This window comes from Pseudoalteromonas sp. 78C3 (genome assembly GCF_002836695.1).
Taxonomy (GTDB): Bacteria; Pseudomonadota; Gammaproteobacteria; order Enterobacterales; family Alteromonadaceae; genus Pseudoalteromonas; species Pseudoalteromonas arctica.
In genome coordinates this window covers 1-57,671 of the sequence record NZ_PJAV01000168.1, presented here as the reverse complement: position 1 = coordinate 57,671, position 57,671 = coordinate 1, and the positions used below count along the sequence as shown (strand labels likewise).

At 38.2% G+C, this 57,671-nt stretch carries 51 protein-coding genes (1 of these 51 running past the window's edge); 28 read left to right on the top strand and 23 right to left on the bottom strand.

Going from position 1 to position 57,671, the window contains the following annotated elements; translation table 11 throughout:
* From CXF76_RS16540 to yegD, 5 genes are all read left to right on the top strand, one after another.
* On the top strand, positions 1 to 806 hold the final stretch of the coding sequence (locus CXF76_RS16540; protein ID WP_101164163.1) for a TonB-dependent receptor. The gene continues 1,483 nt to the left of window position 1, outside the view; the window shows 806 of its 2,289 coding nt (coding positions 1,484-2,289); the start codon falls outside the window, past its left edge; it ends in the stop codon at positions 804 to 806.
* A gap of 116 nt (positions 807 to 922) precedes the next feature.
* Positions 923 to 1,222, top strand: coding sequence for a hypothetical protein (locus CXF76_RS16535; RefSeq protein ID WP_007581307.1), 300 nt, complete (start codon positions 923 to 925; stop codon positions 1,220 to 1,222).
* 75 nt (positions 1,223 to 1,297) lie between these two features.
* On the top strand, positions 1,298 to 1,954 hold the full coding sequence (locus CXF76_RS16530) for an HAD family hydrolase (RefSeq protein WP_101164162.1): 657 nt from the start codon (positions 1,298 to 1,300) through the stop codon (positions 1,952 to 1,954).
* A gap of 33 nt (positions 1,955 to 1,987) precedes the next feature.
* Entirely contained in the window at positions 1,988 to 2,830 is an 843-nt protein-coding gene (locus tag CXF76_RS16525; RefSeq protein ID WP_101164161.1) for a DNA ligase, read from the top strand.
* Between the two features lie 62 nt (positions 2,831 to 2,892).
* Positions 2,893 to 4,257: a molecular chaperone gene (yegD, locus tag CXF76_RS16520; protein ID WP_101164160.1), complete on the top strand. Its 1,365-nt coding sequence runs from the start codon at positions 2,893 to 2,895 to the stop codon at positions 4,255 to 4,257.
* Positions 4,258 to 4,276: 19 nt separating this feature from the next.
* On the opposite strand, the gene CXF76_RS16515 is transcribed toward yegD, so the two are convergent.
* The 3 genes from CXF76_RS16515 to CXF76_RS16505 all read right to left on the bottom strand — a co-directional run bounded on the left by CXF76_RS16515 (position 4,277) and on the right by CXF76_RS16505 (position 6,649).
* Positions 4,277 to 4,741: a methylglyoxal synthase gene (locus CXF76_RS16515; RefSeq protein WP_002958191.1), complete on the bottom strand. Its 465-nt coding sequence runs from the start codon at positions 4,739 to 4,741 to the stop codon at positions 4,277 to 4,279.
* 67 nt (positions 4,742 to 4,808) lie between these two features.
* Positions 4,809 to 5,453, bottom strand: a complete 645-nt coding sequence (locus CXF76_RS16510; RefSeq protein WP_101164159.1) for a LysE family translocator — start codon at positions 5,451 to 5,453, stop codon at positions 4,809 to 4,811.
* On the bottom strand, positions 5,450 to 6,649 hold the full coding sequence (locus CXF76_RS16505; RefSeq protein ID WP_101164158.1) for a multidrug effflux MFS transporter: 1,200 nt from the start codon (positions 6,647 to 6,649) through the stop codon (positions 5,450 to 5,452). Before CXF76_RS16505 ends, CXF76_RS16510 begins: the two co-directional genes overlap by 4 nt.
* A 183-nt stretch (positions 6,650 to 6,832) precedes the next feature.
* Between CXF76_RS16505 and CXF76_RS16500 the strand changes: the two genes are divergently transcribed.
* Positions 6,833 to 7,306, top strand: a complete 474-nt coding sequence (locus CXF76_RS16500; RefSeq protein WP_024607174.1) for a hotdog fold domain-containing protein — start codon at positions 6,833 to 6,835, stop codon at positions 7,304 to 7,306.
* A gap of 21 nt (positions 7,307 to 7,327) precedes the next feature.
* Here the strand turns inward: CXF76_RS16500 and CXF76_RS16495 are convergent, their stop codons facing one another.
* From CXF76_RS16495 to bcsR, 12 genes are all read right to left on the bottom strand, one after another.
* On the bottom strand, positions 7,328 to 7,810 hold the full coding sequence (locus CXF76_RS16495; protein WP_024607173.1) for a bactofilin family protein: 483 nt from the start codon (positions 7,808 to 7,810) through the stop codon (positions 7,328 to 7,330).
* Positions 7,800 to 8,963, bottom strand: coding sequence for a M23 family metallopeptidase (locus CXF76_RS16490; protein WP_101164157.1), 1,164 nt, complete (start codon positions 8,961 to 8,963; stop codon positions 7,800 to 7,802). Before CXF76_RS16490 ends, CXF76_RS16495 begins: the two co-directional genes overlap by 11 nt.
* A 143-nt stretch (positions 8,964 to 9,106) precedes the next feature.
* Positions 9,107 to 10,420, bottom strand: coding sequence for a fumarylacetoacetase (fahA, locus tag CXF76_RS16485; RefSeq protein ID WP_010555130.1), 1,314 nt, complete (start codon positions 10,418 to 10,420; stop codon positions 9,107 to 9,109).
* Between the two features lie 136 nt (positions 10,421 to 10,556).
* Positions 10,557 to 11,603, bottom strand: a complete 1,047-nt coding sequence (hppD, locus tag CXF76_RS16480; protein WP_101164156.1) for a 4-hydroxyphenylpyruvate dioxygenase — start codon at positions 11,601 to 11,603, stop codon at positions 10,557 to 10,559.
* Between the two features lie 303 nt (positions 11,604 to 11,906).
* Positions 11,907 to 14,651, bottom strand: a complete 2,745-nt coding sequence (locus CXF76_RS16475) for a metallophosphoesterase (protein WP_101164155.1) — start codon at positions 14,649 to 14,651, stop codon at positions 11,907 to 11,909.
* A 147-nt stretch (positions 14,652 to 14,798) separates the two neighbouring features.
* The gene (locus tag CXF76_RS16470; protein ID WP_024589437.1) at positions 14,799 to 16,292 is read right to left on the bottom strand and encodes a peptide MFS transporter; all 1,494 of its coding nucleotides are present in this window, start codon (positions 16,290 to 16,292) and stop codon (positions 14,799 to 14,801) included.
* 247 nt (positions 16,293 to 16,539) lie between these two features.
* Positions 16,540 to 20,358 (bottom strand): cellulose synthase subunit BcsC-related outer membrane protein, encoded by a 3,819-nt coding sequence (locus CXF76_RS16465; protein WP_101164154.1) that lies wholly within the window; start codon positions 20,356 to 20,358, stop codon positions 16,540 to 16,542.
* Positions 20,349 to 21,479, bottom strand: a complete 1,131-nt coding sequence (bcsZ, locus tag CXF76_RS16460; protein WP_101164153.1) for a cellulose synthase complex periplasmic endoglucanase BcsZ — start codon at positions 21,477 to 21,479, stop codon at positions 20,349 to 20,351. Before bcsZ ends, CXF76_RS16465 begins: the two co-directional genes overlap by 10 nt.
* Complete coding sequence (gene bcsB / locus CXF76_RS16455; RefSeq protein WP_101164152.1) at positions 21,479 to 23,725, bottom strand: cellulose biosynthesis cyclic di-GMP-binding regulatory protein BcsB; 2,247 nt, start codon at positions 23,723 to 23,725, stop codon at positions 21,479 to 21,481. The genes bcsZ and bcsB overlap by 1 nt, the downstream gene beginning before the upstream one ends.
* Positions 23,718 to 26,387 (bottom strand): UDP-forming cellulose synthase catalytic subunit, encoded by a 2,670-nt coding sequence (bcsA, locus tag CXF76_RS16450; protein WP_007581342.1) that lies wholly within the window; start codon positions 26,385 to 26,387, stop codon positions 23,718 to 23,720. The genes bcsB and bcsA overlap by 8 nt, the downstream gene beginning before the upstream one ends.
* A gap of 1 nt (position 26,388) precedes the next feature.
* Entirely contained in the window at positions 26,389 to 27,105 is a 717-nt protein-coding gene (gene bcsQ, locus CXF76_RS16445; protein WP_007581344.1) for a cellulose biosynthesis protein BcsQ, read from the bottom strand.
* A gap of 20 nt (positions 27,106 to 27,125) precedes the next feature.
* Positions 27,126 to 27,314 (bottom strand): BcsR/BcsP family cellulose biosynthesis protein, encoded by a 189-nt coding sequence (gene bcsR / locus CXF76_RS16440; RefSeq protein WP_007581346.1) that lies wholly within the window; start codon positions 27,312 to 27,314, stop codon positions 27,126 to 27,128.
* A 114-nt stretch (positions 27,315 to 27,428) separates the two neighbouring features.
* Here bcsR and bcsE point away from each other — a divergent pair, with 114 nt between their 5' ends.
* From bcsE to tyrR, 3 genes are all read left to right on the top strand, one after another.
* Complete coding sequence (bcsE, locus tag CXF76_RS16435; RefSeq protein WP_024589431.1) at positions 27,429 to 29,051, top strand: cellulose biosynthesis protein BcsE; 1,623 nt, start codon at positions 27,429 to 27,431, stop codon at positions 29,049 to 29,051.
* A 169-nt stretch (positions 29,052 to 29,220) separates the two neighbouring features.
* Complete coding sequence (gene bcsG / locus CXF76_RS16430) at positions 29,221 to 30,801, top strand: cellulose biosynthesis protein BcsG (RefSeq protein ID WP_024607285.1); 1,581 nt, start codon at positions 29,221 to 29,223, stop codon at positions 30,799 to 30,801.
* Between the two features lie 193 nt (positions 30,802 to 30,994).
* Entirely contained in the window at positions 30,995 to 32,551 is a 1,557-nt protein-coding gene (gene tyrR, locus CXF76_RS16425) for a transcriptional regulator TyrR (RefSeq protein WP_101164151.1), read from the top strand.
* A 28-nt stretch (positions 32,552 to 32,579) separates the two neighbouring features.
* On the opposite strand, the gene CXF76_RS16420 is transcribed toward tyrR, so the two are convergent.
* Positions 32,580 to 33,074 (bottom strand): hypothetical protein, encoded by a 495-nt coding sequence (locus CXF76_RS16420; protein WP_024589429.1) that lies wholly within the window; start codon positions 33,072 to 33,074, stop codon positions 32,580 to 32,582.
* A gap of 105 nt (positions 33,075 to 33,179) precedes the next feature.
* On the opposite strand from CXF76_RS16420, the gene CXF76_RS16415 reads away from it, so the two are divergent.
* Positions 33,180 to 33,713, top strand: coding sequence for a thioesterase family protein (locus CXF76_RS16415; protein WP_002958217.1), 534 nt, complete (start codon positions 33,180 to 33,182; stop codon positions 33,711 to 33,713).
* An 81-nt stretch (positions 33,714 to 33,794) separates the two neighbouring features.
* Here CXF76_RS16415 and CXF76_RS16410 read toward each other — a convergent pair whose 3' ends face one another.
* Positions 33,795 to 34,448, bottom strand: coding sequence for an OmpW/AlkL family protein (locus CXF76_RS16410; RefSeq protein WP_002958218.1), 654 nt, complete (start codon positions 34,446 to 34,448; stop codon positions 33,795 to 33,797).
* A gap of 263 nt (positions 34,449 to 34,711) precedes the next feature.
* Between CXF76_RS16410 and dapE the strand changes: the two genes are divergently transcribed.
* Positions 34,712 to 35,896 (top strand): succinyl-diaminopimelate desuccinylase, encoded by a 1,185-nt coding sequence (gene dapE / locus CXF76_RS16405; protein ID WP_024589428.1) that lies wholly within the window; start codon positions 34,712 to 34,714, stop codon positions 35,894 to 35,896.
* 69 nt (positions 35,897 to 35,965) lie between these two features.
* Here dapE and CXF76_RS16400 read toward each other — a convergent pair whose 3' ends face one another.
* Positions 35,966 to 37,672, bottom strand: coding sequence for a GNAT family N-acyltransferase (locus CXF76_RS16400; RefSeq protein ID WP_024589427.1), 1,707 nt, complete (start codon positions 37,670 to 37,672; stop codon positions 35,966 to 35,968).
* Positions 37,673 to 37,801: 129 nt separating this feature from the next.
* On the opposite strand from CXF76_RS16400, the gene CXF76_RS16395 reads away from it, so the two are divergent.
* A complete protein-coding gene (locus CXF76_RS16395; protein WP_024589426.1) occupies positions 37,802 to 38,722 on the top strand; it encodes a 2-hydroxyacid dehydrogenase in 921 nt (306 codons plus the stop codon).
* Between the two features lie 97 nt (positions 38,723 to 38,819).
* A complete protein-coding gene (locus CXF76_RS20730) occupies positions 38,820 to 38,966 on the top strand; it encodes a hypothetical protein (RefSeq protein WP_007581365.1) in 147 nt (48 codons plus the stop codon).
* A gap of 179 nt (positions 38,967 to 39,145) precedes the next feature.
* On the opposite strand, the gene CXF76_RS16385 is transcribed toward CXF76_RS20730, so the two are convergent.
* Complete coding sequence (locus CXF76_RS16385; RefSeq protein ID WP_002958222.1) at positions 39,146 to 39,391, bottom strand: hypothetical protein; 246 nt, start codon at positions 39,389 to 39,391, stop codon at positions 39,146 to 39,148.
* A 106-nt stretch (positions 39,392 to 39,497) separates the two neighbouring features.
* The gene (locus CXF76_RS16380) at positions 39,498 to 39,941 is read right to left on the bottom strand and encodes a hypothetical protein (protein WP_024589425.1); all 444 of its coding nucleotides are present in this window, start codon (positions 39,939 to 39,941) and stop codon (positions 39,498 to 39,500) included.
* Positions 39,942 to 40,054: 113 nt separating this feature from the next.
* Between CXF76_RS16380 and CXF76_RS16375 the strand changes: the two genes are divergently transcribed.
* Positions 40,055 to 40,438 (top strand): response regulator, encoded by a 384-nt coding sequence (locus CXF76_RS16375; RefSeq protein WP_002958224.1) that lies wholly within the window; start codon positions 40,055 to 40,057, stop codon positions 40,436 to 40,438.
* Between the two features lie 75 nt (positions 40,439 to 40,513).
* Here CXF76_RS16375 and rpsT read toward each other — a convergent pair whose 3' ends face one another.
* Positions 40,514 to 40,774 (bottom strand): 30S ribosomal protein S20, encoded by a 261-nt coding sequence (gene rpsT, locus CXF76_RS16370; protein WP_002958225.1) that lies wholly within the window; start codon positions 40,772 to 40,774, stop codon positions 40,514 to 40,516.
* 295 nt (positions 40,775 to 41,069) lie between these two features.
* Between rpsT and murJ the strand changes: the two genes are divergently transcribed.
* The 13 genes from murJ (at position 41,070) to CXF76_RS16305 (ending at position 55,970) form a co-directional block, all read left to right on the top strand.
* Entirely contained in the window at positions 41,070 to 42,608 is a 1,539-nt protein-coding gene (gene murJ, locus CXF76_RS16365) for a murein biosynthesis integral membrane protein MurJ (protein ID WP_033012718.1), read from the top strand.
* 84 nt (positions 42,609 to 42,692) lie between these two features.
* On the top strand, positions 42,693 to 43,643 hold the full coding sequence (gene ribF, locus CXF76_RS16360; protein ID WP_024607280.1) for a bifunctional riboflavin kinase/FAD synthetase: 951 nt from the start codon (positions 42,693 to 42,695) through the stop codon (positions 43,641 to 43,643).
* Positions 43,644 to 43,648: 5 nt separating this feature from the next.
* Positions 43,649 to 46,477, top strand: coding sequence for an isoleucine--tRNA ligase (gene ileS, locus CXF76_RS16355; RefSeq protein ID WP_101164150.1), 2,829 nt, complete (start codon positions 43,649 to 43,651; stop codon positions 46,475 to 46,477).
* 12 nt (positions 46,478 to 46,489) lie between these two features.
* A complete protein-coding gene (gene lspA, locus CXF76_RS16350; protein ID WP_007376920.1) occupies positions 46,490 to 46,990 on the top strand; it encodes a signal peptidase II in 501 nt (166 codons plus the stop codon).
* A complete protein-coding gene (fkpB, locus tag CXF76_RS16345; protein ID WP_002958231.1) occupies positions 46,987 to 47,427 on the top strand; it encodes an FKBP-type peptidyl-prolyl cis-trans isomerase in 441 nt (146 codons plus the stop codon). The genes lspA and fkpB overlap by 4 nt, the downstream gene beginning before the upstream one ends.
* Entirely contained in the window at positions 47,427 to 48,356 is a 930-nt protein-coding gene (ispH, locus tag CXF76_RS16340; protein WP_007581370.1) for a 4-hydroxy-3-methylbut-2-enyl diphosphate reductase, read from the top strand. The genes fkpB and ispH overlap by 1 nt, the downstream gene beginning before the upstream one ends.
* Positions 48,357 to 48,395: 39 nt before the next feature.
* Positions 48,396 to 49,430: a sensor histidine kinase gene (locus CXF76_RS16335; protein ID WP_010555108.1), complete on the top strand. Its 1,035-nt coding sequence runs from the start codon at positions 48,396 to 48,398 to the stop codon at positions 49,428 to 49,430.
* The gene (locus CXF76_RS16330; protein ID WP_024589420.1) at positions 49,427 to 50,128 is read left to right on the top strand and encodes a LytR/AlgR family response regulator transcription factor; all 702 of its coding nucleotides are present in this window, start codon (positions 49,427 to 49,429) and stop codon (positions 50,126 to 50,128) included. The genes CXF76_RS16335 and CXF76_RS16330 overlap by 4 nt, the downstream gene beginning before the upstream one ends.
* Before the next feature lie 183 nt (positions 50,129 to 50,311).
* Complete coding sequence (gene pilV / locus CXF76_RS16325; protein WP_101164149.1) at positions 50,312 to 50,872, top strand: type IV pilus modification protein PilV; 561 nt, start codon at positions 50,312 to 50,314, stop codon at positions 50,870 to 50,872.
* 1 nt (position 50,873) lies between these two features.
* Positions 50,874 to 51,869 (top strand): PilW family protein, encoded by a 996-nt coding sequence (locus tag CXF76_RS16320; RefSeq protein WP_101164148.1) that lies wholly within the window; start codon positions 50,874 to 50,876, stop codon positions 51,867 to 51,869.
* On the top strand, positions 51,857 to 52,360 hold the full coding sequence (locus tag CXF76_RS16315; RefSeq protein ID WP_024589418.1) for a hypothetical protein: 504 nt from the start codon (positions 51,857 to 51,859) through the stop codon (positions 52,358 to 52,360). Before CXF76_RS16320 ends, CXF76_RS16315 begins: the two co-directional genes overlap by 13 nt.
* Position 52,361: 1 nt before the next feature.
* Positions 52,362 to 55,544 (top strand): pilus assembly protein, encoded by a 3,183-nt coding sequence (locus CXF76_RS16310; RefSeq protein WP_024607277.1) that lies wholly within the window; start codon positions 52,362 to 52,364, stop codon positions 55,542 to 55,544.
* A gap of 9 nt (positions 55,545 to 55,553) precedes the next feature.
* Positions 55,554 to 55,970: a type IV pilin protein gene (locus CXF76_RS16305; protein WP_024607276.1), complete on the top strand. Its 417-nt coding sequence runs from the start codon at positions 55,554 to 55,556 to the stop codon at positions 55,968 to 55,970.
* 6 nt (positions 55,971 to 55,976) lie between these two features.
* Here the strand turns inward: CXF76_RS16305 and CXF76_RS16300 are convergent, their stop codons facing one another.
* Entirely contained in the window at positions 55,977 to 56,507 is a 531-nt protein-coding gene (locus CXF76_RS16300; RefSeq protein WP_024589415.1) for a GspH/FimT family pseudopilin, read from the bottom strand.
* A gap of 79 nt (positions 56,508 to 56,586) precedes the next feature.
* Entirely contained in the window at positions 56,587 to 57,138 is a 552-nt protein-coding gene (locus CXF76_RS16295) for a GspH/FimT family pseudopilin (RefSeq protein WP_024607275.1), read from the bottom strand.
* 160 nt (positions 57,139 to 57,298) lie between these two features.
* Here CXF76_RS16295 and glnB point away from each other — a divergent pair, with 160 nt between their 5' ends.
* Positions 57,299 to 57,637, top strand: a complete 339-nt coding sequence (gene glnB / locus CXF76_RS16290) for a nitrogen regulatory protein P-II (protein WP_002962211.1) — start codon at positions 57,299 to 57,301, stop codon at positions 57,635 to 57,637.
* The last annotated feature ends 34 nt before the right edge of the window (positions 57,638 to 57,671 follow it).

The window sequence follows — 57,671 nt, the reverse complement described above, 5'->3', positions numbered from 1 at the left end:
TAAACGATGATGTTAACTGGTACGGCCGTGTAGCAAATAGCTTCCGCGCACCTAGTTTACAAGGTCGTATTTTGTTTGGTGATGATGTAACAACAGCTGAATCAGAAACTGTAACATCGTACGAAACAGGTATTAAATCAGACGTGTTAGATGGCCAAGGTCGTGTTAACGCGACTGTGTTTTATTACACAATGGACGACCAGCAACTTACCGCTGTAGGCGGTGGTGCTAACTTTAACCGTTTAGTTAATGCTGATAAAACGACTGGCTATGGTTTTGAGTTAGATACGCAGTGGGTATTAAGCGATGAGTTTAATGCAACGTTTAACTTAAGCTACAATAAAACAGAAATTAAAGATAACGATTTAGCTGTGGCTGTTTGTGCACAATGTACGGTAACAGACCCGACTTTCCAAGTAGCAGGTGCGTTTGGTCCTGAAGATCGTGCAATACTTGATGGTAATAGCTTACCGCATGCTCCTGAGTGGATCTCTAACTTTACGCTTCGCTACACTAAAGAACTTGCCGATGGTAACTTTTTCGCAAGCGGTGATATTTCTTATCGCAGTAAAATCAATATGTTCCTTTACGAATCAGTAGAGTTTGAAGGTAAAGAGCTTATTGAAACAGGTTTGCGTACAGGTTACACATGGTCTGAAGGCGATTACGAATACGAAGTTGCTGCGTTTGTTCGTAACTTATTTGACGAGCAACAAGTTATTGGCGCTGTAGATTTCAATAACAATACGGGTATTGTTAACGAAGAACGTTATGTAGGTGCTGAGTTTAAAGTTAGATTTTTCTAACTAATAGCTAAAAGTATTTATTTTAAAAGCCTGCATTGCGCAGGCTTTTTTATTTGTATAACCCCTTTTAGAGCTGCTAAAGTAGCGCCTAATTGGTTTATTTAAAGAGAAGAGCAATGGCTGGATTTTGGAATTACCGTGTAATTTTTTGTGAAGCAACGAAAGATGAAGCAGCGCAATATCAAATACACGAAGTAGAATATAACCTGAACGGTAAAGTGACTAACTGGTCAGAAACAGGCGCAGCCCCTTTTGGTACAACACTTGATGAATTGAAAGATGACTCAGATCGTTTAAAAACAGCATTTGAAAAGCCTGTACTTAAAGTTATGCGTAAAACGCGTGGCTATGAGCTTGTTGATGTTGATACGGGTGAAGAAGCAACGGGTGAGCCACCAGCTGGCTTAACGCAATAACAACAATTTAATAAAAGGTGCTTAAGGCGCCTTTTTTATTGTCAAAATTTGGCTTAGGTTAAATAAGGAATGAGGATGACATTAGAAGCAGTATTATTTGATATGGATGGCACATTAGTTGATTCAGAAAGCATGCACTTTGTATGTTGGAGTAAACTACTTAAGCCTTATGGTGTTAGTTATTTAGAAAATGATTTTTGTCAGCGCTTTTCAGGACGACCCACTTTAGAAGCTGCAATCGAGATTAAGCAAGAGCATAACTTATCAGTAAGCGCACAGTTTTTAGCGGATGAAAAATACCGTTTATTTGGCGAATATGTAATAACACATTTACCACCACTGATGCCGTTTACTGAGCAAACGTTGAAAGCTGTAAAAGCGAGTGGCTTAAAAATGGCGCTAGTCACGGGCAGTGCTAAAAGTGAAGCTATGCCAATACTTAAAGGTTTAGGATTTTATGAGCTGTTTGACACGGTGGTAACAAAAGACGATGTAACTAATCCTAAACCTGCTGGAGACCCATATTTACTGGCACTTAAGCAGATAAATATACAGGCAGGCAATGCAATAGCCGTTGAGGATACATTTACCGGCGTTACGGCGGCCAACAACGCCTTGTTACGTGTTGTAGCCATTGCTAATAGCCACACAAAAGATCACGATTTTAGCCAAGCTACCTATAAAATGAGTAACTTAGATGAGTTTTGGCAATGGGTGCAATCTCAACTATAGTTTAAGCCAACTTTTACTTGCTTAGATGCGCCAATGTTTACTATTAAATACCTGTTTTTAATTGTTGTTGTACTTTTTACGCAATGTATAAGTGCAGCACAACCCTCTGTTTTACTGGCTAAAGTATATAACGAAACTAAACATTACGATGTAAATAAGTATTTAGTCAGTGAAAAATATGATGGCGTAAGAGCTATATGGACCGGCACGCAGTTTGTTACTCGCAAGGGCAATATTATTAATGCGCCGAGTTGGTTTACAGCGCCATTGCCAAATGTATGGCTTGATGGTGAGCTATGGACCAAGCGTGAGCACTTTTCTAAGCTTAGTGGCATAGTAAGAACTAAAAAACCTAATAATCATGATTGGCAAACTATTACTTATAAAGTATTTGATATGCCAGATGAAAATCTGCCTTTTAGCACTCGTTATAAAAACTATAATGAGCTTATTACTAGCCTAAACTCGCCGCACATTAGCGTTGTAGTTCAATATAGCTTTACTAATAATGAGCAGCTCACAGAATATTTTGAAAACATAACTAAGCAGGGCGGCGAGGGCGTAATGCTACATTTGGCTAGTGCTAAGCACAGCAATGGTCGAAGCAATGCATTACTAAAATTAAAACCTTATTTAGATGCAGAAGCGGTTGTGATTGCGCATTTACCAGGTAAAGGAAAATACCAAGGTATGTTAGGGGCATTAAGGGTAAAAACAGCACAAGGGCAGGTGTTTTCTATTGGTACTGGATTTAGTGATGCAGAACGCTCCACGGCGCCTGAGATAGGTAGCACTGTAACGTACCGATTTCATGGATTAACAAAAAACGGTTTACCGCGTTTTGCTAGTTTTTTACGAGTAAGAGATAGTTTATAACATTTATAATTTTTACAAAGTGTGCTAAATTGCGCGGCCTTTTTGGTAATGTATGGTGAAGTATGTTTGTAGGTTTTGATTACGGTAGTTCTAATTGTGCTATGGGTGTAATGAGCGAGGGTAATGTTCAATTAGTACCGCTAGAGCAAGGAAAACATTACTTACCGTCTACACTTTACACTCATCACAGTGCCTTGGTTGTTGACTTTGTTGCTAAGCACTTACATGGCACAGCCCATGAGCATGACTTTTTAACACAGCGCCAAGCATTATTAAATACCTTGCCTCGTATTAAGTCAGACCTTGATTTACAGCCTTCAGATGAAACCCTATTTATTGGTCGTGAAGCGATTAGCGAGTACGTGCAGTTCCCTGAAGAAGGCTACTTTGTTAAGTCTCCTAAATCATTTTTTGGTGCAACAGGTTTAAAGCAAGGTCAAATTAACTTTTTTGAAGATATCGCAACCGCGATGATCTTAAAAATTAAGCAACGCGCTGAGCTCTCTTTAGGTAAAACACTTACACAAACAGTAATTGGTCGCCCAGTAAACTTTCAAGCTGTGGGTGGCGAGCAATCAAATCAACAAGCGGTCGGTATTTTAGAGCGTGCTGCTAAACGTGCTGGTTTTAAAGACGTAGAGTTTTTATATGAGCCACTTGCTGCGGGTATCGATTACGAGAGTGATTTAACTCAGGATCAAAAAGTACTCGTTATTGATATTGGTGGTGGTACAAGTGACTGCTCATTTGTACAAATGGGCCCAAGCTTTAGAGGAAATAGTCAGCGCGATAGCGATTTTTTATCTCACAGTGGTAAACGTGTTGGCGGAAATGATTTAGATATTGCTTTGAGCTTTCATGGTTTAATGCCGTTATTGGGTTTAGGCAGTACGTTTAAATCAGGTCTACCTTTGCCTAATCAAGCGTTTTGGCAAGCGTGTAAAATTAACGATGTAAACTTACAAAGCCAATTCTATAGTGAAAGCCATACCCGAGAGCTAAATACACAATTACGTGATGTAAGTGCACCTGAGCTTTATAAGCGTTTAATACATTTACAGCAAAACAAGCAAGGTCATCAGTTAGTACAGCAAGGTGAAGCGGCTAAAATAGCACTTTCATCAGCTAGTGCGTTTGATTGTGATTTAAGCTTTTTAGATAGTGGGCTGAATAAAAATGTATCGGTAAGCGATTTAGCTGTTGCCGTTGAGAGTAGTATTAGCCAAATAGTTACTTTAGCAAAACAAGCAATCAGCGACGCTGCGACCACGCCAGACATTATTTACTTAACAGGCGGTAGTGCACAGTCACCATTGATTAAAGCGGCTTTAAGTGAGCACTTAGGTAATATAAAAATGGTTAACGGGGACCACTTTGGTAGTGTAACTGCTGGCCTGACTAAATGGGCCAGCATGCTTTATAAATAACCTAGATTACAATTGAGGTTTAAAGATCTATTTGTCGGGTTGCGAGGTATTTTTCGTAATCTGGCAATGTACGTTCAAGCTCTACATCCATAAGCGGTGAGCTTAATAACATATCTGCACTCACTTCATTACACGCCACCGGAATATTCCAAACAGCGGCTAAACGCAGCAGTGCTTTAACATCAGGGTCATGAGGCTGTGATGCTAATGGGTCCCAAAAAAATATCAAAACATGTATCTCATGTTCAGCTATTTTAGCGCCAAGTTGTTGATCGCCGCCCATAGGGCCACTTAATAGCTGAACTACATCAAGTCCCGTGGTTTTTTGAATTAAATGCCCTGTAGTACCTGTGCCATATAAAGTGTGCTTACTTAGTATTTCTTTGTGCTTTTCACACCATAATTTTAATGCTGCTTTTTTACCGTCGTGGGCAACCAAAGCAATATTTTTTTGTGCGGGAAGAGATTGTGTTTTTTGTTCCATGCTGATTCTTTTTTATTAGTTAGCTTAAACTCTGGGTAATAAATCTCTTAACCAAAGTGCAGGTTAGTTAAAATAATAGATTGATAGCAAGGGCTATAAATACAATGCCGGTGATCCTATCAATCCAAAGTTGGCTATTTGGGTTACGTCTAAAAAACTGTGCAATTTTGTCGCCAAAATAAATATACGTGCAGTCAATCGGAAAAGCAAAAATAGGGTAAAGCAAGCCAAAAAAAGCGAGTTGAAAAGTAGCAGATGAAAGCGTTGGATCTACAAATTGCGGAATAAATGCAATAAAAAACAGCGCCACTTTAGGGTTTAGCACTTCAGTCATCATGGCTTGAAACATGACATTACTTTTTTTACTGGTACTTATATGCGGTTTATCGGTTTGCTTGTCATCAGATATAGGCTCTGGCTGCTTTAGCGTGCCTTTAATCATCATAAATCCCAAATAACATAAATATGCTGCGCCTACATATTGCACTGCGGCATAGGCACTTGGGGAAGCTTTTAGGACTGCGCTTAGGCCTACAACAGCAAATAGAGTATGAATAACCCCACCTAATGCAAAACCAAAAGCACTTTGCATACCGGCGCTTCGACCATTAGCAAATGTTTGTGCCATCAAAAATGCATTTGATGGCCCAGGTGCTACAGCCATTAAAAAGCTGGCTAATAAAAACGAGGCTAAAAAATCAGGATTGATCATTGAGCGCTTTTAGTTGGGTGTAAAGTATGTGCTTTTTTGCTCATTAAAATAATCCAAAGCGGAACTAGTAATAATAAATGAAAAGCAATTAACCACGGTGTACTTAACCCCAAATATTGGGTTAAAACAACGAGTATACTCGCGCCACTCATTTGCATAGCACCAAGTAATGCCGAGGCTGTGCCTGCTTGTTTAGGAAAGCTAGATAGAGCCATACCTGCAGCTGAGCCTAAACTTAGAGCAAAGCCTAATGCTGCAATTAAAATAGGTAACATAAGCGCAAATGCCGTCTCTATACCGCTAAGGGCTAGCATTAAAACACCTGAAAAAACCAGTACACTCACACCGACACGCAAAGCACGTTGGCTATTTCGTTTAATGTACGTTGGTAAAATAAAACTAGCGACAATACTTATTACGGCATTTAAAGTAAACCAAAAAGTAAAGTCGGCTACAGTGCCGCCTAAATGCGTAATAAGCCAGCCTGGAGCTAGCGTCACATAAACTAATATCGCCGACATTGAGACCATGCAAATTAGGCTATTAAACAAAAATACCGGTGTTTTTATAATAGGTGTAAAGCGACGTAAATCTAAAATATGCCCCTGATAATGGCTATCAGCAGGACGAGTTTCTCTAAAAAAGAATAGCGTAACAACAAGGCCTACAATGGCAAACGCGGTTAAAAACATAAAGTTCATACGCCAGCCAAATTGTACGGTAAGCCAAGCTCCTAAAATAGGTGCCATTGCCGGAATAAAGCACACAATCCCGTTAAGGTAAGTGATCATTTGTCCACTTCGTTCACTACCATATTTGTCACGCACTATCGCAAATGCGACAACAAATGTGGCACAGGCTCCAAAACCTTGAAGGGCACGTGCAATCATCAATACTTCAAAAGAAGGCGAGTAATAGGCAAGTAATGCTGAGCCTGCATATAAACTTATACCCACTATAGCCACTGGCTTTCGGCCAAACCTATCGGCCAAAGGCCCCGCAATTAATTGGCCTAAACCTACTGTTAGCATAAAAATAGCAACGGTTTGCTGAACTTGTTGTTCTGTAACTGCAAATTGTTCTGCAATAGTAGGAAAAGCGGGTAAGTAAATATCGATTGCCATAGGGCAAAATATAACGAGTAACGCTAGGATAAGTAACAAAGTCATATTAGGTTTAGCGGGCTGTGTTTGCATTGAGTCTCCTTTTGCCGAGTATTTTAGGTGGGCACTCGTAAAAAAGAAAGGGCTTATGACCCCTGCATAGGTTGTCATTTTTATTTTTTGATTGGATTAAGCTAAAAAGGCAGTGTAAATGCACTTTTTAAAACTGGTCTGATGTGTTAATTTGAAAAAAGTAACTGTTGATGGAAAATAATAATGAGTAATAAATCCGCACTTGTACAAACATGGCACAAATTTAAGCGCTTACCTTTTGGGAACTGGCTTTTTACTAAAGCTGTTTGTTTTAAAGCGCCATATTTTGGTTCGATGAAACCTTACGTGCTCGATCTTCGAGAAGGGCATTGTAGTGCGGTGGTAAAAAATCGTCGCAGCGTCCATAACCATATTGGAACTATTCATGCTATTGCGCAGTGTAACTTAGCTGAGTTGTGTGCGGGTGTAATGGTAGATGCAACAGTGCCAGTTAAAACGCATCGTTGGATCCCAAAAGGGATGACAGTTAGGTATCTGGCTAAAGTAGATACAGATGTAAGAGCAGTCGCTGAAATTGATTTACCGCATAGGTGGATTGATAAAGAAGACTTAGTAGTACCGGTTAAACTGTATAATACCCGCAATGAGCTTGTTTTCACTGCAGATATTACTATGTACATTACTGAAAAAAGGTAACTTACGTTAAGCTGATTTGACTTAGCTTTTATCAGCGGCTTGTTTATTTACAAACGATAAGTCGCTGCCATCTTCCTTCAACAATGCTTTAACTTCTTTTGCGGGTTTAAGTTCTTTCGAAATTAGTTCAGGCTCTTCTTTTTCAAAGCGTTGCTTTAAACTGCCTTCAATTACTGCGCCTGCATCAATACTCAATGTATCGTGAAACACATCGCCATGAACATGAGCGCCACTTTGTACTTTTACTTCACTAGCATTAATTGAGCCAATAACTTTACCCTTAACAATGACGCTTTTAGCTTCAACAATACCTTCAACAACACCCGTTGAGCCAATAACTAAATGCTCCACTTTTATATCGCCATCAATGCGGCCATCAAGCTGTACTTCACCTTGGCTAACTAAAGTGCCTGTAAGGCGTACGTCTTCAGAAATAATAGACGGAGTGTGATTTACTCTTTTTAAATTAGAGCTAACTGTTTTTTGTTTTTTTCTACCAAACACGAGAAAGCGCCTTTGTTATTTTTAGAGGATTGACTTGTTTACCGTTAAGTAATACTTCGTAGTGTAAATGAGTACCTGTACTTCTGCCTGTGCTGCCCATTAAACCGATTACATCATGTTTAGTGATTGATTGACCTTTCTTTACTTTAATTTTATTTAAGTGTCCAAATCGAGTCACTAAGCCGTTTTTATGTTCAAGCTCAATAAAGTTACCATAACCACCATTGCGACCGGCACGAAGCACTACAGCGTCTGCTGGGGCAAATATCTCGGTTTTATGCCACCCGGCTAAATCAATTCCTTTATGAAAGGCATGATTACTATTCATGGGATCTTTTCTAAGACCAAAACTACTCGAAATATAATATTTAGCTTTAGCTAAGGGGAGGGTGTTTGGTAGTTCAGTTAAAAAGTTTTCTAAATTATTTAATGCTAATAACTTATCAACGATGGCTAAAAAGTGGCTTGGAATTTTTGTTTCGTTAAATGTATCAAGTGGGCCACCTTGTGCGGTTGTTTGGGCACTTAATATTAAGTGTTGCTCAAGCGCTGACTCAATTCCTGCGCCTTTAACCATAGCTAAAATAGCTTGGTGACGTTCGCTAATTTGGTTATCTAAAAAGTTAAAGCTTTGTTCATAATGATTATTCAAATTGGCAATTCTTGTTGCGAATGGAATTGGAGCTATTAACTGCGCCTGCTTACTTTTTGGATTTTCATCGACTAATGGTTCGTGAAATTCATTGCTGCTTTCATTGATTGGCACGTCAAGATCTGAATCAAGCTTAATAACGTCTTTGCTAATCGAAGCGGGAAGGGACTCTATCATGCTTTGCAGTAGCGCCTGCTTTTGCTCAAGTATTGCAAGTTGCTCTAGCTGCGTTGCTTGAAGGGCTTGTTGCTCACTGACTTTTTGTTGCCACAGCGTTTGCTCGGTTATTTGATTTTGTTTTATGTCAGAGATTTTATTTGTTTGTGTATAAACACGAAAGCTTGAAATACTCAGCCAAGTAAAAGTGACTAAAATAAGCAACGCTACAAGAAGTTGAAACCAAGAGGCTAAAACAACATGCTTAACTTCGCCATTTTGACGAATAAGTAGCTGACGAGCAGGGAAAAATTTATGATAAAAAGACTTTATAAATACTGACATGGCATATAAACACTGGCTATTAACCGAATTAAGATAGCAATTTGAGTTAAAAAAGCTAGAAAAAAATTGTAACTGTTCAAAAATTAATAAAAAAGGGCTGCTTTTAGTAAGTAGCCCTTTTAATCATTTTTTTAATACTCGTATTACTTTGTAGGCAGTACTGTGCTCTCTACAGAGCCAAAACCTATGCGTGCATAGCCTTCTTTTTCACACCAGCCGCGCATAATAACGTTATCGCCATCTTCTAAAAAGCTACGTTGTTCGCCATTGCTTAGCGTAATTTTTTCTTTACCGCCACGAGATAGTTCAAGTAAAGAACCCGCTTCTTCGTGCGTTGGACCAGACTGAGTGCCCGAACCTAACATGTCACCTGGCATAAAGTTACAGCCATTTACTGTGTGGTGAGTAACCATTTGTGCCACAGTCCAGTAAGAGTGCTTAAAGCTAGATGTTGATACACGCGTTGGGTTATGGCCTTCGCTACGCATTTTTTGCGTTTGGATTTTAACATCCATTTGAATATCAAAAGCACCTTGGTCTCGATTCGCTTTTGACTCTAAATAGTCCATAGGCTGTGGATCGTTTTCATCACGCGTCCAGCTTGTTCTATAAGGCGCTAGCGCTTCGGTTGTAACAATCCAAGGCGATACAGTTGAGGCAAAGTTTTTAGCTAAAAAAGGACCAAGCGGTTGATATTCCCAAGCTTGTAGGTCGCGGGCAGACCAGTCGTTAAATACACAAAAGCCAAATACGTGGTTTTCTGCATTTTCGATAGCGATTGCATCGCCCAGTGCATTGCCTTTACCTAAGTAAATACCCAGTTCTAATTCGTAATCAAGACGTTTACAAGGACCGAATGACGGCACTTCTGCATCGGGCGCTTTAGTTTGGCCTTTAGGGCGATGAAATGTTTGACCCGATACGTCAATAGATGAAGAGCGACCATGATAACCAATAGGTACCCATTTATAGTTAGGTAGTAATGGGTTATCAGGGCGAAATAAACTACCCACAGCTGTAGCATGATAAATAGAAGTGTAAAAGTCGGTGTAATCACCGATACGACAAGGCAAAGAAAACTCTATGTCAGATTGTGCTACAAGCGTATCGCTAAGCGCTTGTTGGTGCTCAGAGCCTGCTCGTAGTGCTTTTGAAAGCGCTAAACGAAGTGCTGACCAATACTGCCCCCCTAAACCCATAAATGTATTTAGAGTTGCTTCACTTGCTGCATCAGCGGCTGTTTTAGCGTCACCTGTTAAAACATTTAATTTACTCAGTTTTGCTAAATCAATTACTTGGTCACCAATTGCAACACCACCACGAAAGGCCTCATCAGACCCTTTACGGCGAAACTCTGCAAACGGTAAGTTTTGAATAGGGAAGTCGCAATTATCAACATTAGCTGACTCTACCCAGCTGGTTAAATTAATATCGTGGGTTTCGTTAATTAGGCTCATTACATTTCCTTTGGATTTTACTGTATGGCGACAAGGTATAGTTTATTTAATCATACTTGTACTTGGCGCCATACTTTTTAAATATTAAAACGACAAAAAGCAGCGAAATTCGCTGCTTTTAATTTACTCAAATATTTTATAAAACGCCGCGACGCTCTTGGTCGCGTTCGATTGATTCAAATAATGCTTGGAAGTTACCTTCACCAAAGCCACCATCATCAACGCGTTGGATCATTTCTATAAAGATTGGACCAAATAAGTTTTTAGAGAAAATTTGTAATAAATAACAATTTTCACTTTGGCTATCTACGAGTATCTGGTGCTGACGAATTTTTTCTTTGTCTTCAGCAACCCAAGGTACTCGGTCAAAAATAGTATCGTAGTATTCTGGGATAATATCGAGCGTTGCAATTGTTGATTTATCCAGCTTATCAAGAGAGCTTACTAAGTCATCTGTTAAAAACGCTAAATGTTGAACGCCTGGGCCGTTGTACTCACCAAGGTATTCATCAATTTGGTTGTTATCGTTACCTTTACCTTCGTTTATTGGAATAGAGAAGGTGCCACATGGCGATTTAAGTGCATACGAAATAAGCGCTGTTTTTTGACCTTTAATGTCAAAGTAGCGTACTTCTGTAAAACCAAATACGTCTTTATAAAAGTTAGCCCATTTTTCCATGGTGCCTTTATAAACGTTATTGGTTAAATGATCGATTCGGATAAAGCCTTTATCTTCTACAACATTTTGCGTTTCTAAGTCTTCAAAATCACTTTCGTAAATAGTGCCTTTGTCGCCAAAATTCTCAATAAAGTAAATTAGGCTGTCGCCAATGCCATAAATTGCAGGGTAAGGCATGTTTTTATGTGTTGAACCAGTGGCTGGTTTTGCACCACGCTCTACTGCAGTTTCAAATGCTTTTTGCGCATTCTCAACACGCCAACCCATTGAACAAATAGCAGGACCATGGCTTTTAGCAAATTCTGCAGAAAAACCTTCACGCTCGTTATTCAGTAAAAAATGAATATCGTTTTGGTTGTAATAAACAATGTCTTTACCTTTGAATTTTTTAAGCTTAGAGAAGCCAAAATCAGTAAATACTTTATCCATATAGTCAGCATCAGGTGTTGCGTACTCGGTAAATTCAATACCGACTAAACCTAAATAGTTATTTACTTCACTCATTATTATTACTCCCGCAATTAAGCACTGCGATTATGTGTTGTTGTCATATTGCAGTAGATAATCAACCAGATTTTTGATTTGGGGAAGAGGGGGGCACTATTTAGTGTGTAGTGTATGTGTAAATTTTATAGGACGGTTGTTATAAAGTTACGTGTTTGCAATACAGTTAAGTAAAATGAAGTTATATGGCATAGGGTTGAATAGTGGTTTTTATTCTTAAAATGTTGTTTTTAAACAATAAAAAGGAGGGTTCACCTGCGTGAAGCCTCCTTTTAGAATGAACAAGAAAAAGCTTAGATGTATTTAATTGTTTACACTTTTAGAGTTGCCACCAAAGAACTTGTTACGTTGCTCGATCCATTGGTTTGTTTTTATCGCTGGCGCAGCTTGATAGTGACGTTCAATCGTTTGATTTAACACTCGCGTCGGTTGCTCAAAGGACAACTTTTGTTGTGCGCCGCCCATACTTTTAATTTCATCTCTGGTCATAGCACGTCCTGCATAAAGCAGCGAGTTTAAGTACCCTGGTACTGTCTCGTAATTGTTATCTGTCAAAAGTAATACAGATTGATTGAGTGCCCAGCGACTATCGATTTCGCCATCCTCTTTTACGCCAGCAAGTTCTCCATCTATATAGACTTCAAACACCCCATTGGTTGGTGCTGTATAAAATACAAAAGCTATACGATGCCAAGAGTCGGGTTGTGTATTGCCAAAATAGCCGCTATCGCTAGTTGCTTGCCCATAGCCGCCGCTTGGGTCAATAAACATATCGGCATCATCATTAAGATAATCAGTTGTATTGGCTTGCATAATTGCACGGTAAATATCTTTACCTTCTGCGGGCCAGTATAAATCCATTACCAAAGTGTAGTCAGACACCATTCCTTCATTTGCAAAGTCACCATTTGCTGGTGTGTTTAAGTCAATAAGTAAGCCTTCTGTTGGAGCGTGGCGAGAAAACGCCATAACACCTGAAGGACCATTACTTAAATCATCAATATTTAATTGAGTCGTGGTGCTATATTGTGTCTCTGCAGTGCCCCAATTTGTTTCATCTGGATCAAAGTAGCTAAGTATCGAAGGTCCAAAATCAGCAGCTAACGGGTTGTTAGTATCGTCAAAATTCCATACGGTTACATTTGCTAAGTTGTTGCATGAATAAAGTTCGGTGTCAGTGTCAAGGTGTAGGCACTGACTTGTTCTGGCACGTGCATATTTATCAAGTAGCCACCAAGCTTCGGCTATTGGCTCTACGTTTGAGAATGTAACACTATTAAAAAATAAATCAGGATTTAAAGCTGCCCCTTTAAATAGTGCAACTTCGTAATTATTAGTAGGTTGTATATCTTCAGGTTTAAGTAAAAACCAATCTGGTTGACTTGCAAACATCGTTGTTAAGTCGCTTCCCGATACTGTTACTTTATAAATAGAGTTAAACCCTGGCGTATTTGATGGCTGCCTTTCTACGTAAAAAGCTTTATGGAAGTCTTCTTGAGTAAGTGTGCCAGGTGTCCAGCGCTTTTGTACTAGTTCAGGATTAAGTAATGCTGCGCTAATTGTGCTTGAATGTTTTGCGGCTAAGACGGTGATTTCGGCTAGCTGCGCATCAGTTGGGTAGTTTTCAGAAATAGCGATTTCAGTTTCTGCATCGGGAGCATAACGCCCCATTATCTCATCTATTGCTAGTTTTGTTGTCTCATCACGTTCAACAATTGTATCGGTTTCAATCGTTTTGTAATCAACAACTGGAGATGATTTATCAGCTAAATTAAAATTAAGCGTTAAGTCAGTAATACCTTTAGCGTAAAAGTCCGGTTGTAAAACAATAGCGCCGTTATCAAGGGTTGTGTAGCTTTCCCCACCGTGTGTATGGCCGCCAAGTACTAAGTCGATACCGGGTACGTTTGTTGCCATATCAGTATCTAAGCCTACACCTAAATGGCTCAACATAATCATGTAATCTACATCACCACTGTATTGGTTTACTATGCTTTGTGCGATTTGTTGCCATTGCCAGCTCATTTTAAATTGTTTAATAAAATCAGGGATCGGATCATCTTGAATTGGTTCATCTAGCTCATTCCACGGCACAGAAGTCATGCCAAACACACCAAGTGTAATACACCCTACCTGTACTTTTGCAAATCCTACGCCTGCAAAATCTTGTAGTTGCTCTGCTTCATAACGAGTATTACTAGCAAGTACGATTGCATTCTCGTCTTGGGAATAACTTAGTAATTTTTCTGGGCCCCAAGCATAATCATGATTTCCAACGACTCGTAGGTCAAACTGCATTGCTTTAATTGCTTCTTCTGTTGCAGTACCTTGTGATAATTGCTCAGCAACAGTGCCTTTTTCATAGTCGTCACCACCGTTTGTAAATAAGGTGTGCGGGGTTTGGCTTGCTACTTGATTGTAGTAGGCTTTTATACGACTGAAATATTGCTCTTCATAGCCAAAGCGAGCATGTAAGTCTGCAACGTGGATAAACCTTACTGACTGCTCTGTTGCGTTAGCATCGCAAGTTGGGCCGATATTTGCGAAAGCTTCATTGCGCTGCATTTGTATTGCATATGTGCCCAATGTTGTTACTTGAGCGCTAACAAATCCATCTAAAACGATTGAATTTGTAACTGTGTCCCAATTAGCGCCCGATTGCTTTGCGATAAACAGTTGTCCGCCTAATGCATAGTCATCAGGGATTTTTATTGTAATGGTAATAGGTTTTGAAAGAGTAAGCGTGGAGGGCGTAAGTGCATGTAAATCAGAAATTATATTTTGTTGTATATTCGTCTCATCTAATAATGTTTTCTCGTAGGTAAGCTCTACATCACTAGAAATAGCACTGGAAGGTGCATTAAATATAAAATTGCCTTCGTCTAATGTAGCGTCTAAACCATTAGCGCTTGATAGTGTTAATTTGCTTGGTTCAGGCTCAACAGGATCGTTTGGATTAACCGTCACTTCATCGCCGCTACCACAGGCAGTTAAAATAAAGCTAAGAAATATAAATATAATAACACGTGATATCGTTAACGATTGCATCTACGGATGTCCCTGAGTCTATTCAATAACCAATCAGGACATAATATCAGTTAACGGGAGCAGGGCAAAGTTGAATAAAAAATTCCCCCATAGGAGCTATGGAGGAATTGTCTTAGGTTATATTGCTACATTAAAAATAAACAATAATTAAGAGGCTTTCTCTTCTAACCCTTGTTTTTCCCATACTTTAGCTTTAAAGGTCATTAGTACTAAAACAACACCAACACCAATGCTAAATAATGCAATTTGTAAATATAAGTTAGGAATTTCATCAACATTATTCGGATCGAAATTACCAGCAAGTAAGCCTGCAATAATATTACCGATTGAGTAAGTTAATACAAATACACCCATCATTTGACCTGTGTAACGTTTAGGCGATAACTTACTTACAGCACTTAATGCTACAGGGCTTAAACAAAGCTCACCCACAGTATGTAAAAAGTACGTAGTAACAAGCCAGTAAGGCGCTACTTTTAAGCCTTCAGCTGCGTAATGAGCTGCCATAAACATCACTAAAAAGCCTGATGCCATGATAATTAAACCAATTGCACACTTAACGCTGTAGCTAGGTGACACTAAGCTTTTAGATAAGTTAATCCAAAGCGCTGCAAAAAATGGCGATAAAGCAATAATAAACAGTGAGTTTAATGATTGAAACCACGTTGTAGGGATTTCAAAAGTACCAATAAGACGGTCAGTATAATCGCGAGCAAATAAGTTTAATGATGAACCCGCTTGTTCAAAGCCAGACCAAAAACATGCAGATGCAATACAGACTAAAAATAGTGCCCACATTCTTTGTTTTTCAGCATCTGTTAATTTACCTGTAAAGTAAATAACACCAAAATAAACAAAAAAGATAATAGTAAATACAACAGCTACGTACCCTGCAACCACTGTTGGATTGATTACAATTGCGCCGGTCATTGCAGCCGTAGTAACTGCAGCAGCTGCAATTACAAACGCAGCAATACCAACCCATGCGCGAGAAGTGCCTTTAGGACCTAATGGATTAGCTGGTAAAGCGCTATGCTCTGGTAAGTTATTAAGTGAGCGCTTATATTGCACCAAACCAATAGCCATACCAACAGCGGCTGCACCAAACGCCCAGTGCCAACCTACGTTTTCCATAAAGTAACCACAAACGTAGTAACCAATTAAAGAACCTAAGTTAATACCCATGTAGTAAATAGCGTAACCGCCATCACGACGCTCATCAGCATCACTGTATAGTTGGCCGACCATTGCGCTGATATTTGGTTTTAGCAAACCAGTACCTGTCGCTACAAATATTAAGCCAATGAAGAAAGAATAATCATGTGGAATAGCCAAAATAATATGGCCAATCATAATGATTATACCGCCATACCAAACTGCTTTTTGACCACCAAACAATCTATCTGCTAGCCAGCCACCTGGTAAACCTAAAAAGTATACCGCACCTGTGTATAAACCATAAATTGCAGCAGCTGAGGCAACAGTAAAGGCTAAACCTTCTTCTTGTAAGCTTGCTGTCATGAATAATACGAGCATAGCTCGCATACCGTAATAACTCATTCGTTCCCACATTTCAGTGAAGAACAATGTTGAAAGTCCTTTAGGGTGGCCAAACCAACCACTATCTGGAGCTGAACTCATATTTACTTCCTAACTTTAAGTATTGTTATGATGGCCTTATAATTTTTTGCTTTAGCTATTTTAGAATTTGTAACCACTAAAATGCTCGACCATCAGTATATTATTTGTAGCTAAGATAATGATTTGCTATATGGCAGTAACACCACAAGGTAAGAGACACACCCTTATCCTAGTTACAATTGCGCTCAAGTATACATATACCTTAGTGCTAGGGGAAGTATTGCGCGGTGTATCACCTTATGCCAAGTTAGAACTCAGCATAAGGAACAATAGGGGTGCCTGGAAACTCAAGTGTTCCGTACACAGGATTAAAGTAGTAACGTATATAAAGCTGACCAAAATTTGGTTCGTAAAAGTCAGAACGATCGATGGCTAAGTAACCACCAAAGAACCAATTCGGCGTTATTCTATACTCAAAACTACCTTCAAGATTATATGAAACACCAGAACTTGTTTCACCTTCAAATACAGGATCAACACCTGTTATTGACTCTCTATCATATGCAGCTATTTGCAAATCGCCATCATTAGGGAAGAAATCAATAGATTGAGTTTTTGTTTGCGAGTACGAAACACCGGTTTTTAATCGATAAACAAAATCATCGCCCCAACGCGCGTCATAAGTGAGTGGCACAGATAAACCTACATAGTTTTGTGGGCTGTAATAACCACCATGGCCCCATGTTTCTTCACTTAAATTATACTTGTATGCCCAATGTAATAAGCTAGCGCCTGCGGTGAATTCACGCTCTTGATTGCTAATTACACGGTAATAAGTACCGCCCATCATACGATAGCGTTGGTTGTCTTTTACATTTTGGCCTTTATATAGGGTAAAGTCGGCGCTTGACCAAAAACCCCATTTTCCGCCTAAGTCGTGCGATAAATTAGCTGTTAGGCCTGTAGAGCGTACGCCCCCCCAAACTTCACCTGTATTTACATCTTTTAAGCCCGCATAAGAAAGCACTGAATTTGTAACTGGGCGTTTTTCAAGTTCTAGGCTGTATCCAAAGTCGCCAAAACTGTCTGCGTAATTTACACCCCATACAATATCTTCAATTAAAAAGCCAAGTGGAGTAGTGCCTACATCTACACGCCAGTTTTCGTTTTGCCAACCAATACCTATATCTACACCACTTTCCTCTGGTGTCACTTCATCGACTGAACAAGTGAAAATACATAAAGCACCTTGTCCGTAGCGACTACCAGCGAACTGCTCATCAAAGCGAGTTGTTTGTGCGCTAATAGTAGTCGGGTCTACTTTAATAAATCCTTGGCCTTGCCAAAGTGGAAAGTAAGCTTCAATCGGTACTAAGCCCGCACCAAGTGTTGCTTCACTTTCGGTACTTGTTTGTCCACTAAAGTTAACACCCATGGCAATGTATGCTTGGTTTTTGTTTTGCTCGTTTATTAGCTCACGTTTAGCACCGTTTACATACCATTCATCGTTTTCATCTATTTTTAAAAGAGCTCCGTAAAGCTCTTTTTCGTTTAAAGTACGATTAGGTGACAGGGTTTGTGCGTACCAAGATTGTGCTTGTTCGGTTTCGTTGAATTTGCTGGCTACTTGAGCGCCTAAATAACGTAGTTCTTGATCGTTGGGTGACTTTTCAACAAGTTGCTTAGCTAAATAAAGTGCGTCTCCAGAGTAATTAAACTCATTGAGAGATGACATGATTTGGCGTTGCAAATAACCCTCTAGCGATGTGGTTTGCGCTATCGCTTTTTGCGTAACTTCTTTTGCTTGAAAGTCGTCTCCAAGTTCTATGTATGCATTAGCAATAGCGAGTAGTGCTTGAGGCTCTATGGTTTGTTTATTTTGTACTTTTTGCTGATACAAAATAACGGCCGCTTCATATTGTTCTAGCGCTAAATTTGCATTAATAAGGGCAGTAGTTGTTGCTGGAATATCTTTATATTTTTGATCAAGCTGATTGAGCTTAGCAATTAAATCACTGCCAGTGTAAAACTGGTTTAGGTAGTTATTTTGTAACTGAACATATTGAGCCGTTTCGTTTTCAGAAGCGCTTTCTGGTAACACGTAACCCTCAAACCAGCGTTTTATTTCAACTTGGTTACCTTGCTCTAGTATCCACTGGCCTTGTAAAAGGTGCCAATAAGGCGACAAAGATGAGTCAGATGAAAGGGCACTTGAAAGTAATTTAAGAGCATGTCGTTTTTCATCAATTTTGTACCAACTATTAGAAAGCTCAGCTTGCATTTCAGGTGTTAGCTCTCTTGCTTCTAAGTTACTTAAATGGTAGATAGCGACAGATTTATTTTTTAAATCAAGATATTGCTGACTTTGCGTAAGAGACTCGTTAAGCAACAATTGCTGCTCTAAAGCAATAATATCTGTATCTCGATTTTTAAAAGGAATATATTTAAGTGTATCTAAAGCACCTTCATAATCATTTATAGAGCGCAAAAATAAAGCATGGCTATATCTAATTTGGGGGTTTAGCGGAAATTGCCACAATACATTATTAAATAAATCACGTGCTTGTTGAGTGAGGCCTTTTTGTTGGTATATAAAAGCTAAATCGTAATATAACCAAGGTTGCTCAGGTGAAAGCTCAATAGCTTGCTTAAGTAATTCTTCTGCTTTTTCTAGCTCTCCACCATTAGTATACTGACTTGCTTTATCTCTTAGAGTATTACTGGTAGCTAGTGCATATGAGGGGTAGATTAAATCTCGTTGCTTTGCATTTAATGAATTATAAAAGTTGCGAATTGATTTTTGGTTTTGATCTAGTTGCGCGATATTTAATAAGCCAAGTAAGGCATTTTCATATAAAGGATTGGTTTTTAGGGCAGCTTGATAGGCGGTAGCAGCTTGTGTGTAATCTCCTTGAGCTACTAATAATAGGCCTTTGTTATAAAGAAAAGCTTCTTGGTCATGATTTAATTGCTCAGCTAGATTTAGTTTTAATTGTGCTGTTTTAAAATCAGATTGCTCTATAGCATCTTCCATTTCAGACATATACAGCCAAAACTTCGCAACTGTCGCGAGTTCTTTAAGTCCTTCACGCTCATCAAAATTAGGTGTATATTTTTGCGCGGTAAAAAAATAGTAATAAGATTTTTTGTAGTCGCTTTTCGCTAAATACAAATACCCTAAGCTGCGCATAATTTCTTTATCGGTTGGCCGCCCTTTTAAAGCATTTAATAGTAGGGGCTCAGCTTCTTTTAATTTTTTATTATTAAGTAAACGATCACCTTTAAGCCAAAGCTGATACGCAGGATCGGCAAGTAATGCTTGCCTTACTTTAAAATCTCGTTGGAAATCTTCGTATTGTAACTTACCTTTACTACTAAATGGGTACACAGAGAAGTATCGTTGGTATTGCTCAACTGTATTTTGAGTAAGATCCATGCTCTTAAGAGTTGCAAGCCAAATAAACTCAACTTCATTAATAAAAGAAGGGCTAGTTCCGTAATTACTTAAAATATCTAAAGCTTTATTATTTGCTGGGTTTTTCCTCAGTAAATGGCGAGCATAAGGTATTTCTACTTGAGCGATATTAGAATAGCTTTTTAATAACTTTTCATAGCCTTTTTTAACACTTTTCCATTGGTCGCTGTCTTGCCCATACCAGCTTAAATGCTCAAGCTCGTAATTAAGTGTAGGGTAGGTGTTTTTAAATATTTTATTGTATATTTCACGGGCTTGTTCATAACGTCCAGCTCGAGAAAGTAGCCTAGCTTCATGAATTAAAGATTTATCTTTACCCTCAATACGAGAGAGTATTTTAAGTTTTTCAACACAAGGGGCTTGCTTAGTGAGTCCGTTATCTATTTTGCTTAATAATTGGTTGGCTTTCACTGATTCGCCATTAGCAAAATTATAACGCGCTACTGCGCACTGTGTTTCTATTCGGGCAGGGGCAATAGCGACTAGCTTTCGCAAGCTATCTTCAACTAGTTTTTTATTTTGCTGTGCTTCACCAATACCTATTTGGCTTAGTAACCAATCAACAGATTGCGTATCAATATCGTTGACTGTGTTAGCGCTTAATCCAGAGCTAAGCGCTAATGTGCAAGCGAGGGCAAACCTTAACGGCATTCAGTGCTCCATACCGGTTGTAGCGTCCCATCTGCTGTAATTGAAAAACGTTTATTTAAAGCACTTGCACCAAACAAGTTAAGTACGCTGTCGTAATAACGAGTCTGGGTAAATGATTTATCAATCATTAGTTTTTGCTGAATAGCCATTACTGTAGAATTATAGTTATTAGTCGCTAGTAAAGGTAATAGAGCTGAGTTAAAGCCTAGAGGGCCTCTTTTTTCAGATTTTCCTGATTTAGCAAAAGTATTTAAAGGCACGTAACCACGTTTATTAATTGTTTCTATAAAAGGGTTAAATTGCGCTAATAGCTCTTTTTTATAAGGTGCGTTGTCTGCCATCATACTTGCCCATAAATATACTCTAATAGCGTTGTAACTGCCCAAGTCGCTCGTTTTTTTATCGTAGTAAAAGCCGTTATCTGCATCAAACATTACCCAGTCAGGGCTAATACCTTGCTTTGCTGTATCTAAAATCAACTTTGCTGAGCCTTCGTGCAGTTGATGCCAAGGCGAGTGTGGATAAAGCTTTTTAAACTGCTGATAAATAAATAACGGTGAGTAGCTTGGGTTTAACTTAAAACGCTCATTATCAAATTCAAAACCAGTAGGGGCGGGTAGTAATGATAAACCTAGGCCCGAAATATAGGCGGTTTCTTCACGCATTATCCGTTGTGCAAGTACGGCTGCTAATATGCTGTAGCGGCGGTCATCCCAAAGAATAGCAGCTTGCGATAAACTATATGCTATCCATAAGTCAGAATCAGACGCTGGATTTGAATCTAAAATTCCGCCAACATTTTGATTGTTAACACCCCATTGCCATGCCGGTAAACGAGTGCTTAAATCACCCTCTGACAAATGTTCTTGCGTCCAATCCAGGACTAGGTCAAACATTGCTTTGTCATTTGCTACGACAGCAAAAAATAAGGCATAAGATTGGCCTTCAGAGGTTGTGACTTTTTGCTCACTCCCCAAATCAATAACGCGACCATCTTGGCTTATAAAGTTACTTTTAAACGTTTGCCATGCATCCCATGGTTGGCATTGCTCTATTTGTGCATTGGCATTAAAGGTAAATAATGCAATCACGGTAAAAAATACTTTAATGAGTGACTTCATTACTTATCTCCTTCAGCTAATCGCTTGTATGTTAATGCTTGCAGTAATCGCCATATTATAAATGAGATCAACAGTAGTGTTAAAATAGACAATAGCGCCAGTACAAATGGGTGATCCGATAAATGGAACCAAATTAGGGTATGCACAGGTATATGACCAACAAAGTATTGCTCATCAGTTTTAATTGTCTTAATGCCTTGAGAATTTATGACCGCAGCACTGCCTTTAATTTGCGCAAGAGCTTCTGAACTCATTAACGCATCATCTAGTAGAGTAAAGGCTTTTTGTGATGTTGCACTAAGCGATACAATTGAACGCTCTGAATCAAACGGTGATTGAAAGCCAGTAATAACGGCCATATCACCACTACTTTTTATACTTACTTGGACTTTATCTGTTGTCTGCTCATCGTAAGCACCATTGTATATGGCTTGTTTTATAGCGCGCTGATTATTATCAAGCAGGATATTGGTTTGCGCATCTTCATCTAAGTTATTAGCAATGCTATTAGGTTTTGCGATTACTAAGATGTCTTTATCATCTAAGTTGGCATCTTGATTTAAATGAGCAATGCTTATTCTATGAGCTGGGTAGCCTGTAATAGCACCAAAGTGGCCTGTTAAATTAAACAATACAGATAGTGCTTTAGGTGATGGAACTTCATCTATCAATACTAAAGTTTGTTGTAAGTCTGCGTATTTTGTAAATGGGAATCCGCTATTTGCAAATACATTTAAATCAGGTAAAGCCATGTAATGATCAAACCCACTTACATCAATGTTAGAATTTCCATCAATTACCCCGTACTCGCCACCAGGTGGAGCAACGGCACATTCGCCTTTTTTAAGTACTGCAAATCTAAAGTCAAAATTTAACTCATTTCGGCTGGCAAGATTAATACCGTTTAATGAAAAGTCTTCAGCGCTTTGCGTTGTGTCTGTATTAGCAATTAAAGGCAGCAACGTTTTAGCGGTAGTTAACGATGTGTCTTTTTTATCAAGTAAAAAACCACTTATAAATTCTTGGTTTATTAGCATGTTTAAACGTGAATTTAAGGTTTCGCTCTCTGGCGTATTACGGTATTGCAAAGTAATAGGAATACCTTTTTCACGCCAAGTAAATAAATCAGGTGCAAAACGAACATTTAATTTTATAGGGCCGTTGTTAAGACCCTCAGCTTGTAACTGAGTTGGGTAGTCAATAAGCTCGTCAAAGTGCACGGGACGATCGTTTCTTAGCCATCTCGGCGCATCATAAGCTTTACGCAGTGGGAGTTTGTTAATTGCCTCGATGCTTGCACTTCGACCAGTCATAATTTTATGACCAAATACAAGACCAGTGACCGCTGTTTTTAAGTCTTTTTCGTCACGCCCCAAAATTAACAGCATTTTATTGTATCTGTGAATAGGGCTTGAAATTAGCTCGACGGTTGGCTTTTCAACATCTGGATAATCTTTTAAAAAATCAGGTTTTGAGTCATTAGTAATAAACACCACACTATGCTGCTCTGGTGCTTTATTTAAAACGACTGGAAAGTTAGCGCCACGCCAGTCAGCTTGTGCGCCAAACCAACTAGATAAAGTTGCTGCAGCTTCTATTGCTTGTGTATTAGGTGTGCTTGCAAATACAAAAGGTAAGTTTAATTTGTTGTAATCTTTAGCATCAAAAAATGGTTCTGGTAAATATTCAAGGCGGCTATCAATTGCTAACTGTTTTTGATCAAGCGTGATGTGGCTTGATTTGTTTATTTCAGTCCAAATTGAGCGGCTAAAGTAATCTTGGCATCGTAAGTCGTAGTAGCCAACTAGTTCAAAGCGAATTTGGTTGTAGTCTTGGATGTATTTAGCATTTAGGTCTAGGCTATGACTTACCGTATTTTTTACAACACTTAATTGCTCATTAATAGGTAAAACAGTAACTAAGTTATCGTTAAAATAAACTTTTAAATGCGATACATTAGCCAGCAATGAAGGTGAGTTGGTGTACGAAAAGTTAAGCTTTAGATTAGTGCTTAATTTATCAATTCTATTTGTGAAATCGACTCGAGAATTATTATTCACGCCGTCGAGTTTATAGTCGTTGAACCCTAACTTTTCAAAGCTAAGACGTAAACTAGAAACCTGAGCGCTTTCAGGGTAGCCATTTACAAACATAGTTTTGTCGTGCATAGGCTCGATAGCGAGCACTTGATATGCGCTACTAATAAGTAACAATGTTAGAAATGTATTAAGTAACTTTTTAATCATAATTATTATGCACTATCGGTTTTTTTGGAGTAAATGAATTTATGTAAATGACAGTATTAGTCATAAACTTAATTATAGGTTGTAACGCTCTTGGGGCATGAAATAATAAATTACTAAAGCCCCGTAAACTGGTTTTTTGCACTTCTTTGAAGCTATACGATGGACGGTCATGTCTAAAGTTATTTTGCCAATCTAGCCAAGCATCTGCTCTGGAGAAAGTACATTGTATAAAAGCTCTTTGCTTTTCGAGGGATAAATCTTTAAGTGTAAGGCCAATTTGTTTTTTACGGGTATTACATACATACGTTGTAAACGAAAATTGCTTGTTACCGCGACTCATTAATAATTCAATTTTATCGTTAACGCGGCATAAATGTGCGTGTTCAGTCTCTATACCTACACCGTTATCTGAATAATCCGTTATTTTTACTTTTAAAGTATGGCCATTTGCTAAACGAACGCCGGCAGGAAAGTTTGCCTTTATACGATGCGAGTGCCTCACTTGGCGAGCCTCAGCAGCAACCGCAACCGCAGCACCCAAAATAATAATATTATAAAAAGCCCAACCCATACTTATTATAAGTACGCCAATCTGGCTTGAATCACCTAAAAACAGACGTAATACACCCACTATTATTCCAAGTAAGTTAATAAGTAAGAGGATTAAATACGGTTTAGAAATCCCCCAGTCGTAATGCTCTTCATCATTTAAACCGCCTTTTTCGGTTACGTTAAATTTACCTTTATTAGGATTAAATAAAGCAACGGTAGTTGGTTTTAATATGTACCAAGCAAGTACTGACTCATACACTTCACCCCAGAAGGAGTAACGGTATTTACCTTGAATGCGTGAGTTAGTCGCTTTTATTTGAATTAGTGTCGGTACCACATAGATAAAAATAGCAATAAAAGGAGCATAAATTATGTAGGCATTAAAATATATTAGCGCCAAAGGAGCTGTTAAAAATACAATACGAGGGATACCCGATAGGAAATGCAGCATTGCGTTTATATAGCATAATCGTTGAGGGATACTTAAACCTTTACCCATCAATGGGTTATCAAGCCTAAATATTTGCGCCATACCACGGGCCCAGCGAATACGTTGGCCTATATGCGCTGACAAGCTGTCGGTAGCAAGGCCTGCGGCTTGTGGAATGTTTATATATGCAGTTTTATAACCTGCGCGCTGCATACGAAGGGCCGTGTGAGCATCCTCAGTTACTGTTTCAAATGCAAAGCCACCAATATTATCAAGCGCTTCTCGTTTTAATACGGCACAAGAACCACAAAAGAAGGTTGCATCCCACATGTCGTTACCATCTTGAATCAATCCATAAAACAACATGTTTTCGTTAGGGATTTGACTGTGGTTATTAAGATTTCGCTCAAATGGATCGGCAGAAAAAAAGTGATGGGGTGTTTGGACCAAACACACTTTACTGTCTTTTAAAAACTGTCCCATTGTCATTTGTAAAAACGAGCGAGCAGGAACGTGGTCACAATCAAAAATTGCGATATATTCGCCATCGGTATAACGCATAGCGCTATTCATATTACCGGCTTTAGCATGATTGTTATCCGAACGCGCTAAATAACCCACTCCAATCTCGGCTGCAAAATCCTTAAACTCTGAGCGCTTACCATCATCTAATATATAAACATTTAGCTTGTCTGCAGGCCAATCGATACTTAAAGCAGCGAGAGTAGTAGGTCTTACAACGCTTAACGGCTCGTTATAAGTTGGAATATATACATCAACAGTTGGCCATAGGTCAGTGTCTTTAGGTAAAGGCACTGGTTTTCGCTCAAGCGGATTAACTGTTTGAAAAAAACCTAAAATAAGTACAAGCCATGCATATGTTTCAGCAAGTAGTAAGCCGCCACCTAGTGCAAGTGCAAGCGGATCATCCCAGTTTAAAGTCTCAGTGTAACGCCACCATAAGTAACGAGAAGACGTAGTTACTGACAAGGTGATCATGACAATGGTTGCCATTTGGCCTTTTACTCGTTTAAGTGCGTACGCAACTAATAAAATAAAGCTTATAAATACGGCTTGAGCTTCCAAGCTAAAAGGAATTGTAATGAATATTGCTAATAAAAATAAAATAAACGCGAGGATGACGTATTTAACTAATTTATTTTGCCATACACGTGCATCAGCCATGGCTTTAAATGCACTTTTTTTAGGGCCTTTTTTGTTTTTTGATAGTAGGCGTTTTAATAATTTACCTAACTTTAAATCAAACCAACGTAATTGCCTTAAAAGGTAGCTAACGCCATCATAGAAATAATTAACTGCATCTTCTTTTACTGAGCTAGATTTAAGCTGGTTTTTAAAAAACACTAAAAAAACACTTTGAATAATAAAGCGTAATATATTTGAGTAAATATAGGTTCGGTAAGGCAACCTTAAATGAGGGTAGTAGTCATAAAGGGTAAACTCAAAGCTGATTTTATGCTGTTTAATGTTTATAAATAGCGAGCTTAAAAGCGTAATAAAAGGCATTAAGAAAGCTTCAATTACATTTACTTTATGTTGATTAAAGTAGCTATGAAACTTAAATAAAATGTACCGAACTAACTTATCAGTAAATAAAATGCTCAGCAGCAAGTATAAAGTGCTGTGAATAGGGCGCTGATAAAATAGTGTAATGCTCATTTTATAAGGCCGCTTTACTAACTAGCCAACCAGCTAATGTTTCAAAGTCATCGTTTGCGACACTATATGGCGCGCAGTTAAGTGCTACATTTCTGTATGCGGTTGACTCTTTAATAACTTCGTCACTATTAATAAAAAATGGAGCCATAAGCGGAAGTGTCGATTGCCATAGGGAAAATAAGTCAAATTCTAGCGTTGATGCAGAGTTATAGCGGTTAACTAAAAAGTAATGTTTCCAATTGGTATCTGAATTTTTAAGTTTTTGCAGGCGTCTGTAAATTAAGCTGTGACAAATAGCGTCGCAATTAACTAGTTCAATTACAATATCGTCTTTCTCTAATGGGTAGTGAGAAAGGTTAATATGTGAAGGGCAGTCAAAAAGTATCCAGGCTTCGTTGTTATAATTTAGGTTTTTGCATTTATTAACCATTTTAGTGATGTTATCGGTGCTAGTGTCGTCGTTATCGCCAAATGGTAAAAATATAATGCCATCGTTATCTTGGTGAAAATGCGTAAGTGCATCTTCAAAGCGCACTTCATTACTCCAGCCTTTGGTGTATTTCCACGGTAAACCAAAATGTAAACCTAAGTCACTTTTTGCATCTAAATCGATAGCAACAACGTCAACGTCAGACTTTTTTAGCACGCATGCAAGATTGGCAACTACAGAAGTGCTGCCTAAACCGCCTTTGATACCTTTAATGAAAACTCTTTGCAACGGGGTTACCTATCCTTAGTTTAACTAGTGTATGTGTTTAGTTCGTTGTTTATCTCTTTAAGCAATGCGTATTTATTAATTGTATTATTATTTTGCTGCTTGTTTACAATTTCTATGTAGTCATCACTCTTTCCACCAAAACGCAGTGTAAGGTTTTCTATATCACTCGATGTTAACGTTTGTGAGTTTTTAGATGTTAAGTTGTTCATCTTTACCTTTACAGTTACTTTAATTATTTTGATTAAAAGTGGACAATATTTGGCTATTATATATAGAATAACGGTTAAAACTAGTAAAAAAGTATTTTTTATAGGGCATTTTAAGTGCATAACTTTAACATAACGGGATTAGAGCCTGCTGCAAAAGAGTTAAAATCGGCTTCAAGTTATGCTGTTTTAGCCCCTTTAGATAATTTTGCAATCGAATTAGCGTTACATTCAATTAACCAAAGTTTAGCTAATGATATATATATAGTTTCTCAAGAGGCTGAATCATTTTTTGATTCTTCTTTTTCTGCATCGTTAAATTATGCTTATGAACATAATCGAGTACATCCTTTTTCGTTGGCCCCAGAAACACAACACTATTCAATTGAGCGAATCAATTCAGGTATTATAAAAGAGATAAGTGCTTATAAACGTCTAAACGAAGCGCTCATTTTTGTCCATTTTAATACAACACAGTTAAACAGCGCTGGCGAAAAAAGCTTGAAACTGATGATGAATGAGTACAACGATTTTGTTCGTCGTACCGGAGCTACATTACTATTTTTAATATCTGGGCCTGATATTGCTAACTACCGTTTTTTAGTTAGACGATTAAATAATGTATTTGATGGGCTGGTTTTTGTTGATAATGATTCTGCAATGCGAGTTCTTGAATATGATTATTGGCGCCATAGCACGGGTGTTATTGCTGGTGAACATTACCCGTTATTATTAAGTAATAATCAGTTTGTTGTTCAAAAGGGAATAATAAGCGAGAGCAAAGCACCTAAAAGTTCAGACTTTTCCGATGAAGACGATGTTTGGCTTGTGCAAAGTGCGGTGCCCGAAGGTACTAAATTACCAATGCACTATAAAAGTGTAAAAGATAATAATGACTTATTTAATAAAGGACCAAAGGTAGAAGCAGCCACCTTAATTTTTGCAGTAACGCGCTACACTGATTTAGCGTTATTAGGTAAGCAGTGTTTTGAACTTAGAAAAAACTGTGGGCGCTGGTTAAAGCTTGTTATTCAAAATGTTGATGGTGTTATTCGCCATCAAGATGAATGTTTATTTTTAACATTGGGTGTAAACCTTATTCTATATAGCTTTTCAGAGCCTTCTCGGTTGCTCTCACAAATTCAATCTATTCAAGGTTTTCAGTTTTCTAGGCCTTTACCTCCCTCAGTTGAGGACGTATTGAAATACACTGAAAACACTTTTTCGAAAGGATATTTACCTTTCATTGAGTTTACAAAACAAGTAGAAATTCATAGTGACTCAGCCGTTAATTTAGGTGTGAGTGGTGTGCTAGTAAAGCTTGAATTACTGCCACGAATCGACCCAATACACCCTTTGCATTTATTTCATATTAAACGCGAAGGTGATGTATTTAGTATTGCAGATAATACAGTTTATTTATATTTGCATGCTTGTAGAGAGAATGACGTTGATAATGCGATTAAGCATTTGTTTAAATTAAAAACAAGCGATTTTTTTGTACAGCAAAATGTAATTTCTGATCACTTTTACATTCAACAAGAATGTAAACAATTAAGGCGTTTTTATAAAGGTAAGAGTGTTGTAGATTTCTCGCAAAAACTTGCCGAGAATGATAGCTATAAATTTGCACCTGATATAGCAAACAGCGTTACTGAAAATATTAACACACCTGAATTTTCTAGCAAAAGCCGCCCAGATGCTAAGCCTTTTATAATGAAATTAAGAGATAACTTATGAGTATGAATCAGCTTTTAATTACCGTGTTTCTTGCAATGGTGCTTGGCGCGGTGCTTTGTATGCTAGGCAAATACATTTTATCTCAAATAACAAAATATTATTATAAGCTTACTTTTAAACATGAAGTACTAGAGCCTTATACACCAAATACAGTAAAAAAGGATAAGAAGTGAAATTATCAGGTTTAGGGGTTTGGAACCTTTATTTTTTAGTTAAGTTTGCTCTGTTTTATTATGGTGCAATTGATTTTAACGTATTAACTAATGCGGCTTTTGCTGCATTGCTTGCGATTAAATTTAAACAGCCATTAATAGAGAAGGCAAAACATATAGTAGGTGCTGTGTTTGCTGTGGTATTACTTTACCAAGACTCATGGTTGCCACCAATAAACAGGTTGACTAAACAAGCGGGTAACGTTCAAGATTTTAGTTTTGGTTACTTTATTGAGTTATTAACCCGTGTTATTAACATTGATATGTTATTGGCTTTGTTCGTAATTAGTGTGTGTTTTTGGTATACATCGCAATGGATACGCTTTACAACAGTCACTATCGTTGGGCTGTTAGTTGTAGGATGGCAAGGGGGTAACTCTCAATCACAATTTGTTAATAATGTGGCTAACCCTGAGCCGGTTACACAGAGTCAAAGTAATCCTCAAACACAAGTGATCACTCAGGCAGCACAATCTCCTGATCAAAAATTAGCTGATTTTTATCAACAACAAAGCTTATTAATGAGTCACTTTCCGAACCAAGTAAATGGTGAACTGTTTGATGTAATTATTTTGAACATATGCTCAATGGCTGTTGCTGATTTAAATGCCATTGGTGTAAGTGTTACTGATATGTATAAAGACTTTGATGTGGTGTTTTCAGACTTTAACTCGGCTACGTCATACAGTGGACCCGCTGCGGTAAGACTGCTGCGCGCTAGTTGTGGGCAAACTAGTCAAACAGCATTATTTAAAGAGGCACCTGAACAATGCCACTTGTTTAAAAACCTTGAGAAACTAGGTTATCAAAATAATGTTGTGATGAATCACGACGGACATTTTGATGAGTTTAAAGGTTTAATAAATAAGTACGGTGGCCTAGATAGCACGCCATTTAATATCGATTCAATGCCAGTGGCGCTTCGAGGTTTTGATAATAGCCCTATTTACTCAGATGAAGCTGTGCTGGATGGTTGGTTAGAGCAAGCTGATGATTGTAAGCCGTGTGCAATGTATTACAACACCACAAGTTTACATGACGGTAATCAGCTAGAGAATCAACCAAGGGTGAATAGTAAAGAGACATACCCAATCAGACATAAAAACTTGTTTGCTGATATTAACCAATTTGTAAAAAAATTAGAAAAGCGTGGTCGCAACGTTATGTTAATGATAGTGCCTGAACACGGCGCTAATTTAAAAGGTGATAAAGTACAGTTTGCAGGATTACGTGAAATCCCTAGTCCAGCAATTGTGTCGGTACCTGTAGCAATTAAATTTATAGGTCCTGATGTACAAAACTACTCGCAAATTGTGGTTGATGATTCAACAAGTTACTTTGCGCTTTCAGAGCTGGTAAGTAAGGCACTGCAAACTGATGTGTTTGGTGGGAATAATAGTGTTGCTAATTTACTTGAAAACCTACCTAAAGCACCTAAAGTTGCTGAAAATGAAGGCACAATAATGATGTATGTTAACCAACGACCATTCATACAATTAGATGGTGGTGATTGGTCAGCTTACCCACAAGGTAAGTAGTCTCATAATAAGATTTAATAAACAGCACTGGTATAGTTAAATATAGATATCAGTGCTGTTTTTCTTCGTTTAATTACATCCCACCCTTTGGCTCTAAAAGCTATTTTGTCCAAAAATGTTTACAATAAGCTACCTTCTCAAAGCGACTTAGCGTATTATTCGGCTAATATAGTTTTTCCTTCTTTGAGGATGTATGCGTCTAGATATTCACTGTGCTGATCGAATTGGTATTGCTCAAGAAATCCTTAATATATTAGTTAACTACAGCGTTGATTTGAAAGGAATTGAAGTCGATTCTGTAAATTGTCGTATGTACGTTAGTTTTCCCGAAATAGAATTTGAACAATTCCAAAAAATTATGCCATCGATACGTTTAATCGACGGTGTACATGATGTGCGTACCACTGCATTTTTACCATCTGAGCGTGAACACAACGAATTAAATACTTTACTACGTGCATTGCCTGATGGGGTTATCTCTATTGATGCCAAAGGTTGGGTACGTTTATGTAACGATGCAGCATGTAAAGACTTACAGCTAATTGAAAAAGACGTGATTGGTGCAAATATTAATAACCTGCTTAAAGGTTTTAACTTTACACGCTGGTTAGAAGGTAAAGAAGTACTCGGACAAACCACTCGCGTTGAAGTGGCTGGTGAGGATTTTATTGCAGACATTTTGCCAATTGCAGTGCCTCAAGGTAGTGAAGGTGATGTGCTTGCTGGTGCGGTTATTAACATTAAATCGCAAAGTCGGTTAGGGCAGCAAGTCAGTGCATTTAGACGTTACGGGCAAGAAAGCTTCGCTACTATTCACAACTTTAGTACGGCAATGCGCCGAGTTGTGCGCGAAGCACGCAAAATGGCGCAACTAGAAGCCCCTATTTTGATTACTGGTGAAACAGGAACAGGTAAAGAGTTATTAGCTAGAGCGTGCCATTACGCATCTAATCGTTCTGTTAAACCTTTTATTGCACTGTCGTGTGCTTCACTTCCTGATGATGTTGCTGAGTCTGAGTTATTTGGTTATGCCGGGTACGAAGAAAATGCAGCGCCAAAGCGCGGTGTATTAGAGCAAGCCGATGGTGGAACTGTATTTTTAGATGAAGTTGGCGAAATGTCGACTCAACTACAAACTAAGTTACTGCGTTTTTTACAAGATGGTACGTTTAGAAAAGTAGGCGATGAGAACGAAGTTAAAGTAAATGTACGTATTATTGCCGCTACTCAAAAAGACTTACCTGCAATGGTACAAGAAGGGGTTTTTAGAGAAGACTTATATTACCGTATAAACGTGCTTACTTTAGAAATAGCACCACTAAGAGATAGAAAAGCAGATGTAGGACCACTTGCAGAGCATTTTATTCAAAAATATGCGCAACAAAATGGTCATGCAATTCCTGTTTTATCACAAGAGTGTTTGAGCTTTTTACAAGAGTATCCGTGGCCAGGAAATGTTCGTCAGCTGGAAAATGCAATTTACCGTGCAGTGTCGTTACTAGATGATAGCGAGCTTCGCGTAGAGCATTTACAGTTACCAACTTTTACCCATGATTTAGGGTATTTAGAGTCTGATTTTGAAGGCTCACTAGATCAAGCTGTTAAACGTTTTGAAGCGACCTTACTTCGCAAACTCTACCCAGCTTATCCAAGCTCACGTCAGTTAGCTAAGCGATTGGGCCTAAGTCACACCGCGGTAGCTAATAAGTTACGTGATTACGGTATTAACCGAAAAACAGTAAAAGTGTAATTGACATAAATAAATTAAAATATGGGGACTAATTTTTAGTGCCCATATTTTTTGTTACCCCGTCAATTGCAATTGTCTCGATACCTTCTTCGTTAAAGTTCATTACAATGCTGGCGTTATTACGAGTGAAAAAATAGCTACGGCCATTAAGTTCAATAACATAATCGCCTTTTACGGGGTCGCTAAATTGCTGCTTTTTTAAAGTGACCTTATGTTCGCCAATTTGCCATTCAAACTCTTCAATAAATCCATTATTAAATTCTTGCACCCATATTTGGCTGTCATCCTTTGAAAGCGTGATAGCTACCGAGTAAGAGCTAGGGATCTGCTCCATATTGTAACTTTTAGAGCCAATAGTGAATTTTTCAGCTTTTTGCTGCCATTCAAAACCAAATTTAAATTCTTTAACTACACCAGTAGGGTAAGTAACAGAGCCTTTACCCGGTAATGAAAAATCGGCAAAAGCATTATAACTAGGCGCTAATAGAGTTAGCGCAGTAATAATTTTTAGTTTTGACTTCATGAGTTATCTTTTTATTGTAATAGTGATTTAAGATTAAAGTAGAATATTCGTCTTCGCAAGGGGCTATGCTACACTCGAATAAATTTAACTGGTAAGACCTTTTTTGTGAACTTATATATTCGACTTTTATTATTGTTTTTTAAAATTAAACGTAACAAGCAATATCAAAATTTACTTGATACGGTAGATATTGATTACAAAGCTTTACCTACTGATTGTGACATTAATTTACATTTAACAAACTCACGTTACCTCGCGATGATGGATTTATCTCGAACTTGGATGACTGAGCGCGTTGGCTTGCTTAAACAAATAATGAAGCGTCGCTGGTTTCCGATTGTTAACGCAACTGCTATTACTTATATTCGTGATATTAAGCCTATGCAGCGATATACAATAAGTACTAAGCTAGTTGGATGGGATCATAAATACTTTTATATTGAGCAAAAGTTTCACTCAGAACGAGGCTTACATGCTATTGCTTATGTACGCGGTGTATTTAAAAGTAAAAAAGGTATTATAAGTATTGAAGAAATGCTTGAAGTGGCTGGTTTTGATGGCCAAACACCTATATTGCCAAGTGAAGTTATGCACTGGAAAGAAATGCTAGAGCAGAAAAAGTTAAGTAACCTGCCCTAATCTCTACAAATGAAAAAAAAGGCCTTTCGGCCTTTTAACACACATTGTAATTGGGTAACTACGTACTACTTTATATATGCTTTAAAAGCTGTATCTAACACCGAACATAGCAACAACGGGGTCAAGCTCAACAGTTGATGTAAGTGCTTTTGCACCATTAGCATAAACAGTGGCATCGGTATCAATATCCATAATTGATACCATGGCGTGTAGACCCCAGTTTGCATCAATTTTATAGTTAGCACCTACCTGAGCCATAAAGCCAAACGAATCATCTAATTTTACTTCTACATCGTCTGTTCCTAGCGTCGCTTTAAGTGCTTGAGAAGGTTGCTCATCAAAAAATGCAGTGTAGTTTATGCCTACGCCTATAAAAGGTCTTAGCGCATAACTTGTGTCTAAAAAGTGGTATTGCGCAACTAAAGAAGGAGGAAGCTGTTTTATATCTGCAATTTTGTTGCCTGCTAAGCCGCCTGCGCCATTTACATCGTGTGAAAAAGGTGTTGCTGCTATTAGTTCTAACACCCATTGATCGTTAAATGCATAATCTACAGTGATACCTAGTTGAGTATCTGAATCACCTTTAAGGCCCAGCGTAGGTGCTTCATTAATTGCTGAGCTACTATTATCAGGGTTTACGTTAATAGCGCCAACATTTACGCTAAAGTTAGCGTGTGCAGCTGGAGAGAGTGCTAATAAAGAGGTTAATAATGCGATGCTAATTTGAGTTTTCATGTTGTTCTCCAAGAACTACTGTTTGATTGGCGCTATTATTACCGAGCAATAAAAATGAAAACTTGTTCTAGATCAAAGTTTAAAAAACATTTTAACCTTGTGGAATGCTTTATTGATTTAGATTAAATTTAGCGTCGTTCTGCTTTTGAAAAGATTGACATATTTATTTCATCAACAGTCATATGAATGTATTAAGGCTGACATCGCTTAGTCATAAACTCACGTTTTAATAAAGGCACATTAAATAATAAAGTGTGTTTAACATGTTTTTAGAAGCATTCGAAAAAAAATCAAAAACAACGGATATTCAAAAAGAAGTTGTAGAGCACTTACAAACACTAATTCGCTTTGAATCAGTAACCCCTAACCAAGCGGGTGCAATTGATTGGCTTGCAGATAAATTGGTGGATTTAGGGTTAAGTTGCGAGCAATTTACTATAAATGGTGTAACCAATTTAATTGCCTGCATAAAATTCAAAGATGGCCCATGTGTTGCTTTTTCAGGGCACATTGATGTAGTACCAGCAACAAGTAGCGGTTGGTTAAGTCCTCCTTTTGAAGGGCGAGTGCGCAATGATGCAATATACGGTAGAGGGGCGGCCGATATGAAAGGGGGTGTTGCCGCCATGCTTAGCGCCACAAAACAGTTAATTAATAGTGAATCCGCTAAAGCAGGGACACTTTACTGGCTTATCACGTCAGATGAAGAGGGAGAAGCTGAATTTGGTTCTCAAGAAATAGTTAATAAGCTTGCCAAGCAAGGTGTTGTATTAGATGGCTGTATTGTAGGGGAGCCATCAAGTGTGGCACAAGTTGGCGATACGGTTAAGAATGGCCGTCGTGGTGCGCTTTCAGCTCGGATTTTAGTTACTGGTAAGGCAGGTCATGTAGCTTATCCTCAAAACACAGTCAATGCTGCTCATATTGCTGCAAAAATAGTAAATAGCTTGAGTGATCAGATCTGGTTACTCGATGTGGCTAGCTCAAAAACCACACTGCAAGTGACTGGAATTAACATAAATAATGTGGTCGATAATTTAGTGCCAAGTCATTGTGAGATTACATTTAATGTACGTTATAGCCACGGTTACAGTAGCGCAGCAGTTAAAACGCAATTAATGAATACCCTAAACAAGTTTGCTGAGCATTTTACAATTGAGTGGGAACGCCCATGCGAGCCTTATTATACAAGCCATAATACGGGTTGGAGTTTACTTACTCATATTGAGCAGGCTATTTACAAAAACACTTCAAGTTACCCATTACTAAGTACAAATGGAGGGACATCAGATGGACGGTTTTTTGCCAGCCCCCATACTCAAGTTATTGAATGTGGTGTGCGAAACAATACGATTCATCAAGCTAATGAACACGTATCTATTAGTGATTTACTTAAAATTGAAGCTATTTATACAACTTTACTAGAGCAGATATTTATAAATAATTAAATATAAATCGAGTACTTTATAAATATAAATCGAGTACTTTATAAATATAAAGCACTCTCTTATTATTGGTTATTCTAAATAACGTTTGGCTTTGTTTTCTTTTACATTTTCAAGATCGACCAATACCAATCCATCAATACAATTATTAAAATCGGGATCAATACTAAAGCTTAAAAATTGCACGCCACCTGGTTTACAAAGTTCAGTGTATTGTTTAAATAAAGTAGGGACTTGAGCCCCCATATTAGCTAACACATGCTTTAACTCTACAAAATCTTCTTTTACGTCATTGCCGCAAAAAAGAGTATTGCACTGGGTTAGCTGTTGCTCAGTTAATTTAAATTCATTATTAGGCGTAGCTAATTCAATACCACTTTTATAGTAATGCTGATAGTAATAAACGAGCATGGCTTTTGCTTGCTCGGGTAGAGCATTTGATACACTTACAGCACCAAACAAGTATCTGTACTGTGGATAGCTTTTTATAAAAGCGCCAATGCCATACCATAAATAGTCGAGGCTCTTACGTCCCCAATATTTAGGCTGTACAAAGCTTCTACCAAGCTCAATTCCTTGTTTTAGATAGGGCGTCATAGCGTCGGTATAAGAAAATAAGCTATCAGTATACAAACCTTCGCGGCCATGTTTTTGTATTATCTGTTGTGCACAGGCTAATCGATAAGCACCTACCAGCTCTAGCTGCATTGGGTCCCACAGTACAAGGTGTTGGTAATCCATATCGTATTTATCTATATCACGACGCTTACCACTACCTTCACCAACTGCTCTAAATGCTATTTCTCTCAGGCGCCCTAACTCTCTAAAAATAGGTGAGCTACCTGCATATTGGTATAGATGAATATGCATACCGTCTTGCGTTTTACCAAGTAGTTGGCATTGCTCAATTGCTTTTTTTAGCTCTTTTCTGCACTCGGGAACAGCGATAGGTGTTTGTGTTTTTAGCGGCAGTGCTTTTTTTGTTGTAAGCCTATAAAGCTGTTTACGGATGAGGTTTACAACTTCTTTATCTTTAAGATTTTCTATTAAGTAAGATTCAGGAGGGATAGAGGCGCCAATCTCAAACTCTAAAGATTTTTGGCGCTGCTTAAACATTTCGGCCACTAATAGTAAACTTGCCAAAGGTTTATAAATCATTGATGTGCCATAAAAAAGTGGACTGTTTTTGGCTTTAATATAAATAGGTAAAATAGGGCAGTTAGCTTTTTTTGCCATACGTAAAAAGCCACTATTCCATTTGCAGTCTTTAATACCTGTTGGCCCTAATCGCGATACTTCTCCTGCCGGAAATATAAGTAATGCGCCTTCATCCTTTAAATGGTTTTGTATATTACTAAGCTCTTGTTTCTTACTCATGCCTGATAAGTTATCTACGGGGAGTAAAAGTGAGTGCATTGGAGTAACCGACATCAACATGCGGTTTGCCACTACTTTTAAATCCTGTCTTACAGTTGAAAGTACTTTAATCAGTGCTAAAGCATCTAATGAACCAATAGGGTGGTTAGCAACGATAACAAGTTTACCCTCATTAGGAATATGTTCTATCTGCTTAGGTTTATAGCGCGTATCAAAATTGAGTTCATCGAGCACTTGTTCAACAAATTCTAATCCTTGTAGGTGAGGGTAGGCATCACCAAAAGCAACAAACTCTTGTTCATGTAATAAGTAGCCTAGGCCTTTTTTTACTAAACCTTTTACTTTTGGAGAGTTCTCTAGTTGTGGTAAGTTTGCAGCAATTACTTTATCAACACTTATCATATTAACCTCATATTCCGTTTGGCCTATTCGCCATACATGTAAGATTAAAAAAAGGGTGTGACAGTTACTTTGCAGTAGTGTGACTTTTTAAAGTGCTAACTTATAAACTGTGTATTGTTAGGAGAATTTATGTCGGTATTGGTTGCTATAACTGGGCGTGACAACACAAAACTAATAACGAAGTTACAAGAGCGATTACCAAATACGCTGATAGAGCAATGGCCTGATTGTAAAAACGCACATGATGTGGATTTTGTACTTGCGTGGAAAGCGCCAGAATCTATGTGGCCACAGCTACCTAACTTAAAGGCTGTGTCGTCATTTGGTGCTGGCGTAGACAGTATCGATTTAACATTACTCGACGAAAGTGTTGAAGTAGTACGTATTGTTGACATGCAACTAGCTGAAGATATGGCGGAATATGTACTGACACATGTGTTAGCTCAAAAGTTACGTTTAAAAGAGTATTACATTAAGCAAACACAGCAAACATGGAAGCCAAAGCGGGCGCATAGTAATAAACATGTCGGCATACTTGGGTATGGTGAATTAGGTAAAGCATGCGCGCAAAAGCTTATAAATAATGGCTTTAAGGTAAGTGCCTGGGCGCAAAGTAATAAAAGCGCGGCTAATGTCGAAATTTTTTATGGCGAGGAAGGCCTCAATAGTATGCTTTCTGATGTTGACTATCTTGTATGTCTATTACCCCTTACGCAAGCAACGACAGGCATTATTAATCACTCAATGCTCGCAAAGCTACCTAAACATGCTGTTGTTATTAATGTGGCTCGCGGTGCTCATGTTGTTGAGCAAGACTTACTAAGTGCATTAAATAACGATAGCTTACGCGCAGCTACACTCGACGTATTTGATCAAGAACCTTTAGCGTCGAATCACCCTTACTGGGGAAACCCCAAAATAACGCTTACACCACATTGCGCGGCGATTTCTGATTTAAATAGTGTTCTAGAGCAAATAGCCGATAATATTGAATGCTTGAATAAGGGGTTAGTACTTAATAATCCAATAGATAGAACTAAAGGTTATTAGCTGATAGCTAATTAGTTTAAAAAACAGCTTGTTAACATTTGTAATTTTCATTAGTGTAAAAGGTATTCTCACTAATAAAAAATACAAAGAGGGTGTTATGAAATCGAGTCAAAGTGGCGTTAAATTAAGCCTAGTTATTGTTTCAATTATTATACTTGGTGTTTCAGCTTGGTTTAATCAGGCTAATGCAGAGGATACTCCTTCTAAAATACAAACCCAAAGCGAGTTAACAATAGCGGACTAGCCTACTTACTATGTATTCCTCTTTTTAGCAGTACACAAGCATTATTTTCACAGTAGTGCTTGTGTGCCCCTGAAGCTCTAATTTTCATCTTGATTGAAAGTGCTTTTTAATATTTTTAAATTCTTAACAAAAAAAAAGCCCAGCAATGCTGGGCTATTAAATATTCTAGGGAAAAGTTGTTAACTTTGGGTTACATTAAATTGCCCAAATGTATAAACTTTAAACAAGTAAAAAGTATTGATCAACACTAAACTCATATTTGAAATAACACTCGACGACATAAGATCTAAGCTAAATGATAAGAATAATAAACCACACGCACTAATGGCGGCAACGCGCAGCAGTGTTATCTGGTTAATAAAGAATGCACCTAAACCTAGTGCAAGTAGTGTAGTATTTAAAAGCCAATCTAGCTCGTTTAGCATGGTCGTTTCAATAGTTCAGTTGTTGAAAAAAGGAGCGCCATTATGTTGATCTTTTGCGCACCTTTCAACCAAGTAATTTTAAATTTTCAGATTAGTTTTTTTAATGCTAAAAGTAGCTACCGATTGCTGAAAATAAACCATTATCAGCAATTACTTGATACTTTTGGCAGCTCTGCGGTTTTTGTAAGTCACTGCATAAATAAAGGGACTCACGGCTAGAATCATAGGTGGGGTGTAGGTTTGAATCAATTAAAGTAGCCCCCTTGCCAAAGAATCCGGGCCAGTAAACACTCTCACTTACCATCCCTAATTTTTTATAGGTGAGTAAGGTAGGTTTTGGAAAAGCTAAAATTATTACAGCAACGACAGCGAGTGATATAAAAAGTCCTTTTTTTTGCGTTTTTTTTTGGCTTATATCATTCTTTGCACTGGAATTTAACTCGCCAGGTGAAGGGCGCTGAGTAGAACGCTGAGGTTTTCTTTTTTGCGCTGTTTTTTTTCTTGCCGGTGCTTTACCTAGCAACGATTGTTTATTTGGGGTTTTAGACATAAAGCAAATCTGGCCTTTTTTCCGTAGGTCTCTATAATTAAATGAGTAAATTTATATACTAAGCTAATTATTATGATAACTTAAAGTTAGCTTATAGCCTACGAGGAATAAAGATGAATACGCAGCTATCAATTTTAATTGTAGATGACGTTAGCACAGTGCGTAGTTTTTTGAGCCAAACGCTCATGCACTTAGGGATAGATAACGTAAAGGAAGCATCTACTGCCTCACAATGTATTAGTGAGTGCCAAGCTGCAAATTATAATATCATTTTTTTAGACATTGAATTGCCAGACGGTGATGGTAAAGATTTGATTGCACAAATCAATGAATTAAGCCCAGAGACAAATGTGGTTATGGTATCTGCACATTCAGGTATTGAGAATGTTAAGGATGCAATTGATAAAGGCGCTAAAGGGTTTGTAGTAAAGCCATTTACACCTAAAAAAATAGCGGCAATGCTTAAGAAGTTTTATCCAGATTTAGAAAATGTCTAATAAAGTAAGTACATTTAAAATTTAAACAAAAAAAAACCGGCAAAAGCCGGTTTTTTATATTCTATCAAAAACAAATTATAGAGCTTTAATCTTAGCTGCTATACGGCTCTTATGACGAGCTGCTTTGTTTTTGTGAATTAGACCCTTAGTTGCGTAACGGTCTAGGATAGGTGTAGCAACAGAAAAAGCTTGCTGTGCAGCTTCTTTATCGCCCGCTTCAATAGCAACAATTACTTTTTTGAAGTAAGTGCGCATCATTGAACGACGGCTTGCGTTGTGCTGACGGTTTTTTTCGCTTGTGATAGCGCGTTTTTTTGCAGACTTGATGTTAGCCAAGGTTTGCTCCTAACAATCTTAAAATAAAGCTTAAATTAAAGGCCGTGGAATATGCCTGTTTCTATCATGGATGTCAATTTAAATTTAACAATCCAAGAAAAACTGCACCATATAACGAGCATCAATTTGCCGCTTTAGCAGTTAATACCGACATTGTAACAAAGCACAGACCCCCAGCCTAGTGCTTTAAAGCGATTTATAAAAAAGACTGTGGCATAATCGCCTATCTTGAGGATTTTTGAGTAGGTTTAAGGTGTCAAAAGGTTTATTTCGCTCCGGTATGATTGTTAGTTGTATGACTATGATATCGCGTATTTTAGGGCTCGTTCGAGATGCAGTCGTTGCCAATTTATTAGGCGCAAGTGCGGCGGCTGATGTTTTTTTATTTGCTAACCGTATTCCTAATTTTTTACGTCGTTTATTTGCAGAAGGTGCCTTCGCACAAGCATTTGTACCCGTGCTGAGTGAAATTAAAGAACAGCAAGGCGACGACAAGGTCAGACTTTTTGTTGCACAAGCAGCAGGCACATTAGGAACCATTTTACTGATTGTCACTATTATAGGTGTTGTCGCTTCACCCGTTATTGCAGCATTGTTTGGCACCGGTTGGTTTATAGATTGGTGGCAGGGCGGACCCAATGCCGAAAAGTTTGAACTTGCAAGTTCATTACTTAAATTTACATTCCCTTATTTGTTTTTTGTAAGCTTAGTTGCGCTTAGTGGTGCGGTAATGAACGTGTATAACCGTTTTGCTGTTGCTGCATTTACACCTGTTTTACTCAATGTTTCTATTATTACGTGTGCAATTTTTTTACATGATAAATTTAGTGTCGGGGCTTATTCTCTCGCAATTGGCGTATTTATTGGTGGCGTTGTGCAGTTATTGTTTCAACTTCCATTTTTATACCGTGCAAAAATGTTGGCGCGTCCACGCTGGGCATGGCAAGACGAAAACGTAAAAAAAGTACGTAAACTTATGCTTCCTGCTTTGTTTGGTGTATCTATTAGCCAAATTAATTTGTTGCTTGATACCATGATTGCTTCATTACTGATGACAGGCTCGATTGCATGGCTTTATTATTCAGACCGTTTAATTGAATTTCCATTGGGCTTATTTGGTATTGGTATTGCGACAGTTATTTTACCGGCGCTCTCTAGGTTACATAGCAGTAAAAAAAGTAGTGACTTTCAGCATACTCTCGACTGGGGGGTGCGTTTTGTTATATTTTTAGGCCTACCAGCAATGATAGGTCTAATGATCATCAGCCCGCTTATTATCACCGTATTGTTCGACCATGGTGCGTTCAAAGAAGACAGTGTTGATCATGTTAAAGCAGTAAGTTTAGGCGTAGTCGCATATTCAGTAGGGCTTGTAAGCTTTATGCTGATTAAAGTACTTGCTCCTGGCTTTTATGCTCGTCAAGACACAAAAACGCCGGTGCGTATTGGTATTATTACCTTAGTGTTGAATATGGTATTTAATATTATGCTGGCTCCTTTTATTGGTTATTTAGGATTAGCACTCGCTACTTCGCTATCGGCTAGTTGTAATGCGTTTTTACTATACAGACAGCTTAAAAAAGAAAATGTGTATCAGTTTTCATCAATGAGTATGCGCTTTACACTTAAATGTGTTGTTGCAAGTATGGTTATGGGAGCTGTTACATGGTTTGTGAGCAGTTACTATTACTGGGCTACATGGGCTTTTACACAGCAGGTAGTCTTATTAATAGCACTCGTGGCTTTGGCCGGTATTAGTTACTTTGCAATGCTATTTTTGATGGGCGTTAGACTAAATACGATAAAAAGTGTAGCAATTACTGAATCAAACTAAAAAAAAGATTATAATCGGCAACTCTGCGGCTTTAATTAATTTTTAGTCGTAATTAATAGCTCGCTAAACAAGGCATTAGGTGGCATGGAGTTAATTAGAGGTATACACAATATTCGCCCACACCACTTTGGTTGTGTGTTAACTATTGGTAATTTTGACGGTGTTCATTTAGGCCACGCAGAAGTACTAAAAGGCTTACTTACTGATGCTAAAGCGCATAGTTTGTCTAGCACTGTAATGCTATTTGAGCCCCAGCCACAAGAATTTTTTGCTAAAAACAATGCCCCAGCACGGCTAACGCGCTTACGAGATAAGCTACGTTTGCTTAGTGATTTAGGTATTGAGCGAGTTATTTGCATTAGCTTTAATCAGCAATTTGCAAACATGCATGCTGAGCAATTTGTTAATGATATTTTGATTAAAAAGTTAGGTGTTAAAGCTCTCACTGTTGGCGATGATTTTAAGTTTGGAAAGCAGCGCCAAGGTAACTTTGACTTACTTGCTAGCATGGGCAAGCAAGCGGGCATGGACGTAAAAAGCACCGCGAGTTTTCGTCAATTAAATGCTAGAGTAAGCAGCACTTTAATACGAGATGCTTTGGCATCTGGTGACTTAGCAAGTGCTAAAACAATGCTTGGTCACGATTATGCTATTTCTGGGCGTGTTATACACGGCTGGAAAAGAGGACGTGAACTCGGTTTTAGAACGGCAAATATTGCCCTAAAACGCCAAGTGTGTCCTGTCAACGGGGTGTTTGCAGTGCAAGCAACGATTGCAGGAAAACAGATTTTTGGAGTTGCAAATGTAGGCAATAAGCCGACATTTAATGGAACTCGTGCATTATTAGAAGTTCATCTTTTTGATTTTGCACAGGATATTTACGGACAATTTATGCATGTGGAGTTAATAAAAAAACTTCGCAACGAAAAAAAATTCGAGACATTAACACAATTAACGGCGCAAATAGCAACTGATGTTGCTGCCGCTAAGCAGTGTTTTGGTTTAAATCAGGTAGCCGATAGAGACGGAATGTAGGATAAATGAGCGACTATAAACATACTTTGAACTTACCGGAAACACCGTTTCCAATGCGTGGCAATTTGGCACAACGTGAACCAAAAATGCTTAAAGCATGGTATGAAGACGACCTGTACGGTCAAATTCGCAGCGCTAAGAAAGGTAAAAAGACCTTTATTTTGCATGACGGCCCTCCGTATGCAAATGGCGACATCCATTTAGGCCACTCAGTTAATAAAATATTAAAAGACATTATTGTTAAGTCTAAAACATTATCTGACTTTGATTCACCATTAGTCCCAGGTTGGGATTGTCATGGTTTACCAATCGAGTTAATGGTTGAGAAAAAAGTAGGCAAGCCGGGCGTAAAAGTAACCGCGAGCGAGTTTCGTGAAAAATGCCGTGCATACGCTAAAAAACAAGTTGAAGGTCAAAAAGTTGATTTTAAACGTTTAGGCGTATTTGCAGATTGGGATAAGCCTTACTTAACAATGAACTTTGACTTTGAAGCGAATGCAATTCGTGTACTTGGTCGTATTATTGAAAAAGGTCATTTGCATAAAGGTGCTAAGCCTGTTCATTGGTGTACAGACTGTGGTTCTGCATTAGCAGAGGCTGAAGTTGAATATCAAGATAAGCAATCTCCTGCTATTGATGTACGTTTTACATTTGTTGATCAAGATGCTGTTGTTAGTGCATTTGATTTGGCTGATGGTCATAAAGGTGAAGGCAGTGTTGGTACTGTTATTTGGACAACCACACCGTGGACGCTTCCAGCAAACCGCGCAGTAGCTGTGCATGCCGATTTAGAATATGCATTGGTGCAGGTTGAAGATGAAGGCGTACAACAACGTCTAATTTTAGGCTCTGAGCTTGTTAAAGATGCAATGGACCGCTTTGGTTTTAATCACTTCCACGTATTAGGTTATGTAAAAGGTGCTGCACTTGAAAACTTACAAGTAGCCCATCCTTTTTATGATTTTAATGTACCCGTGATTGTTGCAGAACACGTAACGACTGACTCAGGTACCGGTGTTGTACATACAGCACCAGGGCATGGTCAAGAAGATTTCGTGGCTGGTTTAAATTACAACCTTGAAGTAGCTAACCCTGTTGGCGCTAATGGCGTTTATTTACCAGATACTGAACTTTTTGCAGGTCAGCATGTATTTAAAGCAAATGCGAGCGTAATTGAAGTATTAAAAGAGCACGGTGCATTAATGCATCATCATGCTATAACTCATAGTTACCCACATTGTTGGCGCCATAAAACACCGATTATTTTCCGTGCTACACCACAATGGTTTGTAAGTATGGATCAGGCTAACTTGCGTGAAGATTCTTTAAAAGAAATTAAAAACACGCAGTGGTTGCCAGAGTGGGGCGAAAGCCGTATTTCGAACATGGTTGAAAGCCGCCCAGATTGGTGTATATCTCGCCAACGTACTTGGGGTGTGCCAATTGCATTGTTTGCTGATAAAGATACCGGTGCACTTCATCCAAATACTCAAGAGCTAATTGAGCAAGCTGCACAGCTAGTTGAAAAGTCTGGTATTCAGGCATGGTACGATTTAGACCCTGCTACATTACTTGGTGAAGAAGATGCCAAGCAATACATGAAAGTACAAGATACGCTTGATGTATGGTTTGACTCAGGTGTTTCACATGCATGTGTTGTAGACGCACGTGAAGACCTAGTTGGTCCAGCTGATTTATACCTTGAAGGTTCTGATCAACACCGTGGTTGGTTTATGTCATCAATGATGACATCAGTGGCTATTAATGGTCATGCGCCATACCGCCAAGTATTGACTCATGGTTTTACTGTTGATGAAAACGGTCGCAAAATGTCTAAGTCGCTAGGCAATGTTATTTCTCCACAAAATGTGATGAATAAACTAGGTGCCGACATTCTTCGTTTATGGGTTGCCTCTACCGATTACACGGCAGAAATGACTGTGTCGGATGAAATATTTAAACGCTCTGCCGATCGCTACCGCCGTATTCGTAACACTAGCCGTTACTTGCTTGCTAATCTAAATGGTTTTGATCCAAAAACAGATCAAGTTGCTGTTGATGATATGGTTGAGCTTGATAAGTGGATTGTTGGTCGTGCTGCTCAGTTGCAAGACGAAATTTTAGCCGCATACGATAGCTACCAAATGCTATTAGTAACGCAAAAGCTAATGAACTTCTGTACGGGTGAGCTTGGTTCGTTCTATTTAGACGTCATTAAAGATCGTCAGTACACAGCTAAGAGTGACAGCCATGCACGTCGTTCTTGTCAAACAGCGCTTTATCATATTGCAGAAGCAATGACGCGTTGGATGGCACCTATTATGAGTTTTACCGCACAAGAAATTTGGGAAGCTTTACCGGGTGAGCGTAGTGACTACGTATTTACATCTGTTTGGTATGATGGCTTACAAGCGCCAACAAATAGCCAATTTAGTAACGATGACTGGTTAGAAATTCTAACAGTACGCGACGAAGTAAACCGCTTATTAGAAGCTGCACGTAAAGAAGAAGTCATTGGTGCAACACTTCAAGCAACGGTTAATTTATTTACAGGTAAAGAGCTTGCCGCTAAATTAAATGCGCTTGGTGATGAACTGCGTTTTGTATTATTAACATCGGCCGTAAATGTTTCTGAAGTTGATAGTCAGCCAGCTGATACACAAGCTACCGAAATTGAAGGTTTATTCATTAGTGTTGCTGCAACAGATGCTGCTAAATGTGAGCGTTGTTGGCATTACAGTGAAGATGTAGGTGTTAACCCTGCTCATCCTGAAATTTGTGGTCGTTGTGTAAGTAATGTTGACGGCGAAGGCGAAAAGCGTCAATTCGCTTAGGAGTTATTCTTAGTGAGCAAACTAGCCCAAAAAAGTGGTTTAGTGTGGCTTTGGTTGAGTCTATTACTATTAGTAATAGACTTTGCCAGTAAAACACTTGTTGTAGGTACTATGGCTTATCAAGAGTCGATAAACTTACTCCCTGTTTTTAGTATTACTTATGTGCATAACTATGGTGCTGCTTATAGCTTTTTAAGTGAAGCGGGTGGTTGGCAGCGTTGGTTTTTAAGTGCGATTGCCATTGCTATTAGTGCTTTGCTTGTGTGGTGGCTAAAACGCTTACCTGCAACAAACAAAGTACTATGCGGTGCTTATGCACTGGTACTTGCAGGCGCTATTGGTAATTTATACGATCGTATTGCGTATGGTTATGTAATCGACTTTATTCACGTATTTTATAAAGACTCACATTTTCCTGTATTTAATATTGCTGATTGCGCTATTTGTATTGGCGCAGCATTATTGTTATTTGATGCCTTTACCGGCGAGAGTCCGAAGGAGCATAAAGCATGAGCCAAGCTGTAATTGGTGAAAACTCGCAAGTTATTTTCCATTTTTCTATTAAATTAGAAGATGGCTCTGCCGCCGATTCTACCAAGGTGCACAACAAACCTGCTAAATTAACAATGGGCGATGGCAGTTTAACGGCAAACTTCGAAAAGTGTTTATTAGGTTTAACTGCAGGCGAAAGTAAAACGTTTGAATTAGAACCTGAAGATGCGTTTGGTCAGCCAAATCCAGATAATATTTACTACGTTGACCGTAGTAAATTTGGCCCAGAAACACCAGCTAAGGTAGGTGCAATTATTGCGTTTACTCAACCAGACGGTACTGAGCTTCCTGGATTAGTTCGCGAAGTGCAAGGTGAGTCGGTAACGATTGATTTTAATCACCCTTTATCTGGCCAACGTTTAACGTTTGAAGTTGATATTATTGAGGTGGAAGGTTAATGGAAATATTACTAGCTAATCCACGCGGCTTTTGCGCTGGTGTTGACCGTGCTATTAGTATTGTTGAGCGCGCCCTAGATATTTTTGAAAAGCCAATTTATGTGCGCCACGAAGTAGTACATAACCGTTATGTGGTTGATGGATTAAAAAGTCGTGGTGCGGTATTTGTTGAAGAGCTTGATCAAGTACCTGACGACAGCATTGTTATTTTTAGTGCACATGGTGTTTCGCAAGCGGTTCGCTCAGAGGCTAAACGTCGTGATTTAAAAGTATTTGATGCAACGTGTCCGCTTGTAACTAAAGTACATATGGAAGTTACACGTGCGAGTCGCAAAGGTATTGAGTGTATTTTAATTGGACACCATGGCCACCCTGAAGTAGAGGGAACAATGGGACAATATGATAACTCAGCCGGTGGCATTTATCTTGTTGAAACCGTTGATGATGTTGTTGCGCTTAATGTAAAAAATGCTGAAAATCTTTTTTATTGCAGCCAAACAACACTCTCAGTTGATGACACAGCAGATGTTATTGATGCACTGCGCAATAAGTTTCCATCAATTGACGGACCTCGTAAAGATGACATTTGTTATGCAACGCAAAATCGTCAAGACGCTGTTCGTGACTTAGCTGATAAAGTTGATGTGCTATTAGTTGTTGGCGCTAAAAATAGCTCTAACTCTAATCGCTTACGTGAACTTGCAGATAAAATGGGCACAGTTGCTTATTTAATTGATGACGCAACTGATGTACAAGAGCAGTGGGTTTCAGGCTCTAAATCAGTGGGTGTAACTGCGGGTGCATCTGCGCCAGAAGTACTTGTACAACAAGTAATAAGCCGATTAAAAGAGCTTGGTGGCACACAGGTTGTTGAGAACCCAGGTGAAGTAGAAAATATAGTATTTGCTGTTCCTGTAGAGCTACGTTAATTTAAATATATTAAACATTTAGATTAAAGGAGAGTCGTTATGAGCAAGTCACTTCAAAATGATGGTTTGCTTTTTTCGGCTCTTTTTAATGAGCGAGGCGTATTAGCCACGCTTATTGTTTCTCAAGTTATTGCTATTGTTTTAGCTTTTGCACCTAATGTAGAAGGAGATATTTGGCTACGACTTGGGATCATTAGTTTGTTTATGCATTTAATTGTTTTAGTCGGTACCTCTTCTTTATACTTCTGTAGATTTTTCTTACAAAAACGTACTCAAACTTTTCAATTAAGTCTATTTTTTGCCTTTTTTTTATTATCTACCTGTATTTTTAGTATTTTATTTTCTCATTTTGCTTTTGATATAGATGATACAAATAACCTAATTTATTTCACACTTCGCAATTGCATTATAGTGGCTTTACTGGCGGCTTTATTCGTCCAGTTTTTATTAATTCATTTTGAAAAAGAGCAGCAAACTAAAGCGCTTTCTCGTGCTGAGCTTGATGCCCTACAAGCTAGAATACGTCCTCATTTTTTATATAATAGTTTAAACACTGCTGCAGAGCTTACTCATCATGATGCCGATGCGGCAGAACAGGCTATTTTAGCATTAGCCGCCTTATCGCAGGCTGCAATGCACTCGGGGAAGAATGTATCTCTTGAAGATGAAATAACGTTGAGTAAGCAATATATCGCACTTGAAACGTGGCGTTTTGGTAATCGCTTAAGAGTTGATTGGCAAATACCTAATGAACTACCCGCATTGAGCATTCCTTGCTTAACCCTGCAGCCATTAATTGAAAATGCGGTATGCCACGGCGTTGAAACAAGTGAGCATGGTGCAGAAATAAAAGTAGAGCTACATATCACTACCGGCTATATAACCATGATTGTTTCTAACCCTATAACAATTTCTAATGCTCAAACTAGGCCTAATAACGGAATGGCGCTTGAAAATATTCGCCAGCGATTAAATATTTATTATAAAAATAAAGCGCAGCTAACAATTACTAATAAAAATGATGTGTTTAGGGTCAAGGTCGTTATCCCTAAGCTAATTGAGGGCAGTGTATGAATGTACTCATTGTTGATGATGAACCTCTTGCGAGATCTCGCTTAATCCGTTTGTTAACACACGATAAAAGTATAGTTGTACAAGGTGAGGCAAGTAATGGTAAGGAAGCTCTAGTACTTGCTAAAAAGCAAACGCCAGATTTGATTTTTTTAGATGTTGATATGCCTGGTATGAATGGTTTACAAGTTGCTAATGAGCTCAATAGTTTAACTCTACCTCCTGCTATTGTTTTTATAACTGCCCACCCTGAGCATGCCTTCGATGCTTTACAATTAAGCGCTGCAGGTTATTTAGTTAAACCTATTTCAGAGCAATCACTGCAGAAGGTGCTTAAGCAAGTTGGGCGTTTAAATAAAGTACATATTCAAAAACAACAAAATGTAAAAATCTCTTATCAGCTAGCTGGTACTCTACGTAGTGTTGATATAAATGATGTTTTGTACTTTAGTGCCGAAGAAAAGTATACCAAAATGATATTCTCAGGTGGAGAGGCTTTACTGGAGCAAAGCCTAAAGCAATTAGAGCTGCAATATCCCGCATATGTTTTACGAATTCACCGCAATACATTGGTGAATAAACAAAAAGTAATAGCCTTGCATTCAAAAGGGAATGGCAATCATATGATTGAGCTACAAGGGTGCAGTGAGTTATTGCCAGTGAGCCGCCGCGAGCTTAAATTAGTTAAAAATACGCTTTAGACTTATTTCGCAATTAAGTTGCCTCTGACTTAAATGCATTTACGCTTAATTACTACTGTTTTGTTGAATGAGCCGATTTAATTAACCGTTTATCAACAAATATAACCGCTTGTCTTAGTCCTCATTGATTCCTCAAATAAATAGCATAAACTTATAATCAGATAATTTTTATTTGGTTCTACTATGCAGTCATCTCAAACAAAAGTGCAAAGAGGCTTCACTCTAATTGAAGTGTTAATTGCATTTATTATTCTTAGTTTTGGCCTTTTAGGCGCAGTTGCCCTGCAAGCAAAAGCAAAGCAAGCAAGCTTTGATTCTATGCAGCGTGCTGCTGCAGTTGCACTTGGTAATGATATTGTGCAGCGTATCCGTGCTAACGATACCCCTCAAATAGCCGGGCTGTACACACAAACATTTGATAGTGAAACTGCTACGACAACCTCGCAGGCGTGCTTCACAAACACTTGTAGCGCAGCGCAAGTTGCGGCGTTAGATCTTGAGCAGTGGAAAAGAGCTATAAGAGCTCGAGAAAATACGGGATCTTTAGATGGTGCTACCGTATGTATTGCACCTACAGTAGTTGCTGGCTCGGGTGGTAAGGCATTTAATTTAGAAGTAATTGTTTCGTGGCAAGGTCGACAAGAGTTTAATGCAAATGATGCTACTGGCGCAATAAAGTGTGGAACGGCTGACAAAAAGCGCCGCTTAGTTGTATTAACTAGTTACATTTACCTTAGGAGCTAACATGAAGCAAAAAGGTTTTACACTTGTAGAAATGATGATTTCATTATTTATTGGTGGATTAATACTAGGTGGCGTTATGTTCACCTATATAGGTATGAAAGTAACCACTAAAGATACGATGACTATTGGTGAACTTCAAGAATCAGGGCGCCTTGCAATTAACATAATGCAACGTGATATTGAACAAATTGGCTTTTGGGGAACTTATTATGACGATTCGTTCACTGCAGTAAATACAGATACACTAGCAAACCCTGGAACAGACTGCTTTGAAGGATTAAATAATGGGAGTTTTCCTGATTTTGCTACAGCTAGTAATTTTAGAACTATTTACGCAAAGGTTGCTGGAGAATCAAAAGAGCTTAACTGCCTAAATAATCCAATTAAAAGCACTGACATTATTCAATTAAAATTTTTACAAGGTAAGAGTTTAACAGTTAATACAGTAACTAATGAGACTCAGGCCGATGAAAACTACTTTGTAGCTGAGCAAGAGAAAGCTCAATTTTTCCGTGGAACGGTTAACGCTGTGACTCTTAATGTTAATGCAACCGTTTGGCCTTACAGCCACCATGTTTATTATCTATCAGAACAAACTTATAAAGTTAATAATAAAAATTTAACTGTACCTGCATTAATGAGAAAGCGCCTGGTTGGTGGAAGCATCAACACAGAAACTATTATGGAAGGTGTTGAGAACATGCGGTTTGTTTTTGGTCTTGATACTAACAGTGATAATCGTGTAGATACCTACCGAAGTATTCAAGATATGAAGTATACAGATTGGGAAAATCGTAAAGGTATTTTAACTGTTCAGGTTTTTTTATTAATACGCGCATTACAGCCAGACCCAGGAGTTAAAATTAAAAACCAAACTTATACATTAGGTGAGGATGAAGATAAGCGTGTATTAACATTTACCGATAATTTCAGACGTACTGTGTTCACTACTACTATTCGATTAAATAATGTTGGATCAAATTTATGGCGTATTTAAAACAATCACAAAAAAAACAGCAAGGTGTAGTTCTAATTACAGCTTTAATAATGGTTATTGCAGTGACCGGTATTGCTGTAACACTTATGAGCAGTAGTAGTATTGATATTAAAATTACCAATGCAGCACAAGAGCGCGAAGTGGCCGAAAATGAACTCATTGGTGAAGTGCAGCGCATGATCTCTGATGAGGCAAATCAAGGCGCTAATAATCAGTTCTTCCTGACTCCCGATGAAGTAACTGCAATCGCGGATGGTGATGACAAAGGTATGGTGATTGCAAATCATGCAGATATGCAAAGCAAAATGACTAACCTGAACAAGGGGGCGTTAGATTTAGAATGTCCTCGACGCTTCAATTTTACAGCAGGTATATCGTGCAATATGTTACAGGTTGCCACCACAATAGAATATGGATCTAAAAGTAAGCATGAACTAACTATTGTTACAGGTATAGCACAAGAAATGGCTAGCGTAAGCAAGGGGATTTAAGATGAAATTTAAATTAAACAAAGTGTTAGCCTCTTTGCTTGGCTTAACAATAAGTATGTCGGTATTCGCTGAGGATATTGAGCTTTATGTAAATCATGATGTAGAGACAGACGAAAATCCAAGAGTGTTAATGATATTTGATACCTCTGGCAGTATGGCCTGGGATGTTGTAGATGGAGGCCAGTGTTATCGTCGATATCAAAATGGACAGTTTTATACATCAGATTGTTTTAAAAGTCAGACTTACTTTAGTTACACACAGCAATGTTACAAGTCTGTAAACGGATATGCACAAGCTGTTTGTGAAGATAGCCGCTTATTAGTAGCAAAAAACGCTGTTAGCCAACTTATTACCGATAATGATGATATTGATTTTGGTTTAATGAGATTTAGAGAAAGTTCAGGTGGCTATGTACTAGCAAGGCTTGGTGCTAACAAAAACACTTTACTTAATGAAGTTGACGATTTGCCTGCAAGTGGTGCAACTCCTTTAACTGAAACATTATGGGAGGCGTATAGGTATATTACTGGGCAAAGCCTTTATTATGGGTATGGTATTAACAGCAGAGATAAAGCAGCCGATGCTAATGGAACTTATAAGTCACCATTTAAAAAGGAATCAGGAGATCCTCTCAGGTGCGATAACTCAATTAATATTATTTTGATGACTGATGGAGACCCTACTAACGATGATGGTCGTGATGATCAGATTAAAAGTGTACATAATAATTTATTTAATGATTCAATCCCTTTTGTGAGCGGTGATTATTCTAATAGCTATTTAGTTGCTCTATCAAAAATAATACATGGAACAAATAATACAAAAGTAGATTTATACTCTGATACAAGTGATGTGCTAGATACTGGTAGAGTTTTTACCATTGGCTTTGGCACAGGAATGAGCGAGGGTGGTATCGACTTACTAGAGAAAGCTGCATCAGTTGGTGGAGGCCAGTACTTAGAGGCGCGAACTTCAGAAGCTTTATCTGAAGCATTAAAAAATACTATTTCAAGAATTAGAGAAGTAAATGATAGTTTTTCATCGCCTTCAGTTGCGAGTAATAATGTAGATCAAACTCGTAGCCGGGATGCTGTTTATTTTGCCATGTTTTACCCTGAAACCGGTGCTCGTTGGCGTGGAAACTTAAAAAAACTGAAAGTATCAGGGAATCAAATTGTTGATTCAAAAGGATTGTCGGCACTTGATGAGAATGGCTTAATTGACGAAAATGCAGAAACATTTTGGTTGCCAAGTGGGGAGCCAGCGGATGGTAACTTAGTTGCACAAGGTGGTGTGAACCTTCATTTAACGACATTAGATTCAGATAGCCGTAATTTATACACTGACAATCAGGGAACTATAGTAAATTTTAATACCTCAGTTGTGAGTGATATTCTCAATTTAGTCGATAACAATCCGCTAAGCTTATCGAGTAATGATATCAAATGGGCAATGGGTATAGACGTTGATGATGAAGATGGCGATGGGTCTAGCGTTGATCAGCGCAAAGATATTTTTGGTGACCCTCTGCATTCTAAACCTGTTGCAATCGATTATGGTAATGATGATATTCGAGTTTTGATAGGAACTAATGCTGGCTTTTTACATATGTTTAAGGATTCAGATGATAGTGTAAGTGAAAGTTGGGCATTTATACCGTCTGCTTTATACAACATTATTGAACCTCTACGTGAAAATCAAGCCGATACGAAAGTATATGGTGTGGATGGTCCTATTAGTATTTATTTTGATAATAAAAACTTAAATAGTGATGGTTTAAATGACGGTATTATTGATGCGAGTGGCGACGATAAAGTGTGGGCTTTTGCGGGGATGCGTCGCGGTGGTAAAAATTACTACGGACTTGATATAACAAATCCGAACATACCGAAAAAATTATGGGACGCTCCAATCGAAGGTGGTAAAGGTGATTTTAAAGAGCTTGCACAAACCTGGTCAAAGCCACAAATAGCCTACATTAAAGCATTTGGGGATAAACCCTTATTAGTTTTTGGTGCTGGTTATGATACTAATAAAGACGCAGCTATCCGTAGTGAAGATAGTACAGGGCGAGGTATCTATATTGTTGAAGCCGAAACAGGTAAAAGAGTATGGGCATTAACACCCGATATTAATGGCTTTAAAGGTAAGCATAGTATTGCTGCAGATATAACCACGCTTGACTCTGATTATGATGGATATATAGACCGAATTTATGCGGCAGATACAGGTGGAGATATTTGGCGTATAGATATGCCAGGGACTAGTACTAGTGAATTTAGTCACTTTAAATTAGCTGAGCTTGGTAGTAATAAAGCAACTGAGGATCGACGCTTTTTTTATAAACCACTCGTTGCACGAACCATTTATAGTAAAGTAAGCGAGACAACAGTTGATGGTAGTACCGTTATAACACGCTTAGATACACCGTATGATGCGATAGTTATTGGTAGCGGTAACCGCTCAAAACCAACCGGCACCAATGAGAAAGATCAATTGTTTATGATCAGAGATGAAAATACGGTTACTAAATCGTATAAAACGAATGCACCAGATACTATTGTGCCTGCTGATTTAATGCAAATGAACTCAGATCCATTTGGTAATGCCCTAGATGACGTTGATGATTTTGTTGACTTAGAAGTAGACTTGGCTAAATTTAATGGCTGGAGATATGAGTTAGGAACGGGTGAAAAGTCGCTAGCTGCTGCCACAGTTGTTGGAGGTGTTGCCTATTTTACAAGCTTCACACCTGCATCAGATACATCGACTGAAAATCAATGTTCGCTAAGTGGTGGTGGCGGTTCTTTATACGCTTTTCACTTACATTACGGTACTAAGGTGTATGACGACCTTAAATTTACAACCAGCTATGATGTACCAGACACACCTCAGTTATACTTTGGTGAAAGCCCTTCATGTGTAGATGGTAATGGCGATGGTAAATGTGATGACAACCCAACAGTTGACGTAATACAAGAAAGTCAGTTTTATTTAATTGGGCCTGGTATTAAAGGTGAAAATGCGGAAAATCCAATGAAACCTGTAGAAATAAAAGGTCCTGGTTTAACTGTTGTTGATGGTAAAGTTGTGTTGGTTAATGACAATGCAGTAGGGTTTGGCTTTAAAACCCAACAAACATATATCTATAAACGTGAAGAAAATGACGAAGTTAATAATTAAGGAAATTAGATGAAAAAACAACACGGGTTTACCTTAATTGAGCTGATGATAGCCGTTGCTATCGTCGGCATACTCGCTTCAATTGCGCTACCTAACTATACTGAATATGTAAAGCGTGCTTCGCGCGCTGAAGCTGCTGCAGCATTGTTAGATGCTGCAAACAAGGAAGAGCAATATTTTGTCGATAATAGGGAATATACAGAGACATTTACTGATTTAGGATTGCAAAGTAAAACCGAAAATGGCCATTTTGAGCTATCCATAAAGGTAGTCGATAGCAATACCTTCACTATTACAGCTAAACCTATAGACGGTGCTGTAAAAGGCGATAATGATTGTAAAGAGCTTACAATTACTGACACAGGCCTCAAAGGTGCAAAAGGGTCTAAAGGAGACTCAGATGTTGACTATTGCTGGGGTCGATAGCCTAGATTACTTCTTCTGACACTTATCAGTTGATTTGATGCGAATTCTACCCGTTTGACTTACAGATAAAGCCAATCCTTCGAGATTGGCTTTATCGCTATTGGGGCAATATATAAAAGTCCCATTTTGAAAACCATTTAAAGAACCATCTGGACGAAATGTAATGGCGTTGCGCGGATACTCTAAAGTATCAGCATCATGAACATCCTCGAAAGTGCTTAAGAGTAACTCATCATCATCTAGAGTCGTTGATTTATCTTTGTCGATAAATAGTGACATTTGACCATCCCACTCGTCCTTTGTGCATTGACTGCCTTTTAGTGCGCAAAGCGTGACGTAAGTACCATTTTCAATTGCGTAAAGACGGCCATAATTTATATTTCGGTGTAGTAGATTCACATGGTTATCTAATCGGTTTTTAGCCAAGAAGTCTGGATAAAACCACATCGATAATTGACTGATTACACTGACAACAGCAATTGAAACCATTAATTCAAGAAGTGTCACTCCCTTGTTTTTTGATATTGATAATCTCATCCTTGAAGACCTGAGTTAATAAATGATTAACTCAGTCTAGTAAATGATACAAATATGACAAGATTAATTTGTATGTTTTTTAACCGCAAGTCTGAGCTGTATCACCAGTATAAAAAGAAGTACCAGATTGAGATACTGTTAAAGCTTTGTTATTTTCATTATCACTATTAGGGCAATAGATAAAGTCTCCCGGATTTGTTGTAATACGACCACTGGTATTAAAACGAAGACTTGTCTCGTTACCACTATAACTAAGGCTATCAGTTGCAGGAATATTTTCTATAACTCTCAACAAGGCATCGTTAGCTACGTTATAACTTCCATTGTTATCAGCATCAACAAAAACAACAATGATTTTATTCGTGTCCCATTCTGGTTCACATTCAAACTCATCTTTAGCTTGTTTAATAGCGCCTTCTTGTGCGGGACATAAAATAACTATTTCATCCGTACTTGCCGCTTGAGAGCGTGCATAAGTAATACTTCTTTTTAATTCCAACAAAAAATTCTCAGCTCTATTTTCTTCTAGCATATCGCTGCTATTCCAGATCGCAATGGATGCAATGATCCCAACGATAGCAACGGTTACCATGAGTTCTAAAAGAGTGAATCCGTTTTGTTTATTTTTCATATTAATCTCATTTACTGCTAGTCATTTAAGTATCGCTATTTTTATACAATAAATTATACCATGATCGGTTGTTTTATCACCGTAATTCAATCGCTTTGTTTGCTATGAGCATCATGATTGTCTAAAATCGAGGCAACTGGAGCTTTCAAAAGTAATTAATATGAAAAAAATAGAAGCAATTATCAAACCTTTTAAGTTAGACGATGTGCGTGAAGCATTGTCTGATGTAGGTATTACAGGTATGACGGTAAGCGAAGTTAAAGGCTTTGGACGTCAAAAAGGTCACACTGAGTTATATCGTGGCGCAGAGTATATGGTTGATTTTTTACCTAAAGTAAAACTTGATATTGTATTGACTGATGAAGATGTAGACCGTGCAATTGAAGTTATTGTAAAAACGGCACAAACAGGAAAAATCGGTGACGGTAAAATATTTGTCACTGATGTTGAGCGTGTAATACGTATTCGTACTGCTGAGGAAGATGAAGAGGCGATTTAAGATTTTCTTCTACGCAGTAAAAAGGCGCTTACTA

Bases quoted from the DNA above. Each gene is read 5' to 3' on its own strand.
- CXF76_RS16300 (WP_024589415.1), bottom strand. From the start codon at position 56,507: ATGAGATTATCAATATCAAAAAACAAGGGAGTGACACTTCTTGAATTA.
- fkpB (WP_002958231.1), top strand. From the start codon at position 46,987: ATGAGCCAAGCTGTAATTGGTGAAAACTCGCAAGTTATTTTCCATTTT.
- CXF76_RS16535 (WP_007581307.1), top strand. From the start codon at position 923: ATGGCTGGATTTTGGAATTACCGTGTAATTTTTTGTGAAGCAACGAAA.
- CXF76_RS16490 (WP_101164157.1), bottom strand. From the start codon at position 8,963: ATGTCAGTATTTATAAAGTCTTTTTATCATAAATTTTTCCCTGCTCGT.
- CXF76_RS16295 (WP_024607275.1), bottom strand. From the start codon at position 57,138: ATGAAAAATAAACAAAACGGATTCACTCTTTTAGAACTCATGGTAACC.
- ispH (WP_007581370.1), top strand. From the start codon at position 47,427: ATGGAAATATTACTAGCTAATCCACGCGGCTTTTGCGCTGGTGTTGAC.
- CXF76_RS16470 (WP_024589437.1), bottom strand. From the start codon at position 16,292: ATGAGTTCAGCTCCAGATAGTGGTTGGTTTGGCCACCCTAAAGGACTT.
- tyrR (WP_101164151.1), top strand. From the start codon at position 30,995: ATGCGTCTAGATATTCACTGTGCTGATCGAATTGGTATTGCTCAAGAA.
- glnB (WP_002962211.1), top strand. From the start codon at position 57,299: ATGAAAAAAATAGAAGCAATTATCAAACCTTTTAAGTTAGACGATGTG.
- CXF76_RS16505 (WP_101164158.1), bottom strand. From the start codon at position 6,649: ATGCAAACACAGCCCGCTAAACCTAATATGACTTTGTTACTTATCCTA.
- CXF76_RS16515 (WP_002958191.1), bottom strand. From the start codon at position 4,741: ATGGAACAAAAAACACAATCTCTTCCCGCACAAAAAAATATTGCTTTG.
- CXF76_RS16375 (WP_002958224.1), top strand. From the start codon at position 40,055: ATGAATACGCAGCTATCAATTTTAATTGTAGATGACGTTAGCACAGTG.
- CXF76_RS16420 (WP_024589429.1), bottom strand. From the start codon at position 33,074: ATGAAGTCAAAACTAAAAATTATTACTGCGCTAACTCTATTAGCGCCT.
- CXF76_RS16335 (WP_010555108.1), top strand. From the start codon at position 48,396: ATGAGCAAGTCACTTCAAAATGATGGTTTGCTTTTTTCGGCTCTTTTT.
- bcsA (WP_007581342.1), bottom strand. From the start codon at position 26,387: ATGAGCATTACACTATTTTATCAGCGCCCTATTCACAGCACTTTATAC.
- CXF76_RS16395 (WP_024589426.1), top strand. From the start codon at position 37,802: ATGTCGGTATTGGTTGCTATAACTGGGCGTGACAACACAAAACTAATA.
- hppD (WP_101164156.1), bottom strand. From the start codon at position 11,603: ATGAGTGAAGTAAATAACTATTTAGGTTTAGTCGGTATTGAATTTACC.
- murJ (WP_033012718.1), top strand. From the start codon at position 41,070: ATGACTATGATATCGCGTATTTTAGGGCTCGTTCGAGATGCAGTCGTT.
- dapE (WP_024589428.1), top strand. From the start codon at position 34,712: ATGTTTTTAGAAGCATTCGAAAAAAAATCAAAAACAACGGATATTCAA.
- yegD (WP_101164160.1), top strand. From the start codon at position 2,893: ATGTTTGTAGGTTTTGATTACGGTAGTTCTAATTGTGCTATGGGTGTA.
- CXF76_RS16330 (WP_024589420.1), top strand. From the start codon at position 49,427: ATGAATGTACTCATTGTTGATGATGAACCTCTTGCGAGATCTCGCTTA.
- CXF76_RS16385 (WP_002958222.1), bottom strand. From the start codon at position 39,391: ATGCTAAACGAGCTAGATTGGCTTTTAAATACTACACTACTTGCACTA.
- CXF76_RS16475 (WP_101164155.1), bottom strand. From the start codon at position 14,651: ATGCAATCGTTAACGATATCACGTGTTATTATATTTATATTTCTTAGC.
- CXF76_RS20730 (WP_007581365.1), top strand. From the start codon at position 38,820: ATGAAATCGAGTCAAAGTGGCGTTAAATTAAGCCTAGTTATTGTTTCA.
- CXF76_RS16315 (WP_024589418.1), top strand. From the start codon at position 51,857: ATGGCGTATTTAAAACAATCACAAAAAAAACAGCAAGGTGTAGTTCTA.
- bcsR (WP_007581346.1), bottom strand. From the start codon at position 27,314: ATGAACAACTTAACATCTAAAAACTCACAAACGTTAACATCGAGTGAT.
- bcsZ (WP_101164153.1), bottom strand. From the start codon at position 21,479: ATGAAGTCACTCATTAAAGTATTTTTTACCGTGATTGCATTATTTACC.
- ribF (WP_024607280.1), top strand. From the start codon at position 42,693: ATGGAGTTAATTAGAGGTATACACAATATTCGCCCACACCACTTTGGT.
- ileS (WP_101164150.1), top strand. From the start codon at position 43,649: ATGAGCGACTATAAACATACTTTGAACTTACCGGAAACACCGTTTCCA.
- CXF76_RS16500 (WP_024607174.1), top strand. From the start codon at position 6,833: ATGAGTAATAAATCCGCACTTGTACAAACATGGCACAAATTTAAGCGC.
- fahA (WP_010555130.1), bottom strand. From the start codon at position 10,420: ATGAGCCTAATTAACGAAACCCACGATATTAATTTAACCAGCTGGGTA.
- CXF76_RS16305 (WP_024607276.1), top strand. From the start codon at position 55,554: ATGAAAAAACAACACGGGTTTACCTTAATTGAGCTGATGATAGCCGTT.
- CXF76_RS16530 (WP_101164162.1), top strand. From the start codon at position 1,298: ATGACATTAGAAGCAGTATTATTTGATATGGATGGCACATTAGTTGAT.
- CXF76_RS16380 (WP_024589425.1), bottom strand. From the start codon at position 39,941: ATGTCTAAAACCCCAAATAAACAATCGTTGCTAGGTAAAGCACCGGCA.
- CXF76_RS16320 (WP_101164148.1), top strand. From the start codon at position 50,874: ATGAAGCAAAAAGGTTTTACACTTGTAGAAATGATGATTTCATTATTT.
- CXF76_RS16310 (WP_024607277.1), top strand. From the start codon at position 52,362: ATGAAATTTAAATTAAACAAAGTGTTAGCCTCTTTGCTTGGCTTAACA.
- CXF76_RS16465 (WP_101164154.1), bottom strand. From the start codon at position 20,358: ATGCCGTTAAGGTTTGCCCTCGCTTGCACATTAGCGCTTAGCTCTGGA.
- CXF76_RS16525 (WP_101164161.1), top strand. From the start codon at position 1,988: ATGTTTACTATTAAATACCTGTTTTTAATTGTTGTTGTACTTTTTACG.
- bcsB (WP_101164152.1), bottom strand. From the start codon at position 23,725: ATGATTAAAAAGTTACTTAATACATTTCTAACATTGTTACTTATTAGT.
- CXF76_RS16400 (WP_024589427.1), bottom strand. From the start codon at position 37,672: ATGATAAGTGTTGATAAAGTAATTGCTGCAAACTTACCACAACTAGAG.
- CXF76_RS16510 (WP_101164159.1), bottom strand. From the start codon at position 5,453: ATGATCAATCCTGATTTTTTAGCCTCGTTTTTATTAGCCAGCTTTTTA.
- pilV (WP_101164149.1), top strand. From the start codon at position 50,312: ATGCAGTCATCTCAAACAAAAGTGCAAAGAGGCTTCACTCTAATTGAA.
- CXF76_RS16410 (WP_002958218.1), bottom strand. From the start codon at position 34,448: ATGAAAACTCAAATTAGCATCGCATTATTAACCTCTTTATTAGCACTC.